45 protein-coding genes and 7 pseudogenes (2 of these 52 running past the window's edge) are annotated in these 57,671 nt (G+C 66.5%); 25 read left to right on the top strand and 27 right to left on the bottom strand.

Annotation, left to right across the window (positions count from 1 at the left end):
- Positions 1-1,458, bottom strand: the 5' portion of a protein-coding gene (gene kstD, locus CKW46_RS27550) for a 3-oxosteroid 1-dehydrogenase (protein WP_015357387.1). The gene continues 237 nt to the left of window position 1, outside the view; the window shows 1,458 of its 1,695 coding nt (coding positions 1-1,458); the start codon lies at positions 1,456-1,458; the stop codon falls past the left edge of the window.
- An 83-nt stretch (positions 1,459-1,541) separates the two neighbouring features.
- Here kstD and CKW46_RS27545 point away from each other — a divergent pair, with 83 nt between their 5' ends.
- Genes CKW46_RS27545 through dmpG form a run of 3 tightly spaced genes read left to right on the top strand, consistent with a single transcriptional unit; the run spans position 1,542 to position 4,337 of the window.
- The gene (locus tag CKW46_RS27545; RefSeq protein ID WP_117435610.1) at positions 1,542-2,327 is read left to right on the top strand and encodes a 2-keto-4-pentenoate hydratase; all 786 of its coding nucleotides are present in this window, start codon (positions 1,542-1,544) and stop codon (positions 2,325-2,327) included.
- Between the two features lie 43 nt (positions 2,328-2,370).
- Positions 2,371-3,297: an acetaldehyde dehydrogenase (acetylating) gene (locus CKW46_RS27540; protein WP_015357385.1), complete on the top strand. Its 927-nt coding sequence runs from the start codon at positions 2,371-2,373 to the stop codon at positions 3,295-3,297.
- A complete protein-coding gene (gene dmpG / locus CKW46_RS27535; RefSeq protein ID WP_117435611.1) occupies positions 3,294-4,337 on the top strand; it encodes a 4-hydroxy-2-oxovalerate aldolase in 1,044 nt (347 codons plus the stop codon). Before CKW46_RS27540 ends, dmpG begins: the two co-directional genes overlap by 4 nt.
- Here dmpG and CKW46_RS27530 read toward each other — a convergent pair.
- Positions 4,324-5,742 carry a circularly permuted type 2 ATP-grasp protein gene (locus CKW46_RS27530; protein WP_252872304.1) on the bottom strand — a complete coding sequence of 473 codons (1,419 nt, stop codon included), beginning with the start codon at positions 5,740-5,742 and terminating at the stop codon, positions 4,324-4,326. The genes dmpG and CKW46_RS27530 overlap by 14 nt on opposite strands.
- A 96-nt stretch (positions 5,743-5,838) precedes the next feature.
- A pseudogene (locus CKW46_RS27525) lies at positions 5,839-6,932 on the bottom strand (carboxylate-amine ligase); the annotation flags it as partial.
- 237 nt (positions 6,933-7,169) lie between these two features.
- On the opposite strand from CKW46_RS27525, the pseudogene CKW46_RS27520 reads away from it, so the two are divergent.
- From CKW46_RS27520 to CKW46_RS27510, 3 genes and pseudogenes are all read left to right on the top strand, one after another.
- Positions 7,170-8,302, top strand: a pseudogene (locus CKW46_RS27520) (hypothetical protein).
- A 13-nt stretch (positions 8,303-8,315) separates the two neighbouring features.
- Positions 8,316-9,098 carry an SDR family oxidoreductase gene (locus tag CKW46_RS27515; protein ID WP_499018573.1) on the top strand — a complete coding sequence of 261 codons (783 nt, stop codon included), beginning with the start codon at positions 8,316-8,318 and terminating at the stop codon, positions 9,096-9,098.
- Positions 9,098-10,243 (top strand): annotated as a pseudogene (locus CKW46_RS27510) (sulfotransferase family protein). Before CKW46_RS27515 ends, CKW46_RS27510 begins: the two are co-directional and overlap by 1 nt.
- A gap of 3 nt (positions 10,244-10,246) precedes the next feature.
- On the opposite strand, the gene CKW46_RS27505 reads toward CKW46_RS27510, so the two are convergent.
- Together CKW46_RS27505 and CKW46_RS27500 are read right to left on the bottom strand one after the other, a co-directional pair.
- Positions 10,247-10,696: a hypothetical protein gene (locus tag CKW46_RS27505; protein WP_015357381.1), complete on the bottom strand. Its 450-nt coding sequence runs from the start codon at positions 10,694-10,696 to the stop codon at positions 10,247-10,249.
- A gap of 5 nt (positions 10,697-10,701) precedes the next feature.
- Positions 10,702-11,886 carry a 3-ketosteroid-9-alpha-monooxygenase, oxygenase component gene (locus CKW46_RS27500; protein WP_012396539.1) on the bottom strand — a complete coding sequence of 395 codons (1,185 nt, stop codon included), beginning with the start codon at positions 11,884-11,886 and terminating at the stop codon, positions 10,702-10,704.
- 113 nt (positions 11,887-11,999) lie between these two features.
- On the opposite strand from CKW46_RS27500, the gene CKW46_RS27495 reads away from it, so the two are divergent.
- The gene (locus CKW46_RS27495; protein WP_117435612.1) at positions 12,000-12,524 is read left to right on the top strand and encodes a gamma carbonic anhydrase family protein; all 525 of its coding nucleotides are present in this window, start codon (positions 12,000-12,002) and stop codon (positions 12,522-12,524) included.
- A 6-nt stretch (positions 12,525-12,530) separates the two neighbouring features.
- Here the strand turns inward: CKW46_RS27495 and CKW46_RS27490 are convergent, their stop codons facing one another.
- The 10 genes and pseudogenes from CKW46_RS27490 to CKW46_RS27445 form a co-directional block, all read right to left on the bottom strand.
- Positions 12,531-14,165 carry a PE family protein gene (locus CKW46_RS27490; RefSeq protein ID WP_482052628.1) on the bottom strand — a complete coding sequence of 545 codons (1,635 nt, stop codon included), beginning with the start codon at positions 14,163-14,165 and terminating at the stop codon, positions 12,531-12,533.
- A 103-nt stretch (positions 14,166-14,268) separates the two neighbouring features.
- Positions 14,269-15,207 carry an NHL repeat-containing protein gene (locus tag CKW46_RS27485; protein WP_015357376.1) on the bottom strand — a complete coding sequence of 313 codons (939 nt, stop codon included), beginning with the start codon at positions 15,205-15,207 and terminating at the stop codon, positions 14,269-14,271.
- A gap of 206 nt (positions 15,208-15,413) precedes the next feature.
- Positions 15,414-16,358, bottom strand: coding sequence for an NHL repeat-containing protein (locus CKW46_RS27480; RefSeq protein ID WP_482052627.1), 945 nt, complete (start codon positions 16,356-16,358; stop codon positions 15,414-15,416).
- A 100-nt stretch (positions 16,359-16,458) separates the two neighbouring features.
- A pseudogene (locus tag CKW46_RS27475) lies at positions 16,459-16,629 on the bottom strand (nuclear transport factor 2 family protein); the annotation flags it as partial.
- Between the two features lie 21 nt (positions 16,630-16,650).
- Positions 16,651-17,854: pseudogene (locus CKW46_RS27470) on the bottom strand (ISAs1-like element IS2404/ISMul1 family transposase).
- Positions 17,855-17,997: 143 nt separating this feature from the next.
- Positions 17,998-18,246, bottom strand: a pseudogene (locus CKW46_RS27465) (nuclear transport factor 2 family protein); the annotation flags it as partial.
- On the bottom strand, positions 18,243-19,124 hold the full coding sequence (locus CKW46_RS27460) for a TIGR03619 family F420-dependent LLM class oxidoreductase (protein ID WP_482052626.1): 882 nt from the start codon (positions 19,122-19,124) through the stop codon (positions 18,243-18,245). The gene CKW46_RS27460 and the pseudogene CKW46_RS27465, both read right to left, overlap by 4 nt.
- Before the next feature lie 5 nt (positions 19,125-19,129).
- Positions 19,130-20,308, bottom strand: coding sequence for a thiolase family protein (locus CKW46_RS27455; RefSeq protein WP_015357371.1), 1,179 nt, complete (start codon positions 20,306-20,308; stop codon positions 19,130-19,132).
- Positions 20,308-21,369 carry a thiolase family protein gene (locus CKW46_RS27450; protein WP_012396531.1) on the bottom strand — a complete coding sequence of 354 codons (1,062 nt, stop codon included), beginning with the start codon at positions 21,367-21,369 and terminating at the stop codon, positions 20,308-20,310. Before CKW46_RS27450 ends, CKW46_RS27455 begins: the two co-directional genes overlap by 1 nt.
- Before the next feature lie 15 nt (positions 21,370-21,384).
- Positions 21,385-22,374, bottom strand: a complete 990-nt coding sequence (locus CKW46_RS27445) for a Zn-ribbon domain-containing OB-fold protein (protein ID WP_482052625.1) — start codon at positions 22,372-22,374, stop codon at positions 21,385-21,387.
- Between the two features lie 130 nt (positions 22,375-22,504).
- On the opposite strand from CKW46_RS27445, the gene CKW46_RS27440 reads away from it, so the two are divergent.
- Positions 22,505-23,482 (top strand): LLM class F420-dependent oxidoreductase, encoded by a 978-nt coding sequence (locus CKW46_RS27440; protein WP_252872242.1) that lies wholly within the window; start codon positions 22,505-22,507, stop codon positions 23,480-23,482.
- A 60-nt stretch (positions 23,483-23,542) separates the two neighbouring features.
- Here CKW46_RS27440 and CKW46_RS27435 read toward each other — a convergent pair whose 3' ends face one another.
- Positions 23,543-24,253: an acetoacetate decarboxylase family protein gene (locus tag CKW46_RS27435; RefSeq protein WP_015357368.1), complete on the bottom strand. Its 711-nt coding sequence runs from the start codon at positions 24,251-24,253 to the stop codon at positions 23,543-23,545.
- A gap of 29 nt (positions 24,254-24,282) precedes the next feature.
- Here CKW46_RS27435 and CKW46_RS27430 point away from each other — a divergent pair, with 29 nt between their 5' ends.
- A complete protein-coding gene (locus CKW46_RS27430; protein ID WP_020785749.1) occupies positions 24,283-25,488 on the top strand; it encodes a cytochrome P450 in 1,206 nt (401 codons plus the stop codon).
- A gap of 17 nt (positions 25,489-25,505) precedes the next feature.
- Here the strand turns inward: CKW46_RS27430 and CKW46_RS27425 are convergent, their stop codons facing one another.
- Entirely contained in the window at positions 25,506-26,348 is an 843-nt protein-coding gene (locus tag CKW46_RS27425) for a crotonase/enoyl-CoA hydratase family protein (RefSeq protein WP_482053487.1), read from the bottom strand.
- 46 nt (positions 26,349-26,394) lie between these two features.
- Between CKW46_RS27425 and CKW46_RS27420 the strand changes: the two genes are divergently transcribed.
- From CKW46_RS27420 to CKW46_RS27405, 4 genes are read left to right on the top strand one after another with little or no spacing between them, the layout of a single operon-like run.
- Positions 26,395-28,047: an acyl-CoA synthetase gene (locus CKW46_RS27420; RefSeq protein ID WP_011741728.1), complete on the top strand. Its 1,653-nt coding sequence runs from the start codon at positions 26,395-26,397 to the stop codon at positions 28,045-28,047.
- 13 nt (positions 28,048-28,060) lie between these two features.
- Positions 28,061-28,825 (top strand): fructosamine kinase family protein, encoded by a 765-nt coding sequence (locus CKW46_RS27415; protein WP_482052624.1) that lies wholly within the window; start codon positions 28,061-28,063, stop codon positions 28,823-28,825.
- Positions 28,826-28,877: 52 nt separating this feature from the next.
- The gene (locus CKW46_RS27410) at positions 28,878-29,708 is read left to right on the top strand and encodes an amidohydrolase family protein (RefSeq protein ID WP_117435222.1); all 831 of its coding nucleotides are present in this window, start codon (positions 28,878-28,880) and stop codon (positions 29,706-29,708) included.
- 12 nt (positions 29,709-29,720) lie between these two features.
- Positions 29,721-31,268 carry an acetolactate synthase large subunit gene (locus CKW46_RS27405; protein ID WP_015357363.1) on the top strand — a complete coding sequence of 516 codons (1,548 nt, stop codon included), beginning with the start codon at positions 29,721-29,723 and terminating at the stop codon, positions 31,266-31,268.
- Here the strand turns inward: CKW46_RS27405 and CKW46_RS27400 are convergent.
- The 5 genes from CKW46_RS27400 to CKW46_RS27380 form a co-directional block, all read right to left on the bottom strand.
- Positions 31,265-31,990 carry a serine hydrolase gene (locus CKW46_RS27400; RefSeq protein WP_015357362.1) on the bottom strand — a complete coding sequence of 242 codons (726 nt, stop codon included), beginning with the start codon at positions 31,988-31,990 and terminating at the stop codon, positions 31,265-31,267. The two genes, CKW46_RS27405 and CKW46_RS27400, sit on opposite strands and share 4 nt — an antisense overlap.
- A 1,635-nt stretch (positions 31,991-33,625) precedes the next feature.
- Positions 33,626-35,875, bottom strand: a complete 2,250-nt coding sequence (locus CKW46_RS27395; protein WP_482052623.1) for a PE family protein — start codon at positions 35,873-35,875, stop codon at positions 33,626-33,628.
- A gap of 107 nt (positions 35,876-35,982) precedes the next feature.
- Entirely contained in the window at positions 35,983-37,494 is a 1,512-nt protein-coding gene (gene fadD17 / locus CKW46_RS27390) for a long-chain-fatty-acid--CoA ligase FadD17 (RefSeq protein ID WP_117436636.1), read from the bottom strand.
- A gap of 62 nt (positions 37,495-37,556) precedes the next feature.
- Positions 37,557-38,654: an acyl-CoA dehydrogenase family protein gene (locus CKW46_RS27385; protein ID WP_015357359.1), complete on the bottom strand. Its 1,098-nt coding sequence runs from the start codon at positions 38,652-38,654 to the stop codon at positions 37,557-37,559.
- 30 nt (positions 38,655-38,684) lie between these two features.
- On the bottom strand, positions 38,685-39,863 hold the full coding sequence (locus CKW46_RS27380) for an acyl-CoA dehydrogenase (RefSeq protein ID WP_015357358.1): 1,179 nt from the start codon (positions 39,861-39,863) through the stop codon (positions 38,685-38,687).
- A 224-nt stretch (positions 39,864-40,087) separates the two neighbouring features.
- On the opposite strand from CKW46_RS27380, the gene CKW46_RS27375 reads away from it, so the two are divergent.
- The 12 genes and pseudogenes from CKW46_RS27375 (at position 40,088) to CKW46_RS27320 (ending at position 51,983) form a co-directional block, all read left to right on the top strand.
- Positions 40,088-40,279: a ferredoxin gene (locus CKW46_RS27375; RefSeq protein ID WP_036427093.1), complete on the top strand. Its 192-nt coding sequence runs from the start codon at positions 40,088-40,090 to the stop codon at positions 40,277-40,279.
- 70 nt (positions 40,280-40,349) lie between these two features.
- Positions 40,350-41,261 carry a 3-oxoacyl-ACP reductase gene (locus CKW46_RS27370; protein WP_041299700.1) on the top strand — a complete coding sequence of 304 codons (912 nt, stop codon included), beginning with the start codon at positions 40,350-40,352 and terminating at the stop codon, positions 41,259-41,261.
- Positions 41,262-41,497: 236 nt separating this feature from the next.
- Positions 41,498-42,262: an MlaE family ABC transporter permease gene (locus CKW46_RS27365; protein WP_015357355.1), complete on the top strand. Its 765-nt coding sequence runs from the start codon at positions 41,498-41,500 to the stop codon at positions 42,260-42,262.
- A gap of 34 nt (positions 42,263-42,296) precedes the next feature.
- Positions 42,297-43,139 (top strand): MlaE family ABC transporter permease, encoded by an 843-nt coding sequence (locus CKW46_RS27360; protein ID WP_015357354.1) that lies wholly within the window; start codon positions 42,297-42,299, stop codon positions 43,137-43,139.
- Between the two features lie 15 nt (positions 43,140-43,154).
- Positions 43,155-44,357, top strand: a complete 1,203-nt coding sequence (locus CKW46_RS27355; protein WP_482052622.1) for a virulence factor Mce family protein — start codon at positions 43,155-43,157, stop codon at positions 44,355-44,357.
- Entirely contained in the window at positions 44,357-45,409 is a 1,053-nt protein-coding gene (locus CKW46_RS27350; RefSeq protein WP_012396510.1) for an MCE family protein, read from the top strand. The genes CKW46_RS27355 and CKW46_RS27350 overlap by 1 nt, the downstream gene beginning before the upstream one ends.
- Positions 45,399-46,460 carry an MCE family protein gene (locus CKW46_RS27345; protein WP_134431213.1) on the top strand — a complete coding sequence of 354 codons (1,062 nt, stop codon included), beginning with the start codon at positions 45,399-45,401 and terminating at the stop codon, positions 46,458-46,460. The genes CKW46_RS27350 and CKW46_RS27345 overlap by 11 nt, the downstream gene beginning before the upstream one ends.
- Positions 46,457-47,890: a virulence factor Mce family protein gene (locus CKW46_RS27340; RefSeq protein WP_041299696.1), complete on the top strand. Its 1,434-nt coding sequence runs from the start codon at positions 46,457-46,459 to the stop codon at positions 47,888-47,890. The genes CKW46_RS27345 and CKW46_RS27340 overlap by 4 nt, the downstream gene beginning before the upstream one ends.
- Positions 47,887-49,038, top strand: coding sequence for a virulence factor Mce family protein (locus CKW46_RS27335; protein WP_015357350.1), 1,152 nt, complete (start codon positions 47,887-47,889; stop codon positions 49,036-49,038). The genes CKW46_RS27340 and CKW46_RS27335 overlap by 4 nt, the downstream gene beginning before the upstream one ends.
- Positions 49,039-49,049: 11 nt before the next feature.
- Positions 49,050-50,728: pseudogene (locus CKW46_RS27330) on the top strand (virulence factor Mce family protein).
- Between the two features lie 23 nt (positions 50,729-50,751).
- Positions 50,752-51,483 carry an Rv1363c family protein gene (locus tag CKW46_RS27325; RefSeq protein ID WP_015357348.1) on the top strand — a complete coding sequence of 244 codons (732 nt, stop codon included), beginning with the start codon at positions 50,752-50,754 and terminating at the stop codon, positions 51,481-51,483.
- Positions 51,483-51,983 carry a hypothetical protein gene (locus tag CKW46_RS27320; protein ID WP_015357347.1) on the top strand — a complete coding sequence of 167 codons (501 nt, stop codon included), beginning with the start codon at positions 51,483-51,485 and terminating at the stop codon, positions 51,981-51,983. Before CKW46_RS27325 ends, CKW46_RS27320 begins: the two co-directional genes overlap by 1 nt.
- Before the next feature lie 44 nt (positions 51,984-52,027).
- Here the strand turns inward: CKW46_RS27320 and CKW46_RS27315 are convergent, their stop codons facing one another.
- The 5 genes from CKW46_RS27315 to CKW46_RS27295 all read right to left on the bottom strand — a co-directional run.
- Complete coding sequence (locus CKW46_RS27315; protein WP_117436645.1) at positions 52,028-52,609, bottom strand: hypothetical protein; 582 nt, start codon at positions 52,607-52,609, stop codon at positions 52,028-52,030.
- Positions 52,610-52,696: 87 nt separating this feature from the next.
- On the bottom strand, positions 52,697-54,199 hold the full coding sequence (locus CKW46_RS27310; RefSeq protein ID WP_482052620.1) for an alpha,alpha-trehalose-phosphate synthase (UDP-forming): 1,503 nt from the start codon (positions 54,197-54,199) through the stop codon (positions 52,697-52,699).
- Positions 54,200-54,364: a hypothetical protein gene (locus CKW46_RS27305; protein ID WP_117436676.1), complete on the bottom strand. Its 165-nt coding sequence runs from the start codon at positions 54,362-54,364 to the stop codon at positions 54,200-54,202.
- 67 nt (positions 54,365-54,431) lie between these two features.
- Entirely contained in the window at positions 54,432-54,734 is a 303-nt protein-coding gene (locus tag CKW46_RS27300; protein ID WP_015357345.1) for an Rv3488 family transcriptional regulator, read from the bottom strand.
- Between the two features lie 90 nt (positions 54,735-54,824).
- Positions 54,825-57,671, bottom strand: partial view of an MMPL/RND family transporter gene (locus CKW46_RS27295; protein ID WP_499018563.1) — the 3' portion only. It continues 93 nt past the right edge of the window; 2,847 of the gene's 2,940 nt are visible here — the last part of the coding sequence; the start codon falls outside the window, past its right edge — the gene reads right to left on this strand; the stop codon is at positions 54,825-54,827.

Raw genomic sequence — 57,671 nt, 5'->3', positions numbered from 1 at the left:
GTGGTTGATCTCGCCCAGGTTCGGATTGGGCTTGTTGGTCGGGTCGCCGTAGTACCGGTCGTAGGCGCTCTCGCCACGGTGGTAGTCCTCGTCGACCCCGGAGCGCGCAAAGCCGTTGAAACGCGACACGGTCGAGGTGAGTTCATCGACCGGAAGTCCCGCCTTGGCGGCCAGCTCTTCAAGCGTGTCGGCCATGACGATCACCCCGGAATCCAGCCACTTGCGTGGAATACGTTGGCCGGGTTGCAGTCCCGCGAAGATGTAGCGGTCGCGGTAACGCTGATCGAATACCAGCCAGGCGGGAATGTTCTCACCGGGTCCCGGGCCTTGACCGTACTGGCCGCCGTACATGTGGTGGCAGGCCTCCACATAGGGCATCGACTCATTCATGAATCGCTGTCCTGACATGTTGACGATGATCGAGCCCGGAGAATTGCGCTCGGACAGCGCGAACCACGGCCTGCCGACCAGCGGCACCGTTGGCCCCCACCAGGCGTCTTCCATCAGGTCCAGTGCGGCGCCCAGCTTTTCGGCGGCGACGATGCCATCGCCGGTATTGGCCTTGGCGCCCACGGTCCAGTCTGTGGTGATCGGCGCACGCTGGTACTTCACCCGCATCTGCTCGTTGTGGTCAAAGCCGCCGCAAGCCAGGATGACCCCCTTGCGGGCCCGAATCAGTTGCGGCTCCTCCGATTCCTGCGCGTCTGTACTGCGGACGTAGATCCCGCGCACCACGCCGTCTTCGAGGTAGAGGTCGGTGAGTGCGGTGTTCAGCTGCACCGGAACGCCTTTGCGCTGCAGCCCGATGCGCAGCGGCCCGATCAGCGCCCGTCCCATGCCGACCAGGTTCTTGCCGGTTGCCTTGGCCCACATCGTGCGGGCGCCCACCTTCATGCTGCGCAGCACCCCCCGGGGGTGACGCTTGAGCTGGTTGAGGCGCACGTAGTCCTGTTGCATCACAACGACATTGAGTGGAATCTTGCCGTATGCCGGCTCTAGCTCGGCCATGTCGGCGCCCAGCTTGCGGGCATCGAAGGGCTTCGGCTCGATGGAGCGGCCGCCGGAGCGTCCGCCCGGTGCTTCGGGGTAGTAGTCGGAATAGCCGGGCACCCAGCACATTTTCAATGGCGTGTGCTCGAGCACAAAGGACAACATCTCGGGCCCACGCTCGAGATAGGTGTCGATGCGCTCCGGTTCGACCTCGCTGACCGATGAGTCGCCGATGATGCCGTGCAGATAGGTGCGTGCCGCCTCGGTCGTGTCCGAGACGCGGGCGCGTTTGAGGATCTGGTTGTTGGGAATCCATACCCCGCCGCCCGAGCGTGCGGTCGAGCCACCGTAGTGCGCGGCCTTCTCGATGACTACTGTCGAGAGGCCCTTGTGTGCGGCGGCAAGGGCAGCCACCATGCCGGCGCCGCCGCTTCCGACCACGACGACGTCGTAGTCCTGTGATGTCATGTAGAACACGTTATAGAATTGCGGGGGTCGGGCGCTACTGGCCCGGTCATCACGATGCCAGAAAGACGAGGGGAATTCGGGAGATGCTGGCTGATTCGACCCGGGACAAGATTGCCGCCGACTTGGCGCAAGCCGAACACAGCCGTCAGCCGATAACCCCGTTGACGCCGTCCTACCCGGATATCGACGTGGTCGACGCCTACCAGATCCAGCTGATCAACATTCGTCGGCGGGTCGCCGAAGGAGGCCGAGTGGTGGGCCACAAGGTCGGCCTGTCCTCGCCGGTGATGCAGCAGATGATGGGTGTCGACGAGCCTGACTACGGGCACCTGCTCGACAACATGCGGGTGTTCGAGGACGCCCCGGTGCGGACGGCGAACTACCTGTATCCCCGGGTGGAGGTCGAGGTCGGCTTCATCCTGGCCGCCGACCTGCCGGGCGCCGACTGCACCGAGGACGACGTGCTGGCGGCCACCGAGGCCCTGGTTCCCTCGATCGAGTTGATCGACACCAGGATCAAGGATTGGCAGATCAAGATCTGCGACACCATCGCTGACAACGCATCGGCCGCGGGCTTCGTGCTGGGTGCGGCGCGGGTGTCCCCGGCGGAGATGGACGTGAAGGCGATCGACGCGGTCCTGACTCGCAACGGCGAGCTGGCCGCCGAGGGGCGCAGCGACGCGGTGCTGGGCAACCCGGCCACCGCGGTGGCGTGGTTGGCCCGCAAGGTCGAGGGGTTTGGCGTGCGGTTACGCAAGGGCGACATCGTGCTGCCGGGGTCGTGCACGTTCGCCGTCGACGCGAACGCCGGTGACGAGTTCGTCGCCGATTTCACGGGCCTGGGTTCGGTTCGCTTGTCGTTCCAATAGTGCCGAACTAGTTTCGAACATCGAGAGCGGTAAAAGGAGCAACATGCCGTCGAAGGCAAGTGTGGCCATTGTTGGGTCCGGAAATATCAGCACCGACCTGCTCTACAAACTGCTGCGATCCGACTGGCTGGAACCGCGCTGGATGGTGGGGATCGACCCGCAGAGTGAGGGTTTGGCGCGGGCCCGCAAGTTGGGCCTGGAGACCACCCACGAGGGCGTGGATTGGCTGTTGGCCCAGTCGGACAAGCCCGATCTGGTGTTCGAGGCGACCAGTGCCTATGTGCACAAGGCGGCGGCGCCGAAGTATGCGGCCGCCGGAATCCGGGCGATTGACTTGACGCCGGCGGCGGTGGGTCCCGCGGTGGTTCCGCCGGCCAACCTGCGCGAGCACCTGGATGCCCCCAACGTCAACATGATCACCTGTGGGGGACAGGCGACCATTCCGATCGTGTACGCGGTGTCGCGAGCGGTTGCCGATCTGGGCGGGGTTCCCTACGCCGAGATCGTGGCGTCGGTGGCCTCGGTCTCGGCAGGGCCCGGGACCCGGGCCAACATCGACGAGTTCACCAAGACCACCAGCAAAGGTGTCGAGACGATCGGCGGCGCCCGGCGCGGTAAGGCGATCATCATTTTGAACCCGGCCGATCCGCCGATGATCATGCGGGACACGATCTTTTGCGCCATCCCCGAAGACGCCGACCGCGACGCGATCGCGGCCTCGATTCATGAGGTCGTGGCCCAGGTGCAGACCTATGTGCCCGGGTACCGGTTGCTCAACGAGCCGCAGTTCGACGAGCCGTCGATCAACTCCGGTGGCCAGGCGGTGGTGACCACGTTCGTCGAGGTCGAAGGCGCTGGCGATTATCTGCCGCCCTATGCGGGCAATCTGGACATCATGACCGCGGCGGCGACCAAGGTCGGCGAGGAGATCGCCAAGGAGACGCTGGCCGTGTCAGGAGGAAAGCGATGACCGGGATCTGGGATGTGCGCATCACCGACACGTCGTTGCGCGACGGGTCGCACCACAAACGCCACCAGTTCATCAAGGAGGAGGTCGGCGCCATCGTGGCGGCCCTGGATGCCGCCGGGGTGCCGGTGATCGAGGTGACCCACGGCGACGGGCTGGGCGGGTCGAGCTTCAACTACGGCTTCTCCAAAACCCCCGAGCAGGAACTGATCAAGCTGGCCGCCCAGACGGCCAAGGAAGCCAAGATCGCGTTTTTGATGCTGCCCGGGGTCGGCACCAAAGAAGACATCAAAGAAGCGCAAGACAACGGTGGATCCATCTGCCGGATTGCCACCCACTGCACCGAGGCCGACGTCTCGATCCAGCATTTCGGGCTGGCCCGCGAGCTGGGCCTGGAAACCGTCGGGTTCTTGATGATGGCGCACACGATTGCGCCCGAGAAACTGGCCGCCCAGGCTCGCATCATGGCCGACGCCGGCTGCCAGTGCGTCTATGTCGTCGACTCCGCCGGCGCCCTGGTGCTCGACGGCGTCGCCGACCGGGTTGCCGCGCTGGTCGCCGAACTCGGCGAGGACGCCCAGGTGGGTTTTCACGGGCATGAGAACCTCGGCCTGGGGGTGGCCAACTCGGTAGAGGCGGTGCGTGCCGGTGCCAAGCAGATCGACGGCAGCGTGCGCCGGTTCGGCGCGGGCGCGGGCAATGCGCCGGTCGAAGTCCTGATCGGGGTGTTCGACAAGATCGGCGTCAAGACCGGTATCGACTTCTTCGACATCGCCGACGCCGCCGAAGACGTGGTGCGCCCGGCCATGCCCGCCGAATGCCTGCTCGACCGCAATGCGCTGATCATGGGCTACTCCGGGGTGTATTCCAGCTTCCTCAAGCACGCCGTTCGCCAATCCGAGCGCTACGGTGTTCCCGCGCATCAGCTCTTGCACCGGGCCGGTCAGCGCAAGCTCATCGGTGGCCAGGAAGATCAGCTCATCGACATCGCACTGGAAATCAAGCGTGAGCAGGAAAGCGGCCAGGTCGCTAGCCGTCGGTGAAGATCCAGGTGTCCTTGCTGCTGGCGCCCGACGACGAGTTCGCTATCCGCGACCCTCGGCTGGCCACTCGGGTCAGGGCGGCGGGCAGGACTTTCGCCGTCACCGGGCCGCGGGGTGCCTGTCGTAGGTGGACGAACGCGCGCAGGTCGACGTGGTGCGGGTAGAGCCCATCGTCATCGAAGGTTGGGTGCGTTGAGAGTGCCACCAGCTGCTGGGCGACGAACCGCTCCGGTTGGATGAGCAGCTCGCGCCGGCGCGCCTCGATCGCGGCGTCGGTGGCTTCCGGGTCGATCAGCACGCCGCTGCCGCTGAGCCCGTCGGTCGGCTTGACCACCAGCTCGCCCAGATGATCCAGCACGTAATCGCGCTGCTCGCGTTCGGCGCAGACCCACGTCGGCACCTGCGCCAGCGCCGGCTTCTCCCCGAGGTAGTACTCGATCATGGCGGGGACGAACGGGTAGACCGCCTTGTCCTCGGCGACGCCGTTACCCAGCGCGTTGACGATGGTGAGGTTGCCGGCGTCCAGCGCCTCGAGCAGTCCGGACCGCAGCGGCGCGCCATCGTGGCCGGTCGATGAAAGCAGCATGTCCTCGTACATCCGCGAATAGATGACGTCGACCGGAGAACCGCCGGAACCGCCGTGGCGGAACACCCTGCGATCGCGCACCGACAGGTCCGATGGCGCGACCAGTGCAACGCCCATCTCCTCGGCGAGGAATCCGTGTTCGAACCAGCCCGGGTCGTCGCGGCCGGCCGACAACAGGGTGACCGTCGGCTGATCGGGAGTGTGCGGTGGGGACGCCGCCCGCAGCGTCTCCAGCAGCAGGTGCGCGACCCGGTCCAGATCGGCGACCCCGCCCGGCGGTGGCAGCTCGGGCAGGTACTTGCCAAGCAGCCGGCGGTTGACGATCGCGTACGCCACACCGGACGGGATGCGCAGGTTGTCTTCCAGCACCATCCAGTTACCCGCGCGGTCGCACACCAGGTCGATGCCGCTGATGTGCGCACGCACGCCGTCGCCGGCCAGTCGGCCGGTCGAACGGAAACCGGGCGAGCGGTCGAGAACCTGCGCGCTGAGCACGCCGTCCGCTAGGATCGCCTGCTCGGAGTAGACGTCTCGCAGGAAGACGTCCAGCGCCCTGGCTCGTTGCGCGAGGCCCTGGGACAGCTGTGCCCACTCGTCGGCGGTCACGATTCGCGGCACCAGATCAAGCGGGTTCACCTGCACACGGCTGTGCCCGGCGGCCCGGAACGTGACGTTGCCGGCACGGCGTTCCTGCTCGATGTCGCGGTCGCGGGCGCGCAACACATCGACGCCGAGGCCCTCGATCGTCTTCAGTGCCGTCTTGTAGTTCGGGCGTGCCCGCCCGTCGGCATCGACGGCTTCGTCGTAGCTGGCGAACATGTCGTCGGCGGGTTTGCCGGCCTCGCCGGTGGGCTGATATGCCGCGAGCAGGCCACCATCGTGCGATACCGCCGCGGTGGTGGGCTTGACGCGCCCAGCGGTCTCGGCGATGAGTTGATCTACGACGTCGGTGAGGCGGCCGCGGCGGCGCAGCGCCCGCCGCTGCCGAGCCGAGGACGTACCGGAGAGCAGGGTCTGGCGGGTCAGTTCGCCGATCATCTCCCAGTCGCCGCTGGCTTCGAGCTGCGGTCGCAGCGAGGACACCAGATCGTTGACCACGTCCCCGGCCGGTCGGCTCGCCGGGACGGGCCCGGTGAGGTCGACGAGGTCGCCCTCGAGCCCCGAGCGGGCAGCACGCCAGAGCGCCGCGCTGCCCACCGTCGAGGGAAACGCCGGCGCGGGGGTGCCGGCGCGGATCGCTTCGGCCTCCCGAGCGACGGCGGCCCGGTACAGTCCGGCGACCAGCACGATGGTGTCCACCGACGGGCAGCTGTCGCACACTCGCAGTTCTAGCGTGGGCGCGTGGCTGGACGGCCGGAGATCGAAGTAGATCATGCCGTAGTCGGTGATCACCTGGCTGGCGATCAATGCCTTGACCAGCGCGTCGTACTCGGTTGCCGACTGCACCGGGGCGGCCAGGCCGGTCGTCGGCCATCGTCGCCATACCAGCGTGCGCATGCTGGCATAGCCGGTGTCCGACCCGTCGGCCCAGAACGGCGAGCTGGCCGACAGGGCCAGCAGCGTCGGCAGACAGGGGAGCAGGCGGTTGGCGATGGCGATCGCTTCGTCGCGGTCATCGATGCGACGTGCACATGGGTGGCGCAGATCAGCTGTTCGGGGGCGAGTAGCTGGTAGTCGGCGAGCATATGCAGGTAGCGGGGAGTCTGGGTGATCTGAAGCTCGGCGGGTACCGACAGTGGCACGGCGCCGGCGGCCACCACGCCCACGCCGATTTCGTCGGCCGCGTCCACCAACAACCGCCGGTGCCGAAGCAGGTCGGCGCGCAGCGCGTCCAGGCCGTCGACGATGCCGCTGTTGGTCTCGACGACGCAGCTTTGAAGTTCGGCGACGTAGTCCTCCGGAAGCTTCGCGAGCAGGTCCGGGGCGCGTGTCGTCAGGCGCCTGGACCTCAGGTCGACAAGGTGAAACTCCTCCTCGACGCCCATCGTTCGCGGCGGGTCGCGGCGCATGCAGCCACGGTACGCAGCGGTCAATTGCGGGTGTGTTAAACAAAGCTTCCGATGTTGTTGGCGCCAGGCGCGACGCGCTGGGGGCGGCGATCGAGCCCGAAAATCGATGGTCGGTGAGGTGAGCTGGCTTCGTTGGTGGGCAGCGCCGCTACGCCGCAAAATGTTCGCCATTGACTCAAAATAGGAACACGTTCTAGCGTCGAAGTCGTGTCCTCCCATCCCGTCTCGCAACCTGTCTTGCAACCTGTCTCGCAACCGCTGACCGAGGCGATTGCCGAAGCCGAGAAGTTGGTCACGGCGGCACCACACATCGAAACCGAAGCCGACCTGCTCGAAGGACTGCAATATCTGGCCGGCTGCATCGCTGGCTGCCTGCATTTGGCCTTCGACTACGAGCGTGATCACCCCTTCCTGCAGTCGGGTACCGGTCCGTTCACCAAGATGGGCCTCGATAACCCCGACACCCTCTACTTCGGCACGCGGGTGCATGCCGACCGTGACTACGTCGTCATCGGCAACCGGGGCACCACCACCGACCTGAGTTTCCAGCTGCTCGGGGTGAGTACACCGACGACAACGTGCCGGTCAGTCAGGCCGCTTTCGACGACCGTGAACTCGAAATCGCGTCGGACGGCAGCTTTCAATGGCGGCTCCGGCCGACCAGCAACGGGCAACTGGTGATCCGGGAGGTCTATGCGGACTGGTCCGCGCAGCGCGGCACGCTAGCCATTTCCAGGCTGGATACCGCCGGCACCGCGCCGCCCCCGCTGACCCGGGAGACCATGCAAAAGCGCTACACCGTCGCGGGAAAGCAGCTGGTGGACCGGGTGAAGACGTGGTTGCAGTTTCCGCAGTGGTTTTATCTCAACATCCCGGTCAACACCATGGTGGCGCCCCGGTTGACCCCTGGGGGGCTGGCCACGCAGTATTCCTCGGCCGGACACTTCGACCTTCGCCCCGACCAGGCGCTGGTGATCACGGTGCCGGTGAGTGACGCCCCCTATCTGGGCTTTCAGCTCGGCAGCATGTGGTACATCTCGTTGGACTACATCAACCATCAGACCTCCCTGAACAACTCTCAAGCCCAGGCGGATCCGGACGGCAAGGTTCGCATTGTGGTGGCCGACCGCAATCCCGGCGTAACCAACTGGGTGGAAACCCTCGGTCACCGGCGCGGGTTCCTGCAGTTCCGTTGGCAGCGGGTGTCGCGGCAGCTCACTGACGCTGACGGGCCGAGTGTGGAGTTGGTGGACTTCGACGCGGTCGGATCCGTGCTGCCGTATCTGGAGCACAACAAGATTTCCGAAGAAGACTGGCGCGCGCGAATTGCGCTGCGCCAAAAACAAATTGCAGCCAGGATGCTGGGTTGAATAGGAAACGGTGATGCCAGGTTTACTTGACGGAAAGACCCTTGTCATCAGCGGAGTGGGGCCGGGACTGGGGACCACCCTGGCGCATCGGTGCGCGGCCGAGGGGGCCGACCTCGTGCTGGCCGCCCGCAGTGGCGATCGCCTCGATGAACTTGCCAAGCAGATCATCGACAAGGGGCGACAAGCCATCGCGGTTCGCGCCGACATCACCGACGACGATCAGGTGAGCAACCTGGTCGATGCCACGCTCGAGGCATACGGGAAGATCGACGTGCTGGTCAACAACGCGTTTCGGGTGCCATCGATGAAACCGTTGGCCGAGAACACATTTCAACATATTCGGGATGCGATCGAGCTGAGCGCGCTGGGGGCGCTGCGCGTCATTGCGGGCTTCACCCGGGCGCTGGCCGAAACCAATGGTTCGATCGTCAACGTCAACTCGATGGTGCTACGGCACTCGCAGCCCAAGTTCGGCGCCTACAAGATGGCCAAGTCGACATTGCTGGCGATGTCACACTCGCTGGCAGCGGAACTCGGTGTGAAGGGCATTCGGGTAAATTCCGTTGCGCCGGGCTACATCTGGGGTGACACGCTGCAGGGCTACTTCGAGCACCAGGCCGGCAAGTACGGAACCACGGTGGAGCAGATCTACCAAGCCACGGCCGCGCAGCGTGATCTCAAGCGACTCCCGACCGAGGACGAGGTGGCGTCGGCGATCCTGTTCATGGCCAGCGACCTGTCCAGCGGCATCACCGGGCAGACCCTGGACGTCAACTGCGGGGAGTACCACACCTGATGGCCGATCGCACCGATGTCGGAACCGTCGACGAGCTGCATGCATCGGCTACCAAACTGGTCGGGCTGGACGATTTTGGCAGTGACCAGGACAACTATCGCGAAGCGCTGGAGGTGCTGCTGGACTCCTATCGGCGCGAGGCCGGACTCACCGTGCTGGGCAGCAAGATGAACCGATTCTTCCTGCGCGGCGCCCTGGTTGCCCGGCTGCTGTCCGAAGCCGCATGGAAGCAGTACCCGCAATATGCCGAAGTGCCGATCTAGCGGCCCATCTTCGTGACCGGCCTGGTGCGGACCGGCACCACGGCGTTGCACCGACTGCTTGGTGCCGACCCGGCCCACCAGGGTCTACACATGTGGCTGACCGAGTTCCCGCAGCCGCGCCCGCCCCGCGAGACATGGGAGACAAACCCGTTCTACCGCCAGCTCGACGCCCAGTTCACCCAGCACCACAAGGACAATCCCGGCTATACCGGCCTGCACTTCATGGCCGCCTACGAGCTGGAGGAGTGCTGGCAGCTACTGCGGCAGTCGTTGCATTCGGTGTCGTATGAGACCCTCGCCCACCTGCCCAGCTATGCGCAGTGGCTGGCAAAGCAAGACTGGACACCGTCGTATCAACGGCACCGGAAAAACCTTCAGCTCATCGGGCTCAACGATGCCGAAAAACGCTGGGTGCTAAAGAATCCCAGTCATCTGTTCGCATTGGATGCGTTGATGGCCAGCTATCCCGACGCGCTGGTGATACAGACCCACCGCCCGGTCGAGACGATCATGGCCTCGATGTGCTCGTTGGCCCAGCACACTTCCGAAGGCTGGTCGACGAACTTCGTCGGCGCCCAGATCGGTGCCGACGCAATGGAGACCTGGTCGCGCGGCCTGCAGCGGTTCGATTCCGCCCGAACCAATTACGACCCAGCGCAGTTCTACGACGTCGACTATCGGGATCTGATTGCCGACCCGATGGGGACGGTGGCCGACATCTATCGGCACTTTGGCCTGACACTGACCGATGAGGCTCGAGCGGCGATGGCAAAGATCCACGCCGAGAGTCAGACCGGTGAGCGCGCGCCCAAGCATAGGTACTCGCTGGCCGACTACGGCCTGACCGCCGAAGCTGTCAAGGAGCGGTTCGCCGGGTTCTGACGATTAGTCTGGATCATGCTGCACCAGCACGCCTTCGGCGATGGCGTGCTGGATGCTGTCGGTCATCTTAGGGCAGGCCTTGGTGCGCGCGGTATCCCCGCCGGATCGCCGGACTTCGGCGAAATGAGCGCACCGCTGTGCTGCCTCGGTGTTCCACTGCACCGCGGTATGGCCCGGACCGAGTTGCTTGACGGTGACGGTAACGTGGCAGAACCGGCAATCCACCGGCTGCAATCCGGCCGTGAGATAGCGTTCGCGATCGGCGAGACTGGCTTGGCGAACCGCCGCGCCGCGCTGCGGGTCGTTGGTGAAATCCCTTGACTTCGAACAGGGCTGACGCCCATGGTGCTGTTCGGAGGATTCCTGGTGATCATGATGGTCACCGAGGAGCAGCAGCATCGACCTGGCGAGTTGATCGACGTCGGGGACCTCTTGATCGTCCGGTGCTGCCATGGCCGTCAGTGTTGCTCGGCGGGCACGTCGTCGGGCACCGATTCGGCCTGCTGCTCCTGGAGTTTCTTTGTCTCCAGATTCTGTTGGACCTCGGCTCGCCAGAACTCGTTGGCGCGGGTGGTGTCGACTTCCATCTCGAAGCGTTCCACCATCTCCGGGGTGACGTCGGCGGCATCCACGTAGAACTGCTCATACCAGCGCCGCATCTGATAGACGGCGCCGTCTTCTTCGACCAGCAGGGGATTGTCGATGCGGGTCTTGTGCTTCCAGATCTCGACGTCCTGCAAGAAGCCCTTGCTGACACCTTCGGTAAACACCCGCGACAGCTTGTCGGTCATCTTTTCGTCCATGCCCTTGGGCTTTTCGACGATGACACCCCACTGCAGCACGAATGAGTCCTGGGTCACCGGGTAGTGGCAGTTGATCAGAATCGACTCGGACTTGTACCCGCCGTAGCTGTTGTGCAGCCAGTTGATCATGAACGACGGCCCGAAATACGACGCTTCCGAATCCAAGTGTGCTTCACCGTAAGCGGTCCCGAGATCGTCAACATCGGGGCGCCCGACGTTGTGCAGATACTGCGAAGCGATGTGGCCTTCGAAGACGTTCTTGAAGTAGGTCGGCAGCCCGAAGTGGATGTAGAAGAAGTGCGCCATGTCAGTGACGTTGTCGATGATGTCGCGGCAGTTGGAGCCTTCGATGAGAATCCGGTTCCACCGCCACTGGGTCCAGTCATCGCTCGCGGCCTCGGGAATCTCGGGGATGCGGACCGCGGGGTCGGGTGGGTTGCCTTCGTGGTCGTGCCAGACGAAGAGCAGCCCACCACGGACATCCGTCGTCCACGACCGGGTGCGCGCCATCCGGGGCGTGCGCTTGGCGTAGGGCACCAACTTGCAGCGGCCGTCACCGCCCCAGCGCCAATCGTGGAACGGGCAGGCCACCTCGTCGCCCTTGATGGTGCCCTCCGACAGGTCACCACCCATGTGCCGGCAATAGCTGTCGAGGATCTTCAGGTCCCCGTGCGAGTCGGTGAACACCACCAGCTTGGTGCCGAACGCCTCCACTCCATGGGGCTTACCGTCCATGAAGTCCTTGGCAACGCCCAGGCAATGCCAGCCGCGCGCATACCTGTTCGGCAAGATGCCGGCGTCGATCTCCCGGACGCCGACGGCAGTTGTGTCGGTACTCACCCGTAACCTCCAGATCGCTGTCTCTAACTAGAACACGTTACAGTTTTGGGGTGGGGGAGTGCAACGACGGCGAGTCTGGCCACGGCATATGCATGTTGCGGTATATGTAAACGATGCCGCTATTTTCGTTTGAGGGTCGCTCCCCGCGCGTTGATCCCACCGCGTTCGTAGCGCCAACCGCGACGCTGATCGGCGACGTCACCGTCGAGGCGGGCGCGTCGGTGTGGTTCAACGCCGTGCTTCGAGGCGACTACGCGCCCGTCGTGATACGGGAGGGCGCCAATGTGCAAGACGGGTCCGTGTTGTATGCACCGCCAGGCATCCCGGTCGACATCGGCCCGGGCGCAACGGTGGCGCACCTGTGCGTGATTCATGGCGTTCACGTCGGAGCTGAGGCGCTAATCGCCAACCACGCAACGGTTCTCGACGGTGCCGTGATCGGCGCGCGCTGTCTGGTCGCCGCGCATTCGTTGGTGGTGGGCGGCACTCAGATTCCGGAGGGAATGCTGGTCACCGGGGCACCGGCCAAGGTGAAGGGACCGATTGCCGGAACCGGCGCGGAGATGTGGGTCAATGTCAATCCGCAGGCCTATCGCGACCTGGCGGCGCGACACATGGCCGGGCTGGAGCCGCTCTAACCCCGGTTAGTTCAGCCCCGGTGTCCCGTTGAGGCCGGCCAACAGGCCACCGGCCCCGGCCGCGCCGGCGTTGCCGTTATCCGGTTGGCCCGACCCGCCATTGCCACCGTTGCCACCGTTGCCGATCAACTGTGCGTTACCGCCGGCCCCGCCGGTGCCGCCGGTGCTCCCAGGCTGCAGGGCCTGCCCACCGGCGCCGCCCGAACCACCGGAGCCGATCAGCCCGGCCTTGCCGCCATTGCCGCCGTCCCCGCCGGCATTGCCGGACAGCGCGGTAATCCCGCCGCCACCGCCGGCACCGCCGTCGCCGACAAGTGCACCGCCGGCACCGCCGTTGCCGCCGGCACCGCCAATCAGGTCACCGAACCCGCCGACACCGCCCGCGCCACCGGCGCCGACCAGCCAGGCAGCGCCGCCGGCGCCACCGGTCCCGGCGATGTTGACCGAGTCTCCGCCGGTCCCGCCGGCGCCACCGTCACCGAACACGCCAGACTGGCCGCCGGCCCCACCCATCCCGCCACCGGTCCCGAGCGAATTCCCGCCGGTGCCGCCCACCCCACCATTACCGGCGAACAACGCGCCGGCGCCACCGGCGCCGCCGGCACCGCCAGATCCGGCGTTGGCGTTTATCGCACTTCCGCCGTGGCCGCCGGCCCCGCCGGCACCGAAGACCAAGCCCGCGGCACCGCCGGCCCCGCCCGCGCCGCCGACCCCGTCGACCCCGGCGTCGTTGTCCAGTAGATTCCCGCCGATTCCACCGACCCCGCCGTCGCCGAACAGCCATCCGCCGCCGCCACCGACGCCGCCGTCACCGCCCGCCCCTCCGCCCGCCAGGGAGAGCCCGCCGGCGCCGCCCGCGCCGCCAGTGCCGAACAGTCCGGCATGGCCGCCGTCCCCACCGGTGCCGGCAACCAGCTGGGCGACGCCACCGGCCCCGCCGGACCCGCCGGTGCCGAACAGCATGCCGCCGAGGCCACCGGCCCCGCCTGCCCCACCGTTGGCCGTCAATGAGCCTCCGACCGCGGTGCCGCCGGCGCCACCCGCGCCGCCAGCGCCTCCTGTTCCGAAAAGTCCTGCGGCGCTGCCGATCCCGCCAGCACCGCCGGTTCCGGAGTTGGCGCTACCACCGGCGCCGCCGGCTCCGGCGGTGCCCCAGAGCAGCCCCGCCGCACCGCCGTTTCCGCCCACCGAGCCGGCCGCGCCGGACCCGCCGCTGCCGCCATTGCCGATCAATATCCCACCGTCGCCACCGTTTGCGCCCGTGCCCGGCGCGCCGTTAGCGCCGTTGCCGATGAGCGGGCGCCCCAATAGCGTCTGGGCGGGTGCGTTCACCGTGTTCAGCAGGTCGTGAGCGAGCGAGACGTTGGTGGCCTCGGCGCTGGCATAGGACGTCGCGGCCGCGCGCAGGTTGCCCACGAACTCGTCGTGAAACCTCGCGGCCGCGATGCCGAGCGTTTGATACGTCTGGCCGTAACAGGCGAACAATGTCGCAACTGCTAACGAGATCTCGTCACCGGCCGCGGGCGCAAGCTGGGTGGTGGCGAATTCAGCCAGTCTGTTGGCTTCGCGGATCAGTGACCCGATGGTCAGCGCCTTGTCGCTCGTCGTTGCCAGGATCGCCGGGCTGACAACGACCGCCATGATTTACCTCCTGCGCCTGCAACGAGTATCACAGATGCGGTTGGTACAGGACGCCAATTCGCGCGGTGCGTGGCTAATGGGCTCTGTAGGCCAATCGAATTCGTCAGCGAGCGTGGCGGCTGTTGGACTGCGCAGGCAGTTTCAGCACCCGGTCGCGATAGTCGATGACATAGACCGACCCCTGACTATCGACTGCCACGTCGGTCGGGGAAAAGAGATCCTTGAAAGGCAGCACGGACTGTTCGTGTGTGGCGGCATCCATCCGCACCACCCGGTTGTTGTTCAGGTCGGCCACATAGACGTTACCGCTCAGGTCCACGGTCACCCCAGCGGGGAAGTTGAGGCCGGTGAACGGGAGGTCCACCGGCTGTGTCGCGCCTGCGGCCAGCGCCACCACCCGGTTGTGTCCGCTGTCGGTGACATAGACGGTGTCGGCGTTGTCGGCTGCCACATCGTAGGGACGGTCAAGGCCGGTGAAACCCAGCTCGCTGGGCGTGCTCGAGCCAGCGGGCAGTTTCAGCACGTTGTTGTTGACGTGGTCGACGACGTAGCAGGTGTCCGCGCTGTCAAAGGCCAAGCCGTGTGGGTCGGCAAGGCCCGTGAACGGGAGCTCGATCGGGATGGTGGAGTCGGGCGGAACCTTCAGTACCCGGTTGGCAGCTGCGTCTATCACATAGACGGCATTGTGACGGTCCACCGCTACGCCGCCCGGAACTATCTTGGCCGAGATCGGAAACGCCGACGGGGTGTTGGATCCGGCAGGCAGCTTCTGCACCAGCATATTGCCCGAGTCGGCGACGTAGACCGTATCGAAACTGTCCAGGGCGACCCCGTCCGGATCTGCCAGGTGGAAATGCAGCTTGATCTGGACGGGTTGGTCGGCGGCGGTGGATAGGTCGACCCGTTTGACCGGCGCTTGGCCCGATGGCTTGAAGATCAGGTAGCCGGTGACCGCGAGAATCGCGACGACGACTATCGCGCCACCGGTAATCGCCAGCTTTCGCCACTTGCGTGGCGACGCCCCGAATCCGACACCCGCCATCTGCCGACTCCTTCGCCTCCTCCGGTCATCGCAACGCCAAGACAGTACCCGATCGGCATGCCCGGTGCGATGTGTGAGCTGGGTCGCAGGCGCTAGCTGGTCCAGGCCAGGCGCCGTATCGCGACCTTACCGCGCGGCATCGGGCGGGGCTGGAACCGATTCGGATCGATGCCGTAGTCAACGGCATTGCCGACCAGTCGAATTCGTCAGGGCTCGTGGTGGCTGTTGGACTGTGCGGGCAGTTTCAGCACCCGGTCGTGGTAGTCGATCACATAGACAGAACCGTGGTTGTCCACCGCGACGTCGGTCGGGGAAAAGAGGTCGTCGAAAGGCAGGACGGTCTGTTCGTGCGTAGCGGCATCCAGCCGCACCACCCGGTTGTTGTTCAGGTCGGCCACATAGATGTTGCCGTTGAGATCCACCGCTACGCCAGCCGGGAAATTGAGGCCGGTGAACGGGAGTTCTACCGGCTGTGTCGCACCCGTGGCCAGCGCCAATACCCGGTTGTGGCCGCTGTCGGTGACATAGACGGTACCGACGTTGTTTGCTGCCACATCGTAGGGACGGTCCAGGCCGGTGAAGCCGAGTTCGCTGGGGGTGGTCGAGCCCGCGGGCAGTTTCAGCACGTTGTTGTTGACGTGGTCGACGACGTAGCAGGTGTCGACGCTGTCGAAGGCCAAACCGTGTGGGTCGGCAAGGCCCGTGAACGGGAGTTCGACCGGGGTTGTGGAGCCGGCCGGCACCTTCAATACCCGGTTGGCGGCTTCATCGATCACATAGACGACGTCGTGGCGGTCGACCGCAACACCGCCCGGCGTTATCGGCTCGCCGATCCGAACCGTGACCGGTTTGCTGGATCCGGTGGTGAGTTTCTGCACCAGCCTATTGCCCGAGTCGGCGACGTACACCGTGTCGAGACTGTCCACGGCCACCGCAGCGGGGCCGGACGAGTTGAAATGCAGGGTGGTCTGGGTGGGTTGGGCCGCGACACTGGCGGCCGACCGGTCGAGCTGATCGGAGGGCGTTTTGCCGGATGGTTTGACGATCAAATAGGCGCTGACCGCGAGAATCGCCACGACTATTATCGCGCCACCGGCCATCGCGGCTCTTGCCCATTTCCGCGGCGACATTCTGAACCCGACACCCGCCATGGGGCGACTCCTTCACCACCTTCGGTGATCGCAACCCCAAGACCGTACCTCAGTCGGCATACCCGGTGCGATGCCTAAATGGGGGCGCTGGCGCGGCCGGCTAAGCCTTTCTGGTGGTCGCGGCGGCCCGGTCCATCTCCCAGTAGGCGCGCAGGGCCACCAATTGTCCCGCGTCGTTGGCCTTGTAGGTGAACACACCTTCCGCCGTGACCTGGTAGTCACCGGTGGTGATCAGGATGTGGCCGACGTTGGCCTCCTCGTTGCCGCACTGGCAGGGCTCCGGTGTTGTTGATTAGCAGGCTTGTGAGCTGGGGAATTGTGGATTGAGGAGGTCTAGGCGGCGGTTGGCGGTCAAAGCGGTGATCCGGCAGGCTTCGGCGATGTTGTCGGCGCCGTTGAGGCGGTGCAGATTGATCGCGGTGTTGCGTAGCGTTGCTAGGACCTGTGCGCCGTTTCCGGTATGTGCCCTTTGACGGTCTTCGTCGAAGGTGACGTCGCGTATCCAGTGCAGGCTGTTCTCGATTCCCCAGTGTTGACGCATCCAGGTCATGATCGCGGTAGGGCGGGCGTGCTCGAACGGCAGGCTGCAGATGGCATAGACCACCTCCACGCTGCGCTGGTCGGTGGCGGTGATCAAGCGTTCACGAGTGATCCGGATGATTTGTTTTGCGTAGGGGAAGCCGATTCCTCGTACAGCGGTGATGATTTGCAGGGTGCGGGTCTCGACACGGCCGTGGCCGCGGGAGTCGTCGGTAGCGGCTGCGGGCACCTCGGCCCAGGGCAGCGCGGTGATACGCGCAAGTATTTTGGCTTGGTTGGACTTGACGATCATCAGGTAGTGCGACTTCAAGGTGGCGCAGATCAACTTCGCGGTGACGACCTGGGTATGCATCGCATCCACGGTGACCAGCCACCGCAAGCTACCCGGCAGCAGCGTGAGCAGGGCACGTACGCAGGGAATTTCATTGCTTTTCTCGGCGACAGCGAGTTGACCGAGCACCAATCGGGCACGGTGGGCGAACACCGACACGAGATGCGTGGCTGTCGCTTTGGCGCGTAAAGGCACCACGCAGCATCTTGCCGTCCAACGCGATCGGCACCAATCCACTGGGGTCGCTGCTGGCCACGTGTGCAGTGAAGTAACTGCCCATCCTGGCGTTGAGGTCGGCGGGGTCTAGCCGAGACAAAACAGCGCGGAAGGTCTTCTCACTGGGCCGCCGGAACCGGACCCCTAATTGGGCCAACACATCATCGGGAGCGGTGGCCGCCCATGTGGCAAAACCAGCATAGCCGCGCATCCCCGCGGCAGTGGCCAGAACCGCGATCGCCAACAAAGCCATCAGCGAATACCTCCGACCGCGTGGGTCCCTCGGGTCTGGCACCGAGGCCAACACATCGAGAAACTCCGATCCGATGAGCTCGCTGCGCTCACCAGGACTCCAGCGGTCGAACACCTCTGGAACCGACGACACAGGCAATACTGAAACGGTAGGCACGGGCAACTCCAGACCAACGACGAACAGTAACCAACTCGATCGTTCTCCAGATAGCCCGTGCCTACACTCCGGCCCCAATAGCGCGGCACCAAAGATCATCAACCCAGCTCACAAGCCTGCTAATCAACAACGCCGGAGCCCTGGCCGCACTGGTAAGTGTCGCGGAAGAAAAACTCGATTCTGGTGGTGGGCTCGATCGCCTTGTCCCAAAAGGCTGATATCGCGGCACGGCCCCGGTGACCCTTTCCCTCGGGATCGAAGGCGGACGGGCCGATGGGGTCTTCGACGACCGCGTCGTCGGCGAACACTGCCAGCCAGGCTTGCTTGTCGCGGGCCGTGACCGCTTCCCGGGATCTGCGGCCGGCTTCGTGGGCGGGATGTGTGGAACTCACGCGGCTTGCCACCCGGAGTGGATATACGTATCGGCAAAGCGCTTCATCGAGTCCTGCTTCTTGCCCAGCGGCGCGTCGAACCCCAAGCCGTCAAAGACCCACGGTATGACGATGTTGTCGGTCACCCCGGCCTCGGCGAGCTCGCGGTGGCCCTGCACTCCGAACTTGTCGATGCACACCGCCTGAAACTCGAATGGGTGCTCGGCTCGCCCATATTCGGCGCGCAGTTGGTTGAGCTTTCCGATGGTTTCGGCCAGCTGCTCACCGGTCATCATCGCGCTGGTCCAGCCGTCGCCGATGCGGGCTGCGCGACGCAGCGCCACGTCGGTATGCCCACCGACGTAAAACGGCACCGGCTCACTGGGGGCCGGGCTCATTTGCAGGCGATCGAAATCGTAGAACTGGCCATGGAACTCGACCATGCCGCCACCGAGCACCAGCTTGATCACGTCGATCATCTCGTCGACTCGCGCGCCGCGGCGCCGGTACGGAACACCGCACCACTCGAACTCTTCCGGCGCCCAGCCGATCCCGACACCGAAGCCGAAGCGGTTGTTGGTCAGGTTGGCCACCGAGCCGACCTGACGGGCCAGCAGCAGCGGATTGCGGGACCCGAGCTTGAGCACATTGGTGTAGAAGCGCAGCTTCGAAGTGGCCGCCCCCATCGCGGCGGCCGCGATCAGGGGATCTACCCACGGTGTGTCCTGGTTCCACATCCGCGAACCGTCGGGGGTGTAGGGATAGTCGGCGGCGGCCTTCTTCATGTAGAACAGGGAATCCGGCAACGCGATCGAGTCGAATCCGACTTCCACGGCGGTCTTGGCGATGCCGATCAGCTCATCGATCGGGCCCATCGCGATGGTGACGGTGTATTTCATCGGACTCATGGCTTGTCGGCCCCCACCACCCACATGGAGTAATACTGCGAGCCGCCGCCGTATGCGTGACCCAGGGCTTTCCGGGCATTGGGCACTTGGTGATCGCCGCCCTTGCCCATCACCTGGATAGCCGCCTCGGCGAAACGAATCAACCCCGAGGCGCCGATGGGGTTGGATGAGAGCACGCCGCCGGACGGGTTCACCGGCAACCGCCCGCCGATCGCGGTCTCACCGGCCTCGGTGAGCTTCCAGCCCTCGCCCTCGGGCATAAATCCAAGGTTTTCCAACCACATTGGTTCGAACCAGGAGAACGGGACATAGATCTCGGCGGCATCGATCTCATCGATCGGACTGGTGATTCCGGCCGCTTTCCACAGCGCCGCGGCCGCGTCACGGCCGGCCTGGGGGCTGACTTGGTCGCGTCCGGAGTATGCCAGCGGTTCGGTGCGCAGTGCGGTCGCGTGGATCCATGCCACCGGGTGCCCATCGGCAACGCGCGCATCGGCGATTTCCTCATTGCCGATCACCACGGCGCAGGCGCCGTCCGACGACGGGCAGGTCTCGTCGTAGCGGATCGGGTCCCACAACATCGGTGATTGCATCACCTTGTCGAGGGTGATGTCCGGCTGCTGTAGATGTGCGAGCGGGTTGCGGCTGCCGTTGAGCCGGTCCTTCACCGCGACCATTGCGCCGATGTTCGACGGAGCTCCGGAGCGGCGGATGTAGGCGCGCACGTGTGGGGCGAAATAGCCGCCGGCACCGGCGCCGACCGGTTTGATGAAGGGAATCGGAATCGACAAGGCCCACATGGCGTTGGACTCCGACTGCTTCTCCCACGCCATCGCCAGCACGCGGCGATACTTGCCGGACTGGACCAGGCTGGCCGCCACCACACCGGTGGACCCGCCCACCGAGCCCGCCGTGTGCACCCGGATCAGCGGCTTGCCGCTGGCTCCCATGGCATCGGCCATGAACAGCTCCGGCATCATCACGCCCTCGAAGAAATCGGGCGCCTTACCGACCACGACGGCGTCGATGTCGTCGAACGTCGACCCGGAATCTTGCAGCGCCCGATCGATAGCCTCGCGCACCAGGCCGTTCATCGAGACATCTTGGCGCTTGGCGACATACTTGGTCTGCCCGGTACCCAGTACCGCGGCCAGCTGTGCTCGGGCTCCGGCCATCAGTTGTTCCCTTCCATGACCGCGACCAAGTTCTGTTGCAGCGCTGGCCCGCTGGTGGCGTGTGCTAGCACGCGACCGGCTGAACCGTCCCAAATGTGTCGCGCCGCAAAGCCGATGCGTTCGAGGCCGGCGACAAACATCGGGTTGGCCGCCAGCGCTCCGCCGGACGGGTTGACTTTCGTCTTGTCGGTGAGTCCGATCGCCTCGGCGATGATCAGATGCTGGTGGGTGAACGGGGCGTGGATCTCGGCGACGTCGATGCCGGTGTCACCGCCGCTGGCCGCCTTGGCTGAGACGGCGGTGGACGGCGAGACGGTCAGGTCGCGCACGCCCAGCGACGGCGATTCGATGCGGTGCTCGAAACCCGTTATCCACGCTGGCGATTCGCGTAGCTCCCGAGCGCGATCATCGGCGGCCAGGACGATCGCGGCCGCGCCGTCGGTGATCGGCGCGATGTCGTGCCGTCGCAGCGGGTCGTTGAAGAACGGGCGGGCGAGCAGCTCGTCGATGCTCTTGGCCGGCTTCTCGGAGTCGTTTCGTTGCGAGCGGGCGAACGAGTCGAGGGCGACCTGAGCCATTTGCTCGTGGGTCCACTTGCCGGAATCCAGGCCGAGGCGGGCCTGCAATCCCGCCATCGACACCGAGTCCGGCCACAGTGGCGCAACGGTGTAGGGATCGGTCTGCCTCGACAGGATCTGGCGCAGGATGCCCGCCGAGGACTTGCCGAAGCCGTAGACCAGCGCGGTGTCGACCTCGCCGGTCAGGATCTTGATGTAAGCCTCGAAAAGCGCCCAGGCCGCATCCATCTCCACGTGGGATTCATTGATCGGCGGCACGGCGCCGATCGAATCGATCGCAGAGATAAACGAAAATGCTCTTCCGGCTAGGTAATCCGAGGATCCCGAACACCAGAAGCCAATGTCGGACTGGGTGATGCCCAGATCCTCATACAGCTGCGCGAAGCAGGGCATCAGCATTTCGACGCCGTTGGTGGTGCCGTCGGTGCGGCGGACATGCGGGGCGTGGGCAAAGCCGACGACCGCGACATTGCGATCACTCATGTGTGGGTGAGCCCTTTACAGGTGGTGTTTGTAGGTGTCATAGTCGGCGTCCGGTTCCCCGGTCGGCCGGAAATACTCGATGTTGTCGATGCCGAATCCCCACTCCTCGCGGGGCTTCCACACCGCCTCGACGCGCATGCCCATCCGCACTTCGTTGGCGTCGATGTCGGCGACCAGGTGCAGGAACGGAATGTCGGCGCCGTCGAGCAGCACGTAGGCCGCGACGTAGGGCGGCTTGATGCGCTGACCCTGGAACGGGATATTGATGATCGCGAACGTGGTCACCGTGCCCTGGTCCGGCAGTTCGACGAACTCGGTGGTCGGCTGGCCGGTGGCCGGATCGGCCCCGTGCGGCGAGAAGTAAACCTTCCCCTTCGCGCCGGTCCTCGCGCCGAGCAGTTTTCCTTCGGCGATGGCCCTGAGGTAGGCGCTTTCCTCGTGTGAGGCGGTGTGCTGAATCGTCAGCGACACCGGCGTGACGATCATCTTGACCGGATCCTGCTCACTCGGTTCTCCGGGCGGCTCGGCGTCCTCGCCCAGCTTGAAATAGGCGATGTCGGTGATGGCGCCCACCGTCTCGTCGGCCCAGTGCACGTGGACCCTGGCGCCGGTCTTGATCTTGTCCGGCCCGCCCGCATCGACGGCGTGCAGCAGCGGGGTGTCCGCGCCGTCCAGCTTGATCAGTGCCCAGGCGAACGGGAGGTCCAGCGGCTGCCCCGGTAGCGGCTCCGGCTGCCAGGTCCAGGACGCGACTGTGCCGACGGCCGACACCGGTACCATTTCGCCCAACGGTTCGTAGGTGACCGGGTCATACTCCGCCGGCGGCACGTGCACCCTGCCGTCGGATCCACGGACTCCCAGAATCCGGCGCTCGCGCAACGCGGTGAAGAACTCACCGAGGGTGGGACCTACCGAACGGGTGTAGTCGAAGGACAACGTCAACGGCGCGGAGAGGGGCGGCTCAGGGTGATCGATCAGGGTCGGGCCGCTCGAACTGGCTGTCACGCCTTCGAGTAGAACAGGTTCTAAGAACGGTTTCAACTAGGGCTTTCTTGGGGCCCTGAGAGAGGCAGCGATGAAGCTCGGATTGCAGCTGGGGTATTGAGGCGCGCAGCCCCCCGAGAACGCTGGGGAGTTGGTCGCCGCGGCCGAGGAAGCCGGATTCGATGCCGTCTTCACCGCCGAGGCGTGGGGCTCGGACGCCTACACACCCTTGGCCTGGTGGGGTTCCTCGACCCAGCGGCTGCGGCTGGGCACCTCGGTGATCCAGCTCTCCGCGCGTACTCCGACCGCATGCGCGATGGCGGCGCTGACCCTCGACCACCTCAGTGGTGGCAGGCACATTCTGGGATTGGGCGTGTCCGGTCCCCAGGTGGTGGAGGGCTGGTATGGGCAGCGGTTCCCCAAACCACTGGCCCGCACCCGTGAATACGTCGACATCCTGCGCCAGGTGTGGGCCCGGGAAGGGGTGGTGACCAGCGACGGCCCGCACTACCCGCTGCCGCTGACGGGTGCCGGGACAACCGGCCTGGGTAAGGCGCTCAAGCCCATCACCCACCCATTGCGTGTGGATATCCCGATCATGCTGGGTGCCGAGGGGCCGAAGAACGTCGCACTGGCCGCGGAGATCTGTGACGGCTGGTTGCCCATCTTCTACACGCCCCGGATGGCCGACATGTACAACGAATGGCTGGACGAGGGATTCGCCCGCCCCGGCGCCCGGCGCAGCCGCGCGGACTTCGAGATCTGTGCGACGGCGCAGGTAGTGGTCACCGAGGACCGGCCGGCGGCGTTCGCCGCCATCAAACCGTTCGTGGCTCTCTACATGGGGGGAATGGGAGCCGAGGGCACCAACTTCCACGCCGACGTCTACCGCCGGATGGGCTACGCGGAAGTGGTCGACGACGTCACCAAATTGTTCCGGTCCAACCGCAAGGACGAGGCCGCCGAGATCATCCCCGACGAGCTGGTCGATGACGCCGTGATCGTCGGCGACGCCGACTACGTGCGTAAGCAGATCGAGGTCTGGGAAGCCGCCGGTGTCACCATGATGGTGGTCAGCGCCCGCAGCGTTGAGCAGGTCCGCGAGCTCGCCGGACTTGTTGGAGGCTGATCCACGCGGTTCTTGCCAGGTGATTAGAACACGTTCTAGATTGGCCCGGTGGGGTTGACTTCAGATGGCGTGCGCGTCGCCGAACGTCATCTCCACATTGGCTGCCGATTGGGAAACCAGCGCACGCTTGGGCAGCCCCAGCGAAGCAAGTTCCCTGGCGTAGGGGTGCTCACCCAGATGCAGACGTGCACCGCCCAGCCGGGCGCGCATTCCGGTGATTCGCATTTCCCACGGAATCTCCCGGGTGACCCCGTCCTGGTGAGAGTAGGTCTGGAGCACCTGCGCGCCCCGGGTGGGCACCGCAACGCCGTTGCTGAATTCGATGCCGGCGATCAGCTGCCCGTCCGCGCTGACATCGAAGCTGAACTTCTTGCCCTCGCGGACGTTGAAGTCCGCCATGATCTTCGGGAAGCCCCAGATGGTGCGCCCGGCCTCGAGGGTGAACGACTGGTCGACCGGTAGGTGGTGGATGAACGCCGCGGCCTTGGCCAGCGCTCGCGGTCCACGTGTTTGGACGCCCGGCGGATTCACCATGACCGCGGTGCCGTACTCGTGGTACCGGCCGAGGTCTCCGTCGACATAGCGCACCAGCATCTGCATCACCATCGCCTTGCCGGGCAGGTATTCGCACACCCGCAGCCCGCTGTAGTCGATGAGCTGTTGTGCGGCCACGGCGGGAACCGAGAACATCGCGGAGTGTAGATTGGCTGTGCGGATGCGCACCGGCATGGTGAGCACAGTGCCGGCGATGGTGTGTTGAGAGACGGGCATAAGGCTCACTGTAATGCGGAGGAATGGCGATGACTAAGCCGTTGATCAAACCCGACGTCGACCTGACCGACGGCAACTTCTACGCCAGTAGGCAAGCGCGAGAGGCATATCGGTGGATGCGGGCCAATCAGCCCGTCTTCCGTGACCGCAACGGTCTGGCTGCCGCGTCCACCTATCAGGCCGTGATCGATGCCGAGCGGCAGCCCGAACTGTTCTCTAACGCCGGCGGCATCCGTCCCGATCAGGACGCGCTGCCGATGATGATCGACATGGACGACCCGGCACATCTGTTGCGGCGCAAGCTGGTTAACGCGGGTTTTACCCGCAAGCGGGTCAAAGACAAAGAGCACTCGATCGCCCAGCTGTGCGACACGCTAATCGACGCGGTTTGTGAGCGCGGAGAATGCGACTTCGTGCGGGACCTGGCCGCGCCACTGCCGATGGCGGTCATCGGTGACATGCTCGGGGTGCTCCCCGAACAGCGAGAGATGTTCCTGAGGTGGTCAGACGATCTGGTGACATTCCTCAGTTCCCATGTGTCACAAGAGGATTTCCAGGTCACCATCGACGCCTTCGCCGCCTACAACGACTTCACCCGGGCGACCATCGCGCCGCGCCGCGCCGAGCCTACCGACGACCTGGTCAGCGTGTTGGTCAGTTCGGAAGTCGACGGTGAGCGGCTGAGCGACGACGAACTGGTCATGGAGACGCTGCTGATTCTGATCGGCGGCGACGAGACGACCAGGCACACGCTAAGCGGCGGAAGCGAGCAACTGTTGCGCAACCGCGACCAGTGGGACCTGCTGCAAAGCGACCGAGAGTTGCTGCCGGGCGCCATCGAAGAGATGCTGCGCTGGACCGCGCCGGTGAAAAACATGTGCCGAATGCTGACCGCGGACACCGAGTTTCACGGGACCGCGTTGAGCGAGGGCGAAAAGATCATGCTGCTGTTCGAGTCGGCCAATTTCGACGAGGCGGTGTTCACCGACCCGGAGAAGTTCGACATCCAGCGAAACCCGAACAGCCATTTGGCTTTCGGCTTCGGTACCCACTTCTGCATGGGCAATCAGCTGGCCCGGTTGGAGCTGTCGTTGATGACCGCTCGGGTGGTGCAGCGGCTGCCTGACTTGAGGCTGGCCGATCAGGATTCGCGGTTGCCGCTGCGGCCGGCGAACTTTGTCAGCGGCTTGGAGTCCATGCCGGTCGTCTTCACTCCCAGCCGGCCACTGAGCTGAGCACGCCGAGCGGGAGATCAGCGGTTCTGGAAGTTGGGTTTGCGCTTCTGCGCGAACGCCTGCGGACCTTCTTTGGCGTCGTCGGACAAGAACACCTCGATGCCGATCCGAGTGTCGATCTTGAACGCCTCGTTCTCGTGCATGCCCTCGGTTTCGCGGATGGTGCGCAGGATCGCCTGGACCGCAAGAGGCCCGTTGGCCGCGATGATCTCCGCAATTTCCAGCGCCTTGGTCAGCGCCTGGCCGTCGGGCACGACGTGGCCCACCAGCCCCATCTCCTTGGCCTCCGCGGCAGTGATGTGCCGTCCGGTCAGCAGCAGATCGCAGGCCACCGTGTAGGGGATCTGGCGGACCAGCCGCACCGCCGAGCCGCCCATCGGGTACAGGCCCCACTCGGCCTCCGAGATGCCGAACTTGGCGCTCTCGGCGGCGACGCGAATGTCGGTACCTTGCAGAATCTCGGTTCCGCCGGCTATCGCGGGGCCCTCGACGGCGGCGATCAGCGGCTTTTTCAGCCGGCGGCCCTTCAACAGCGCGTCGATGCGCGACGGGTCGTAGCTGCCGTCCTTGAATGAGTCGCCCGGCGGCTTCTTGGTCGCCGCCTTGAGGTCCATCCCAGCGCAGAAGTAGCCGCCCGCGCCGGTCAGGATGCAGCAGCGGATGTCGGGATCGTTGTCGACGCGATCCCAGGCCTCGACCATGATTTGCATCATTTCGCCACTAAGCGCGTTACGTCGGGACGGGCGATTCATCGTCACGATCAGGGTGTGCCCGCGCTGCTCCACCAGCGCGTCTGGTCCGGACTCCCCGTTTGCTTCCGTCTCGGAAGTATTCGGGGCCACGAGCACCGCCTTTCGCATGACATCGGGCATTCGCTTGTCAAGAAATGTAACACGTTCTAGTTTGGTGGCCGTGGCCCTGAATATTGCCGATCTAGCCGAGCACGCCATCGACGCTGTGCCTGACCGTGTAGCCCTCATCTGCGGCGATGAGCAGCTGACCTATGCCCAGCTGGAGGAAAAAGCCAATCGACTGGCGCACCACCTCATCGACCAGGGGGTGCGCAAGGGCGACAAGGTCGGCCTTTACTGCCGAAACCGCATCGAGATTGTCATCGCGATGCTCGGCATCATCAAAGCGGGCGCCATTTTGATCAACGTCAACTTCCGCTACGTCGAGGGGGAGCTGAAGTACCTGTTCGACAACTCCGACATGGTGGCGTTGGTCCACGAGCGTCAGTACGCGGACCGAGTCGCCAACGTGCTGCCGGACACCCCCAACGTCAAGACGATCCTGGTGGTGCAGGACGGTAGTGACAAGGACTACCAGCGTTACGGCGGTGTGGAGTTCTACTCGGCCATTGCCGACGGCTCGCCCGAGCGAGACTTCGCCGAGCTGCAGCGGGAGCGCAGCGCCGATGACATCTACATCCTCTACACCGGGGGTACCACTGGCTTCCCCAAGGGCGTGATGTGGCGTCACGAGGACATCTACCGGGTGCTGTTTGGCGGAACCGACTTCGCAACCGGCGAATTCATCAAGGACGAATACGATCTGGCCAAAGCCGCCGCCGCGAATCCGCCGATGATCCGCTACCCGATTCCGCCGATGATCCACGGCGCTACCCAGTCGGCTACCTGGATGTCGATCTTCTCCGGTCAAACCACCGTGCTGGCGCCGGAATTCGACGCGGACCAGGTGTGGCGCACCATCAGCGACCGCAAGGTCAATCTGCTGTTCTTCACCGGGGATGCGATGGCGCGTCCGCTGCTCGACGCGCTGATGAAGGACAACGATTACGACTTATCGTCGTTGTTCCTGTTGGCCAGCACCGCGGCGCTGTTCTCGCCGAGCATCAAGGAGAAGCTGCTCGAGCTGCTGCCGAATCGGGTCATCACCGACTCAATTGGTTCGTCGGAGACCGGCTTTGGCGGCACCAGCATCGTGGGAGCCGGCCAGGCCACCACCGGTGGTCCGCGGGTGACCATCGACCATCGCACCGTGGTACTCGACGAGGAGGGCAACGAGGTCAAACCTGGCTCGGGGGTGCGCGGCATCATCGCCAAGAAGGGCAACATCCCGGTCGGCTACTACAAGGACGAGAAGAAGACCGCCGAGACCTTCAAGACCATCAACGGTGTTCGCTATGCGATCCCCGGCGACTACGCAATGGTCGAGGCGGACGGGACGGTCACCATGCTGGGACGCGGCTCGGTGTCGATCAACAGCGGCGGCGAGAAGATCTACCCCGAAGAGGTCGAGGCGGCGTTGAAGGGCCACCCCGATGTGTTCGACGCCCTGGTGGTCGGTGTGCCGGATCCGCGCTACGGCCAGCACGTGGCGGCCGTGGTGGCGCCCCGGCCGGGCTCTCGTCCGTCGTTGGCGGAGTTGGACGGCTTCGTGCGCAGCGCGATCGCGGGATACAAGGTGCCACGCAGCCTCTGGTTCGTCGACGAGGTCAAGCGTTCACCCGCGGGCAAGCCGGACTACCGCTGGGCCAAGGAGCAGACCGAGGCGCGGCCCGCCGACGATGTGCACGCCGCGCATGTGAGCGCATGATGCGCGACGCGGTGTGAGCGACTTCGTCAAGCAGCACTCGGGTGCGCCCGCCGGTTATTTCGCGTGGGAAGCGGCAGGCCTGCGATGGCTTTCCGATGTCGACGGCGGTGTCGCATGTGTGCCGGTGGTTTCGGTGGGCCAGACGAGTCTGACGCTGCGGCGGCTGGAATCCGTGGCCCCCAGCGTTGCGGCGGCGCACGATTTTGGCCGCCGACTGGCCATCACCCACGATGCGGGCGCCCCGGCGTTCGGGGCGGGGCCGCAGGGCTGGGACGGGCCGGGATTCTTCGGGCCGTTGTCGCAGCCACTGCCGATGTCGCTGGCGCGGCACCAACACTGGGGCGACTTTTATGCTCAGGAGCGCCTGGCGCCGATGGCCGAGCTTGCCGCGCCGCGCCTTGGCGCCCCCACCCGCGCCACCATCGAATCCGTCATCACACGTTGTCGCGCAGGTGATTTCGACGACGATCGGCCGGCCCGGCTACACGGCGATCTGTGGGGTGACAACGTGATGTGGACACCCGACGGGGTGGTGCTGATCGACCCCGCCGCGCATGCCGGCCATCGCGAATCCGATCTGGCGATGCTCGCACTGTTCGGCTGCGCGCACTACGAAGCCATCCTCGCCGGCTACCAGCAGCTGCGACCGCTGCGGCCCGGCTGGCGTGGCCGCATCGGACTGCACCAGCTTTACCCGCTGCTGGCGCACGTGGTGCTCTTCGGCGGTGGCCACGTCCAGCGGACCGATGTGGTGGCGCGCGCCGTTCTCGCTGCCTAGCCTCACCTGTCGAAATCACCCACCCTCGCGGGGCGTTAGAGTCTGAAGTGCGATGACGATCGACGCGTGGATGCAGCATCCGACTCAGCGATTCCTGCGCAGCGACATGCTGGCCTCGCTGCGCCGCTGGACCGACAGCTCGATCCCCGAGGCCCAGATCCCCATCGAGGCGACCATTGCATCGATGGATGCCGCCGACGTCGAGTTCGGTCTACTCAGCGCGTGGCGTGGTCCCAATGGTCAGGATCTGGTGTCTAACGACGAGGTTGCGGGGTGGGTCGATCTGCACCCGCAGCGATTCGCCGGGCTGGCGGCGGTAGACCTGGACCGTCCGATGGTCGCGGTTCGCGAGCTGCGAAGCCGAATCGCTTCGGGGTTCGTCGGTCTGCGGGTGGTGCCCTGGTTGTGGGAGGCGCCGCCCACCGATCGCCGCTATTACCCACTGTTCGCCGAGTGCGTGGAGTCGGGGGTTCCGTTCTGCACCCAAGTCGGGCACACCGGCCCGCTGCGGCCATCGGAGACCGGCCGCCCGATCCCCTACATCGACCAAGTGGCCCTGGACTTCCCGGAGCTGGTGATCGTCTGCGGTCACGTCGGCTACCCGTGGACAGAAGAGATGGTCGCGGTGGCGCGCAAACACGAAAACGTCTACATCGACACGTCGGCCTACACGATCAAGCGGCTGCCGCACGAGTTGATCCGATTCATGAAGACTGGCACCGGACGACGCAAAGTCTTGTTCGGCACCAACTTCCCGATGATCGCTCATGCGCACGCCCTGGCGGGCCTTGACGAACTCGGTCTGGAAGACGAGGCTCGACGCGACTTTCTGCACGGCAACGCCGAGCGGGTCTTCGGGCTCGCGCAACGACCCCCAAGATAAAGGAGTAGGCAGGTGAACGGTGCCCAGGCTCTGATCAACACCTTGGTCGATGGTGGTGTTGACGTGTGCTTTGCCAACCCCGGTACCTCGGAGATGCATTTCGTGGCCGCACTGGACACCGTTGCGGACATGCGCGGTGTGCTCGCCCTCTTCGAGGGCGTGGCCACCGGTGCGGCCGATGGCTATGCCCGCATGGCCGACAAGCCCGCAGCGGTGCTGCTGCATCTGGGCCCCGGACTCGGCAACGGCCTGGCCAACCTGCACAACGCCCGCCGGGCCCGGGTGCCGATGGTTGTGGTCGTCGGAGACCACGCGACTTACCACAAGAAGTACGACGCCCCATTGGAATCCGACATCGACGCATTGGCCGGCACGGTTTCGGGCTGGGTGCACCGGACCGAGACGGCCGCCGATGTCGGCGCCGACACCGCCAAGGCCATCGCCGCCAGCCGGCAGGGGCCGCAGGTTTCCACGCTGATCCTGCCGGCGGACGCGTCCTGGTCCGACGGCGCCGAGCCGGCCATGGTGCCGCCGGCGCAACCCGCGCCGGTCACCGGCGACGTGGTCTCGATCGCCAAGATGCTGCGCTCGGCGGAACCGGCCCTGCTCCTGATCGGTGGGGACGCCACCCGGGGGCCGGGTCTGGCCGCGGCCGCTCGTATCGCCGAGGCGACCGGCGCGCGGTGGCTGTGCGAGACATTCCCGACCCGGCTGGAGCGCGGCGCTGGAGTGCCCGCGGTGGAACGGCTCGGATACTTCGCCGAGGCCGCGGCGGCACAGCTGGACGGGGCCAAACATCTGGTGCTGGCCGGCGCGAAATCGCCGGTGTCGTTCTTCGCCTACCCGGGCATGGCCAGCGATCTGGTGCCCGCCGGATGCACGGTGCACGAGCTTGCCGGGCACCGGGGAGCGGCTGATGCCTTGATCGCACTGGCCGACGAGGTTGCGCCCGGGACGAGTGCGCCGCTGGCCGCGCTATCGCGCCCGCAACTGCCCACGGGTGCGCTGACCTCGATGTCAGCGGCGGACGTGATCGGCGCGCTGATGCCCGAACGTGCGATCGTCGTCGACGAGTCCAACACCTCGGGTGTGCTGCTGCCGCAGGCGACCGCCGGTGCGCCGGCCCACGATTGGCTGACGCTGACCGGCGGGGCGATCGGTTACGGCATTCCGGCCGCGGTGGGTGCCGCGGTCGCGGCGCCCGAACGTCCGGTGCTGTGCCTGCAATCCGACGGGTCGGCGATGTACACGATCTCCGGGTTGTGGACCCAGGCCCGGGAAAACCTCGATGTCAACACCGTCATCTACAACAACGGCGCCTACGACATTCTGCGAGTGGAGTTGCAGCGCGTGGGTGCCGGCTCGGCGCCCGGTCCCAAAGCGCTGGATCTTCTTGATATCTCCCGTCCCACAATGGATTTCGTCAAGATTGCGGAAGGCATGGGTGTTCCGGCCCGGCGGGTCAGTAGCTGCGAGGAATTTGCGGACGCGCTGCGCGGCGCCTTCAATGAACCCGGGCCGCATCTGATCGACGCCGTCGTGCCATCGCTGCTGGGCTAGCCGCCGCCTCCGGTAAGGGCAGATAGCTTTGCGCTGCCGCCCAGGAGCCAATCCGCGATCCTGTTCAGCGCCTTGACTCCGGTTTGGAAGCTGGCTGCCTGCGCGGCCAATGCCACACCCAGATGGCCCGATCCGGTGGGCACGATGCCGAACTGCCGCACCAAATAGTCGCCGTCCTGGCCGGGGCCCCAACCGCCTTTTGCGGCAACTCCTTTGGCGGCCAGACCCCAGCGATGGCGCTCGGTGAGCTGGCGCATCAAGTCGATGACGGGGCTCGCGTCCGCAACACCGGGCAGTCCCGCGGCGAACAGCGCTTGCCGGTCCAGGCGCCATGGTGTTTGACCGAATGCGGTGAAACCGCGCCGAAGTCGGCGCGATTCCACCTGGGTGCACTCATCGCCGGCCGTGCCGATGACGGCCTGCACCTGTTGGGCGGCATCGAGGGGGTCGCCCAGCTGCGACCACAGCTGCTCGGCGGCCGCGTTGTCCGATTCGGTGATCGCCTTGGTCACCCATGCAGCTGCGCGCCGTGGGTTGCTGCGCAGCGCTGCGATCGCTAACGGCACCTTGACCGTCGACCAGGCGACGCCGGTCGACCAGGAGCCCAACGAACAGGTCTCGCCGCTGTCGGGGAGCGCGACCGCCACACCCGCGGTCGCCGGCAGCGCGGTGCACAGCTGCTCGAAGCTTGCCTCGAGCGCGGCGCGGGGCGCGCCCATCATCAGGCCTGACCTCCGGCGCCCGCCGCGCCGCCGCTGCCCCCGGCGCCCCCGGCGCCGCCGTCGGAGTCGGTGCTTGCCTGGCCGTCTTGGCCCTCCTGACTAGCGCCGCCGGTGCCGCCGTTTGCACCGCTCTGGCCGCTGCCGACAGGCCGCCACCGCCGCCGCTGCCGCCGGCGCCGCTGGCACCGCCGGTGCCGCCGCTGCGACCGGTGCCTGCCAGGGCACCCGCTCCGCCGTCGCCGCCGCCACCGCCGACCCCGCCGGTCCCGCCCGCCCCGCCCAGCCCGCCGGCCCCGCCATTGCCCGCGGTGCCGCCGCCAGAACCCGCAGCGCCCCCACTGCCGCCTTGTCCGCCATTGCCGCCGGCCGCACCGATGGAGCCGGTGCCGCCGGTGCCGCCGCCGCCGCCTCCGTTGGCCCCGGCGCCGTTATTGACGCCGCCGTCGCCGCCATCCCCACCGCTACCGCCGACGGCACCGCCACCGCCCTTGCCGCCGTCGCCGCCGGTTCCGCCGGTACCCCCGTTGCCGCCGTTGCCGCCGCCGCTACCGGCCCTGCCCCCGGCGCCACCGTTGCCGCCAGTGCCGGCGTTGATGGTTCCGTCATTGCCGGCACCGCCCGTACCACCAGTACCGGCGGTGCCGGTCGCCCCGGAGGCGACGTCGCCACCGTCGCCGCCGTCGCCGCCCGCGGAACCGTTGCCGCCGGCGGGGGAGCCCTCGATGGTGCCGTTGTTGGCGTTGCCGCCGTTGCCGCCGTTACCCGCGGTGCTGCCGGCCGATCCGGCGGTGACATTCCCACCGTCCCCACCGTTGCCGCCGCCGCCGAACTGACCGCCGGCTCCGCCCTGTCCGCCTTGCCCACCGACGGCCACACCGTCGGTGCCGGTTTCTGACGCGTCGCCGCCGAGACCGCCGTCACCGCCCGGACCGCCGGCGCTGCCGTTGCCGCCGTTGCCGCCGTCGCCACCGTCGCCGCCGGTGCCTTGGGCGCCGGTGCTGCCGCCGGTGCCGGCGCCGGCACTGCCGCCCGTGCCCGGCGCACCGCCGTTACTCCCGTTGCCGTCATCGCCACCGGCTCCGCCGGACGGTGTCGGGAGGCTGGAGGCGGGGACGAACTGCGCGCCGATGGCGCCCTCGGCGCCGTTGCCGCCATTGCCGCCATGGCCGCCGTTGCCGCCGGTCCCGCCGTTGCCGCCGCTCGGACCCGCGCCGCCGGCGCCGCCGTTGCCGCCCGCTCCCGCGGTGCCGGCGTCACCACCAGCACCGCCGTCGCCTGCGGGGCTGAGGAATCCGGGGGAGCTGCCCGCCCCGCCGAACACGCCGGCGCCACCCTTACCTCCGGCGCCGGCATTGCCGCCATTGCCGCCGGTGCCACCCACGCCGCCGCCGCCGGCATTGCCGCCGTTGCCGGCGTTTCCGCCGGAGCCGGGGAGGGACACGGTGGTGCCCTGCGCGCCGGTTCCGCCGTCGCCTCCCTCGCCGCCGCTGCTGCCGCCGCCGGCCTCCCCGCCGGCACCGCCCGCCCCGCCGTTGCTGGCTGCTCCTCCGGTGCCGCCGTGGCCTCCGGTGCCGCCGTGCCCGCCGGTACCACCGGTACCGCCTGCGGGCTCGTCCCCGATGCCAAGTCCGGGAGTCACGGCGGCACCGCCCGCCCCGCCGGTGCCGCCCTTGCCGGCACCGCCCCCGGTGCCACCCTGACCGCCGGTGCCACCGGCACCCCCGGCGGCCCCGCCGTTGCCGCCGGCTCCACCATCGGCTCCGGTGCCGCCAATTCCGCCGGTACCGCTTGCGGGTGCCGAGGACGTTCCGGTGCTGCCGTTGCCGCCGTTGCCGCCGTCGCCGCCAACACCGCCGCCCCCACCGATGCCGCCGCCCCCGCCGGTACCGCCATTGGCGCCGGCGGCGCCACCGGCACCCCCGTCGCCGCCCTTGCCGCCGGCAGTACCGTAGCCGCCGTTGTCGCCGGTGAACACGTTGGCGTCGGCGCCGTCGACTCCGTTGCCGCCAGCACCGCCGTGACCGCCCTGCGCGCCATTTCCGCCGACGCCCTCGTTGCCCGCCTGACCGCCGGTACCGGCCAGCCCGGCCGCACCGGGGGCCCCGCCGGCGCCGCCGACGCCACCCTGACCGCCGGTGCCGCCCGCGTCGGTAGCCGTCCCGGCGCCGCCGGTACCGCCGTCGCCGCCGGTCGCGCCGCTGCCGCCGGTACCGCCGTTGCCGCCGGTGCCGTTGCTGCCGCCCTGCCCGCCGGCACCGCCGTTGCCGCCGGCCCGCCGTCGACGCCCGGATCGGCGGTTCCCGCGGTGGGGCCGGCAGCGCCGTTGCCGCCGGGCGTACCGTCTCCGCCCGCACCACCGTGTCCACCGGTGCCGCCGATGCCGAGGCTGCCGGTCTGACCGCCACCGCCGGAGCCGGCGGCGCCGCCGGTCCCGGGCTCGCCGCCTTGACCGCCGTCACCGCCGCTGCCACCCGCACCGGTCACCCCGCCACCGGTGATTCCGTCCGCCCCGGCTCCACCCATGCCGCCAGCGCCGCCGTGGCCACCCTGACCGCCGTCGCCCGCGGCACCGCCTCCCAGCGCGGCGCCACCGGCACCGCCGTTGCCGCCGTTGCCGCCGATGTAGCCGTTGGTGCCGCCCTCGCTGAGGGCCGCCCCGTCGATGCCGGGCGCGCCGGCACCGCCGGTACCGCCGGTGCCGCCGGTCCCGCCGGTGCCGAAACCGCCGGCCAACCCGGCGTTGGTCAGTGGTCCCGCGGCGCCCGCGGTGCCGCCGCCACCCGCGGCGCCACCGGCACCACCGTTGCCGCCGGTGCCGGCGGCGATGCTGGTGGTGCCCGCTCCGCCAGTGCCGCCGATGCCGCCGGTGCCGCCTTGGCCGCCGAGTCCTCCGGCGCCACCGTGGCCGAACAGCACCGGCCCGCCGCCACCGGCGCCGCCGGCACCGCCGTTGCCACCCAGACCGCCGTCGCCGCCGGTGCCGCCGGCGGCCGCAGCTGCCGCGCCCGCGGCCCCGTCGCCACCTTGGCCGCCCGCCCCGCCGTCGCCGCCGTTCATGAACAATCCGCCAGCGCCACCGTTGCCGCCGATGCCGCCATTCCCGGCCGCGCCGCCGCTGCCGGTCCCGGTGGCGCTGATGCCACCGGACCCACCCGACCCGCCGGCACCGACCAGCCAGCCGGCGTCTCCGCCGGTGCCGCCGACGCCGCCGGCGCCACCGCCGCCGATGAGCCAGGACCCACTGCCGCCATTGCCGCCCATGCCACCCATGCCGGCGCCGGCCGCGCCGGTGCCGCCGGTGCCGCCGATCCCGCCGCCGCCGAACAGCAGCCCGCCGCTACCTCCATTGCCACCGCTGGCGCCGCCGGTCCCGCCGGCGCCACCCGCGCCGCCATTGCCCAACAAGCCGGCCGATCCGCCGCTGCCGCCAGCCTGGCCGGCAGCACCGGCCGCGCCGTTGCCTCCGCTGCCGAACAACCAGCCGCCGTCGCCGCCGTTGCCTCCGGGCGTCGTCGCATTGGCGCCGTTGCCGATGATCGGGCGGGCCAGCAGGCTCTGCGCGGGTGCGCTCACCGCGTTGATGGCCAGCTGCAGCGGCGATGTGCCGGTTGTCTCCGCGGCGGCGTAGGCCACCGCGCCCGCACTCAGGACCCGCTCCAACTGGGTATGCAATGCGGCCGCTTGGCCGGCCAACCGCTGGTAGTCGGCGGCGTGCGCGGAGAAGAACGCGGCGATGGCGGTGGACACCTCGTAGGCGGCCGCTGTCAGCATCGCGGTGGTGGGACCCGCCGCCGCGGCGTTAGCCGCGGCGACTGATGAACCGATGCCGGCCAGGTCGCCGGCGGCCGCCGTCATCGCCTCTGGCGCGACAATCAGGTAGGACATCCGGGGCACCTTGGGTTCTGAGAAACACGACCTGGGCACTATCGAGGCGGATGCTATCCCGATCGGCGAAATTCATTGAGTGTTTTTCACCGAAGATCAGGCTTCGGCTACGACTGGTCGCGGATGGGCCAAACCGGATCGCCACAGTCGACACCGTCGGCCGCGAGCTGGCGTTTGAGCACCTTGAACGTCTCGGTTCGGGGCAGCGCCGAACAGATCCGGACGTAGGACGGCCACTGCTTGGGGCCGAGGTCGGATTGACCGGCCAGGAATGCGCGGAACTTGTCGACATCGAACTTCGCACCGGGGGTGAGCACCATCGCCGCCATCACTTGGTCTCCGACCACCGGATCGGGTATCGCGTAGACCGCAACTTCGATGGCGTCGGGATAACGCAGCAGTACCCGCTCGATCGGTGCGGTTCCGAGGTTTTCACCATCGACCCGCATCCAATCGCCTAGGCGGCCAGCGAAGTACGCGTAGCCGGCCGCATCGCGGTAGGCGAGGTCGCCGCTGTGGTAGACGCCGCCCGACATCCGCTGCGCCGAGGCGGCCTCGTCGTTGTAGTAGCCCTCGAACCGGCCCGGCCCCGCGGTGTTCACCAGCTCCCCGACGGCTCCCACCGGACACTGCTGGCCCGTCTCGGGGTCGACAATCTCGATGTTCTCCGGCAGCGGACCCAACGAGCCCGCCGGGGTATCGGGGGTTCGCGCGATGGCTACACCCCCCTCGGTGGAACCGAAGCCGTCCTGGACGACGCAGCCGAAGCGACATCCGAAACGCTCGATATCGCCGGGTACACCTTCGTTGCCGTAGACGGCTCGCAACGGGTTGTCCGCGTCATCGGGTCGTTCGGGTGTGGCCAGCACATACGACAACGGCTTGCCCACGTAGTTCGCGTAGGTGGCGCCGTAGCGGCGCACGTCGGAAAGAAACTGCGAAGCGGAGAACTTGCGCCGCAACGCTATTGATCCCTGGCATGCCACCGCCACCGCCCATCCCACCAGGACCGCGTTGGAGTGGAACAACGGCATCGACACATAACAGACGTCGTCGCGCCCCAGGCCGAAGCGCTGCGTCATGGTCACGCCCGCGATCGCGACCTTGCTGTGGCTGCACTTGACCGCCTTGGGATCACCGCTGGTGCCGGAGGTGTAGATGAGCATGAAAAGATCAGCCGGTGCGGCATTTTGAAAGCTGATCTCCGAATTACGATGCGCATCAATCACTTCCGCCCACTCGGCTGAGTCGACGTTGACGTGCTCGATGCCGTCCAGGGTGCTCGCCGATGCCGTGTCGGCGAGCACCATCTGGCAGTCGGCGTGTTCGATGTCGCGGGCAAGTGCCGCGCCGCGGCGTACCGGATTGAGGCCTACCGGAATGATTCCGGACATTCCGGCTGCGGCCAGCATCGCCGAGAAGAACGGCGTGTTCTGCAGCAACACGCCGACATGCGGCGGGCGAGTGGGGTCAAGGCGCTCACGCAGCGCCGCGGCGATCGCGGCGCCGTGCCCGATGTGGTCTGCCCAGCTGGTGAAGGAGTCTTCGAAATAGATTCCCCGGTCTCCGATTTCGGCGAGCGGGACCAGCAGCTGGGGGACGGTGGGGTCCGCGCTCAATTCAGCCCCTTCGTTGGTCTCGACGAGCGTGAAGCTGCGGCCGCGCCCAGCGCCGTCGCCTCCTACGCTGGAGTCTCCGCCAGTTCACGGCCGATTTGGCGAAGCGCTGTGGTGGCCCCGCCCAGAGCGAACTCGGCTTCCTTGGCGGCCAGGAAGTAACGGTGCACCGGATGATCGGTGTCGACACCGACCCCGCCGTGCACATGCACGATGGTGTGCGCGACACGGTGGCCGGCCTCAGCCGCCCAGAAGCCCGCCGATGCCACATCGATCTCAGCGGGCAGGTCCTCCGATACCCGCCAAGCGGCCTGGGTCAGTGTCAGTCGCAATCCCTTGACGTCGATGTAGCCGTCGGCCAGGCGCTGTCCCACCGCCTGGAAACTGCCGATCGGGCGGTCGAACTGCTCGCGGGTACGCGCGTATTCGGCGGTCATCTGGAGTCCGCGTTCGAGTACCCCGAGCTGAAATGCGCTGCGGCCCAGGGTATTAATGGTGCGCAGCCAGGCGGTGACATCGGATCCGCCGATCCCGCGTGCGGCATCCACCTCCGTGCCGTCCAGGGCCAGATGGCCGACGCTGCCCAGGCCGGTAGTCTGCAGCGCGGTGACGCTGACCCCGGGGTCATCGGCGGCAACCAGGAAAACAACGGTGCCGGAATCGGTTTCGGCGGGAACAAGAAAGGCGTCTGCGACCGGACCGTAGCCCACCTGAGTGCGGGTGCCGGTGAGACGGAAACCCGCGCCGGACCGCGCAGCCTGGACCGGTCCCTCGCCCATCTCCGCGTCAAGGGCCACGGCAAGGATCTTCTCACCGCCGACCGCCGCGGCACCCCAGCTCTGCTGCAGTTCTTCGGAGCCGAACCGGGCCAGCGCGCCAGCGGCCAAAACCACCGACTCGAGGTAGGGCACGGCGGCTAGCTGATGCCCGAGCGCGACCAGGATCGCAACCTGCTCGAGCACCCCGAAACCGTCACCGCCCACCTGGGTGGCGGCGGCACTGGACAGGATGTCGCTGTCGATCAGCTTGCGCCACAGCTCGCGGTCGAATCGTTGCTCCAGCCCGTCGAGCTGGCGCTGGTGCTCGGGCGTGCACACCGCGTCCACGATGGTGTCGACCAGACCGCCAAGATCCTGAGCCGCTTCAGTCGTCGAGAAGTCCATAGAAGTCCGTCCTCTGAGAATGTGTGAAAGTCAGCGGTTGGCCCGGGGCAGTCCCAGGGCGACCATGCCGATGATGTCGCGCTGGACTTCGTTGGTGCCGCCGCCGAAGGTCAGGATCAGACACGCCCGGTGCATCCGCTCGACGCGCCCGCGAAGCAACGCGCCGGGGGAGTCCTGACGCAGGGTGGCCGCGGTGCCCAGGACCTCCATGAGCAGCCGGTAGGCCTCGGTGGCCAGCTCGGTGCCGAACACCTTGGCGGCCGATGCGTCCGCCGGTGACGGGGCGGCGTCGTTCGAGGCCAGCTCCCAGTTGATCAGCTTGAGCACCTCGACCTTGGCGTGCACCCGGGCCAGGTTCAGCTGCACCCACTCCGAGTCGATGAGACGGGCGCCGCCGGCATCCTTGGTGTTTTGCGCCCATTCGCGGACTTCCCGCAGGGCCATGGATATCGGTGCCGACGAGACCAGGGCCACCCGCTCGTGGTTGAGCTGGTTGGTCACCAGTTTCCAGCCCGCGTTCTCCTCACCGATCAGGTTGGTCACCGGCACCCGCACGTCGGTGTAGTAGGTCGCACTGGTGTCGGGTCCGGCCATGGTGTGCACCGGTGTCCACGAGAAGCCTTCGGCGGTCGTGGGAACGACCAGCATGGAGATGCCGCGGTGTTTCTTGGCCTCCGGGTTGGTGCGCACCGCCAGCCAGACCCAGTCCGCGTAGGCGATCAGGCTGGTCCACATCTTCTGGCCGTTGATCACATAGTCGTCGCCGTCGCGAACCGCCGTGGTTCGCAGGTTGGCCAGGTCGGTGCCCGCGCCCGGCTCGGAGTAGCCGATGGAGAAGTGCAGATCCCCGGCGGCGATCTTGGGGAGGAAGAACTTCTTCTGCTCGTCGGTGCCGAAGGCCATGATGGTCGGCGCCACGCTGTTGATCGTCAGGAACGGCACCGGGGCACCGGCGATGGCCGCCTCGTCGGTGAAGATCAGCGAGTCCATCGGCGAGCGGTCCTGGCCGCCGTATTCCTTCGGCCAGTTCAGGGTGAGCCACCCGTCCTTGCCCATCTGGGCAACCGTCTCGCGGTAGACGTTGCCGGTGCCGTATTCGCCCTGGACCGAACTCAGCGCCTCGCGGCGCTCCGGCGTCATCAGGGTGGTGAAATACGACCGCAGTTCGCGGCGCAGCTCCTCCTGCTCGGGTGTGTAACTGATGCGCATTCCTGCCGCCTCCGGTCAACCGATTGGGTTGGGTAACCGGCCATGACAGGCATCTCCACACCTGCCGACACGCAGCCAACGGCTACCCATGCGTTACCCCGGTTGTAACACGTTCTAGTGTGGGAATCCAGCGACCGTTTCGTCAGCGGTGCGGTCGTCCTAGGGTGGTGCTACACAATGATCACTGGCTGGCCCAGGTTCTGGGCAAGATCAAGGAGGGCGCCGTGCGAGTGATAGTCGACCGTGACCGGTGCGAAGGCAACGCCGTGTGCCTGGGGATTGCTCCGGATATCTTCGACTTGGACGACGACGACTATGCGGTCGTCAAGACGGATCCCATCCCCCCCGACCAGGAGGCTCTGGCCGAGCAAGCGATCGCCGAATGCCCGCGTGCGGCCCTGTTGCGTGAGGATTAGGCCAGCGGCCCGCTGTGCCCGGCATGGCGTAGCCGCCATGGCGTAACCGGAAACTAGAGGTATTCATAAATTGACTAGCAGCACGAACGTGACCGATCTGTCCGGAAGGGTCGCGGTGGTCACCGGCGCGGCCGCGGGACTGGGCCGTGCCGAGGCGGTCGGCCTGGCCCGGCTCGGCGCCACCGTGGTGGTCAACGACATCGGCTCGGCCTTGGACGCCTCTGACGTCATTGATGAGATCAGCGCCGTCGGTGCCAAGGCGATTGCGGTGGCCGGCGACATCAGCCAGCGCGCCACCGCCGATGAACTGATTGCCACCGCCGATGGGCTGGGCGGGCTCGACGTCGTGGTCAACAACGCCGGCATCACCCGCGACCGGATGCTGTTCAACATGACCGACGAGGACTGGGACCAGGTCATCGGGGTGCACCTGCGCGGCCACTTCCTGCTGACCCGCAATGCGGCAACCTATTGGCGCCAGAAAGCCAAGGCGGCCGGGGGCTCGATATTTGGGCGGCTGGTCAACACCTCATCGGAAGCGGGGCTGGTCGGTCCCGTCGGGCAGGCCAACTACGGCGCCGCCAAGGCCGGCATCACCGCACTCACCCTGTCCGCGGCGCGGGCGTTGGGCCGTTACGGCGTATGCGCCAACGCGATCTGTCCGCGGGCCCGCACCGCCATGACCGCCGACGTCTTCGGGGCGACGCCCGACGTGGCGGCGGGCGAGATCGACCCGTTGTCGCCGGAACACGTGGTGACTCTGGTGCAGTTTCTGGCGTCCCCGGCGGCCGCGGCGGTAAACGGGCAGCTGTTCATCGTCTACGGTCCGCAGGTGACGCTGGTGGCGGCGCCGACGGCGGAGCGCAAGTTCAGTGCGGACGGCCCGGCCTGGGAGCCCGGCCAGCTAACCGACACATTGCACGATTACTTTGCTGGACGAAACCCCGAACACAACTTTTCCGCTAGCTCGCTGATGGCTTGAGCAGGAATAAGTGGACTTTGCCCGGGGCCTGCCATCGGCTAGGGCCGGTGGCGGACTTACCCGCGCGGCAACGCAACTGACCAGCAAGATTGATCGTGATTATACGAGTATCCGTTCATTGACATGCCCAAGTCGTTCTGGGTTAGTATGAGCCGGCTCACACGAAGGCAGGTGCGGACCCTGGGCTGGCTCTTGGGAAACACTGGCGTCGTCGCCGACTGGGACGGGGGACCAAGTTGATCCAACAACTTGCGGTTCCAGCCCGGGCGGTCGGCGGGTTTTTCGAGATGTCCATCGACACCGCGCGCGCCGCCTTCCGGCGGCCGTTTCAATTCCGGGAGTTCCTCGACCAGACGTGGATGGTGGCCCGGGTATCACTGGTGCCCACGCTGCTGGTCTCCATCCCGTTCACGGTGCTGGTGGCATTCACCCTGAACATCTTGTTGCGCGAGATCGGTGCCGCCGACCTTTCGGGGGCCGGGACCGCGTTTGGCACCATCACCCAGCTGGGGCCGGTGGTCACCGTGCTGGTGGTGGCAGGTGCCGGCGCCACCGCGATCTGTGCGGATCTGGGTGCTCGCACCATCCGCGAGGAGATCGATGCGATGCGGGTGCTGGGCATCGACCCCATCCAACGCTTGGTGGTGCCCCGGGTCCTGGCTTCCACTGTGGTTGCGCTGCTGCTCAACGGCTTGGTGTGCGCGATCGGCCTGTCGGGTGGCTACGCGTTCTCGGTCTTTCTGCAGGGCGTCAACCCCGGTGCGTTCATCAACGGTCTGACCGTGCTGACCGGGCTGCGCGAGTTGATCCTCGCCGAGATCAAGGCCCTGCTGTTCGGGGTGATGGCAGGTCTGGTCGGCTGCTATCGCGGCCTGACCGTCAAGGGCGGGCCCAAAGGCGTGGGCAATGCGGTCAACGAGACCGTGGTCTACGCGTTCATCTGCCTATTCGTGATCAACGTGGTAATGACCGCTATCGGCGTGAGAATCTCGGCCCGGTAACAAATGACCGATAGCAAGCGATGGTGATGAGGCGATGAGCTATGACGTCACTATCCGCTTTCACCGGTTCATGTCGAGGCTGGTTCGGCCGGTCGACAACTTTGGCGAGCAGGCGCTGTTCTACGGCGAAACCGTGCGCTACATCCCCAACGCGATCACGCGCTACCGCAAGGAAACGATCCGACTGATAGCCGAGATGACGCTGGGCGCGGGGGCCCTGGTCATGATCGGTGGGACCGTCGGAGTGGCGGCCTTTCTGACCCTGGCGTCCGGCGGCGTCATCGCCGTGCAGGGCTACTCATCGCTGGGCGACATCGGTATCGAGGCGTTGACCGGCTTCCTGTCGGCGTTCCTGAACGTGCGTGTCGTCGCTCCGGTGATCGCCGGTATCGCACTGGCGGCCACCATCGGCGCCGGTGCCACCGCGCAGCTTGGCGCGATGCGGGTGTCCGAGGAGATCGATGCCGTCGAGTGCATGGCGGTCCACTCGGTCTCCTACCTGGTGTCGACGCGGTTGATCGCCGGGCTGGTCGCGATCATTCCGCTGTACTCGCTTGCGGTGCTGGCGGCTTTTTTCGCCGCCCGCTTCACCACGGTTTTCATCAACGGACAGTCCGCGGGACTCTATGACCACTATTTCAATACCTTCCTGATTCCATCCGATCTGCTGTGGTCATTTCTGCAAGCCATCGTGATGGCGATCGCGGTAATGCTGGTGCATACGTACTACGGCTACAACGCCAGCGGCGGCTCGGTGGGGGTCGGGATCGCCGTCGGTCAGGCGGTGCGTACCTCGCTGATTGTCGTCGTAGTCATTACCCTTTTCATTTCGCTCGCCGTTTACGGAGCGTCCGGCAATTTCAACCTCTCTGGATAAGGACTCGATAGGGCTATGGCAGGCGGCGGATCGCGACGCACCTCCGCGCGGGTGGCGGCAGCGCTGCTGGCTAGCTTGTTGGTGGCGGGCATCGCCCTGACCTACCTGTCCTACACCTCGGCCTTCACTCCGACCGACACCGTGGTCGTCTCCTCGCCACGGGCCGGGCTGGTGATGGAGAAGGGCGCCAAGGTCAAATACCGCGGAATCCAGGTGGGCACGGTCGAGGACATCTACTACAGCGGCGATCAGGCGCGGCTGAAGCTGGCCATCCGAAGCGCCGAGATGCACTTCATCCCGTCGAACGCGACGGTCCACATCGCCGGAAACACCATTTTCGGCGCCAAGTCGGTGGAGTTCATCCCGCCCAAGACGCCGTCGCCGACCTCGCTGCACCCCAATGCGAAGGTGACGGCCTCCGAGGTTCAGCTCGAGGTCAACACCCTGTTCCAGTCGCTGATAGATCTGCTGCACAAGATCGACCCGGTCGAGTTGAACGGAACGCTCAGCGCGCTGTCGGAGGGGCTGCGTGGTCACGGCGACGACCTGGGCGCGCTGTTGTCCGGCCTGAATACGCTTACCCGCCAAGTCAATCCGAAATTGCCGACGCTGCAGGAGGACTTCCGCAAGGCGGCGATCGTGACCAACACCTACGCCGACGCGGCGCCCGACCTCAACACCGTGTTCGACAGCCTCCCGACGATCAACAAGACGGTCGTGGACAAGCAGAACGACCTGGACACCACGCTGCTGGCCACCATCGGTCTGGCCAACAACGATTACGAGACGCTGGCGCCGGCCGAGCAAGATTTCATCGCCGCGATCAACCGGTTGCGGGCCCCGGTGAAGGTGGCGCATGACTACTCGCCGGAATTCGGCTGCCTGTTCAAAGGCATCGGGCGCGGAATCAAGGAATTCGCCCCGTTGATCGGCGTCCGCAAGGCCGGCCTGTTCACCTCGTCGAGCTTCGTGTTGGGCTCGCCCTCCTACACCTACCCGGAGAGCCTGCCGATCGTGAACGCCTCGGGCGGTCCGAATTGCCGTGGCCTGCCCGATATTCCGACCAAGCAGACCGGCGGGTCGTTCTACCGGGCACCCTTTCTGGTCACCGACAACGCCAACATCCCCTACGAGCCGTTCACCGAGGTACAGGTTGACGCGCCCTCGACACTGCAATTCTTGTTCCACGGCACCTTTGCGGAACGGGACGACTTCTGATGGCGTCCGGGGGTATGCCGTCGCACCGGTCGATGGTGATCAAGGTCAGCGTTTTCGGGGTGGTCATGTTGGTGGTGGCCGCCGCTTTGGTCGTGGTATTCGGGGATTTTCGCTTTGGGCCCACCAACGTCTACCACGCGACGTTCACCAACGCGTCGCGCCTCAAGGCGGGCCAGAAGGTTCGAATCGCGGGGGTGCCGGTCGGTTCGGTCAAGGCCGTCGACCTCAACCCGGACAACACGATCGACGTGGCATTCGCGATCGACAGGGCGTACACGATGTACTCGTCGACGCGGGCGGTGATCCGATACGAAAACCTGGTTGGTGACCGGTATCTGGAGATCACCTCGGGGCCCGGCGAGCTGCGCAAGCTGCCCCCGGGCGGCACCATCAACGCCGAGCACACCCAACCCGCGCTGGATCTGGACGCATTGCTGGGCGGGTTGCGCCCGGTGCTCAAGGGCCTGGACGCCGACAAGGTCAACACCGTCACCGGCGCCGTCATCGAGTTGCTGCAGGGCCAGGGCGGGGCGCTGGCCAACGTGCTCGCCGATACCAGCGCCTTCTCGACCGCGCTGGCCCGACGTGACCAGCTCATCGGCGACACGATCACGAACCTCAACTCGGTGCTGGCCACCGTCGACCAGCGCAGCGCACAGTTTTCGGCCAGCGTCGACCAGCTGCAGCAGCTGATCACCGGGCTGGCCGAGAACAAGGACGTCATCGCGGGAGCCATCCCGCCGCTGGCATCGACGACGACGGACCTCACGGAGCTGCTGAAGAATTCGCGCCGGCCGTTGCAGGGGCTGTTGGAAAACGCGCGGCCGCTGGCCACCGAACTCGACAACCGCAAGGACGAGGTCAACAACGACGTCGAGCAGCTGGGCGAGGACTACCTGAGGTTGGCCGCCCTCGGCTCGTACGGGGCGTTCTTCAACATCTACTTCTGCACGGTGACAATCAAGATCAACGGTCCGGCCGGCAGTGACATCCTGATCCCGATGGGCGGCCAGCCCGATCCCAGCAAGGGGAGGTGCGCTTTTGCCAAGTAGCAAACACGACCGCGACCCGCTTCGCACCGGCATCTTCGGTGTGGTGCTGGTGATCTGCGTGGTGCTCATCGCATTCGGCTACAGCGGACTGCCGTTCCTGCCGCAGGGCAAGACCTACAACGCGTACTTCTCCGACGCCGGCGGCATCACTCCCGGAAACAACGTCTACGTTTCGGGCTTCAAGGTCGGCACCGTCTCGGATGTGAGTCTGGCCGGGGACGCCGCCAAGATCACCTTCAGCGTGGACCGCCACGTCGTGGTCGGCGACCAGTCACTGGCCGCGATCCGCACCGACACCATCCTCGGCGAGCGCTCCGTTGCGGTGACCCCCGCGGGCAGCGGGAATGCCACCACGATCCCGTTGAGCCGCACCACCACCCCCTACACGCTCAATGGCGCCCTGCAGGATCTGGGCGGCAGCGCGAGCAACCTGGACAAGCCGCAGTTCGAGCACGCGCTGCAGGTGCTCACCGAGACGTTGCATGACGCCACCCCGCAGCTGCGCGGTGCACTTGATGGCGTGACCGCGCTGTCGCGCACCCTCAACACCCGCGATGGGGCGCTGCAAGGCCTGCTGGCGCATGCCAAGACGGTGACCGGGGTGTTGTCCGAACGTGCCGCGCAGGTCAACAAGTTGATCCAGGACGGCAACCAGCTGTTCGCGGCCCTGGATGAGCGACGTTCTGCGCTCGGCGCGCTGATCTCCGGGATCGACGACGTTTCGGTCCAGCTTTCCGGGTTTGTCAACGACAACCGCAAAGAGTTCGGGCCGGCACTGAGCAAGCTGAACCTGGTCGTGAGCAACCTCAACGAGCGTCGCGACTACATCACCGAGGCGCTCAAGCGGCTGCCCGCCTATGCGACCACGCTGGGCGAAGTGGTGGGCTCCGGCCCGGGCTTCAACGTCAACGTCTACAGCGTGCTGCCTGCACCGATGGTGGCCATGGTGTTCGACACCGTGTTCCAGCCGGGCAAGCTGCCGGATAGCTTTGCCGACTACCTGCGCGGGCTGATTCAGGAGCGCTGGATCATCAGGCCGAAGTCACCATGATGAAGCAACGTCTCAGTAGTCGGGGTATGCGGACGGTCACCATCGTCGCGCTGGTTGCGGCGTTGGTCGGCGGCCTCTACGTGCTGTTCTCCGGGGGCGAGAGCGGCCGGAAAGTCGTCGCGTACTTCACCTCCGCCGTTGGCATCTACCCCGGGGACGAGGTTCGCATCCTCGGTGTGCCGGTCGGGCGGATCGACTCGATCGAGCCGCGGCCGGCCGACGTCAAGATCACGATGTCGGTGTCCAACGACGTCAAGATTCCGCGGGATGCCCAGGCGCTGATCGTTTCGCCGAACTTGGTGGCGGCGCGGTTCATTCAGCTCACCCCGGTTTACACCGGCGGAGCGGTGCTGCCCGACGGAGCGAGCATCGATCTGTCCCGCACCGCGATCCCGGTCGAATGGGACGAAGTCAAGGAATCGCTGACCCAACTGGCTGTCCAGCTCAGTCCGGCGGCCGGCGAACTTCAGGGCCCGCTGGGAGCCGCGATCAACCAGGCCGCAGACACCCTCAACGGCAACGGCGACTCGTTCCACAACGCGTTGCGGGAACTGTCGCAAGTGGCTGGACGCCTTGGTGATTCGCGCAACGACATCTTCAGCACGGTCAAGAATCTGCAGGTGCTGGTCGACGCGCTCTCGCAGAGCAACGAACAGATTGTGCAGTTCGCCGGCCATGTGGCCTCGGTGTCGCAGGTCCTCGCCGATAGCTCGCGCAACCTCGACAACACCTTGGGCACGCTCAACCAGGCGCTTTCGGACATCAAAGGCTTCCTGCGCGAAAACAACTCGACGCTGATCGAAACGGTCAACCAGCTCGGCGACCTCACCCAGACCCTCAGTGACCAGAGCGACAACATCGAGCAGGTGTTGCACGTGGCCGGTCCCGGTATCACCAACTTCTACAACATCTATGACCCCGCACAGGGCACCCTCAACGGGTTGCTTTCCATACCCAACTTCGCCAACCCGGTTCAGTTCATCTGCGGTGGTTCCTTTGACACCGCGGCCGGGAAATCGGCGCCCGACTACTACCGGCGCGCCGAACTATGCCGGGAGCGGCTGGGTCCGGTGTTGCGCCGGCTCACGGCCAACTACCCGCCGTTCCTGTTCCACCCGCTCAACACCATCACCGCCTACAAAGGCCAGATCATCTATGACACCCCGGCCACTCAGGCCAAAGCCGAGACACCGGTTCCGGAGCTGACCTGGATCCCGGCTCACCCCGCACCGCAACCCGCGCCGGGAAACACCACCGATCTGCAGAGTCTGTTTGTTCCCCAGGCCCCCGGGCCCACGCCCGGATCTCCGCCGGGTTACGGTCCCGCGCCCGGGCCTCCGCCCGCGCCGGCCCCGGCCGGACCGGATGCCGGCCTGTCGAGCCCGGCGCCGGGGGCGCCGCTGCCCGCCGAGCAGGGCGCCGGCGGATGAGCCGAATCTGGATACGCAGCAGCGTGTTTGTGGCGTTCAGTGCGCTGCTGGCTGGCTGTCAGTACGGCGGGCTGAATTCCCTGCCGATGCCCGGCACCGCCGGCCACGGTGGCGGTGCGTATTCGGTCACGGTGGAAATGCCGGACGTGGCGACGCTTCCGCAGAACTCACCGGTGATGGTCGACGAGGTCACCGTCGGCAGTGTCTCCGGCATCAATGCGGTGCAGCGACCCGACGGATCCTTCTATGCCGCGGTCAAATTGGCCTTGGACAAGAACGTGGTGCTGCCGGCCAACGCGACCGCGAAGGTCTCTCAGACGTCCCTGCTGGGGTCACTGCACATCGAACTGGCCGCACCGACCGACAAACCCGCCGAAGGCAGGCTCGCCGACGGGTCAAGGATCCCGGAATCGCACACCGGTCGATCTCCCACCACCGAGGAGGTCTTCTCGGCGCTGGGCGTGGTGGTGAACAAGGGCAATGTCGGCGCGCTAGAAGACATCACCGATGAGGTCTACCAGGCGGTCGCGGGCCGGCAAGGGCAGTTCGTCGACCTCGTGCCCAGGCTCGCGGAACTGACGGCGGGCCTCAACAAGCAAGTCGACGACATCATCGGTGCGGTGGACGGGCTCAACCGATTCTCCGCAATCCTGGCCAGGGACAAGGACAATCTAGGCCGCGCGCTGGACACCTTGCCCGACGCGCTTCGGGTGCTCAACAAGAATCGCGGCAACATCGTCGAGGCGTTCTCCTCGCTGAAGAGACTGGCCATGGTCACCTCGAAAGTGCTGTCCAAGACCAAGGTGGATTTCGCCGAAGACCTCAAGGGCCTGTACTCGGTTGTCAAGGCGCTCAACGACAACCGCAAGGACTTTGTCTCCTCATTGCAGCTGTTGCTGACGTTCCCGTTCCCCAACTTCGGGATCAAGCAGGCGGTGCGCGGCGACTACCTCAACGTGTTCACCACCTTTGACCTGACTTTGCGCCGGATCGGTGAAACGTTCTTCACCACCGCCTACTTCGACCCGAACATGGCGCACATGGACGAGATCGTGAACCCGCCCAACTTCTTGCTCGGCGAAATGGCCAACCTGTCCGGACAGGCGGCCGACCCGTTCAAGATTCCAGCCGGCACGGCGTCACAGTAGGGGCCGAGACGATGATCGACAAGCTCACCAAGATCCAGCTGTCCATCTTTGCGATCATCACGGTCCTCACCTTGACGGTGATGGGCATCTTCTACTTGCGGCTGCCCGCCACGTTCGGCATTGGTACCTATGAGGTGAGCGCCGACTTCGTCGCGGGCGGGGGCCTGTACAAGAACGCCAACGTCACCTACCGGGGTGTCGCGGTCGGGCGGGTGGAATCGGTTGGCCTGAACCCCAACGGGGTGACCGCGCAGATGCGGCTCAACAGTGGCACCGCCATCCCGTCCAACGTCACAGCCACCGTGAAGAGTGTGTCGGCGATCGGTGAGCAGTACATCGATCTGGTTCCGCCCGACGATCCGTCGGCGGGCAGGCTGCACGACGGATCCCGGATCGAGCGCAACAACACCCGGATCGGCCAGGACGTCGCCGACCTGCTGCACCAAGCCGAGACGCTGGTCAACAGCCTCGGTGATACCCGGCTGCGCGAGGTGCTCCACGAGGCCTTCGTGGCCACCAACGGCTCGGGGCCGGAGCTGGCTCGGCTGGTGGAGTCGGCACGATTGCTGGTCGACGAGGCGAACGCCGACTACCCGCAGGTCTCGCAGTTGATCGACCAGGCCGGGCCGTTCCTGCAAGCGCAGGTGCGAGCCGGTGGCGACATCAAATCGTTGGCCGACGGGTTGGCCCGGTTCACCGCGGAACTGCGCCAGGCCGATCCGGGGCTTCGCAATACGTTGGCCACCGCACCGGATGCCATCGATGAGGCCAACACCGCGTTTTCCGGTATCCGTCCGTCCTTTCCGGCGCTGGCGGCAAACCTGGCCAACCTGGGCAGGGTCGGGGTGATCTATAACAAGTCAATCGAGCAGCTGTTGGTGGTCTTTCCGGCCTTGTTCGCCGCGATCACCACCGCCGCCGGCGGTGTGCCGCAGGACGAGGGTGCCAAGCTGGACTTCAAGGTCGACCTGAACGACCCGCCGCCATGCAACGTGGGATTTCTGCCGCCGCCCTTGATTCGGTCACCCGCCGACGAGACGTTGCGTGAACTTCCGCCGGACATGTACTGCAAGGTCGCGCAGAACGACGCCACCACGGTGCGCGGTGCGCGTAACTACCCCTGCCAGGAGTTCCCCGGCAAGCGGGCGCCCACCATTCAGCTGTGTCGTGACCCGAAGGGGTACGTCCCGGTTGGGCGCAACCCCTGGCGCGGTCCGCCGGTGCCCTACGACACGCCGGTCACCGATGGGCTCAACGTTCTGCCCCCAACAAGTTTCCCTACATTCCGCCGGACTCGGATCCGGATCCGGGCACTCCGATTGTGGGGCCGCCACCGCCCGGTGTGATCCCTGGTCCGCCACCGGCGCCCAACCAGCCGGCCCAGCCCGCTCCACCACCCAACGACAACGGGCCGCCGCCGTTCACGTCGTGGATGCCGCCGGACTACCCGCCGCAGGCGCCGCAGATTCCCTACCCCAAGACGCTGCCGCCGCCGCCACCGCCGGTGGGCGTCGGCCCCGAACCCGGGCCGCAGCCACAAGCCAGCGGCCCGGCCTACACCACCTATGACCCGCTCACCGGTGTATTCAAGGACCCGGCCGGTGGCACTGGTATCTTCGTGGGTGGCATCAGCGGAGCGTCCAGCGCGGAGAATTGGGTGGATCTCATGCTTGCTCCAAGGACCATGTAAGCGCTGATGCGGGGGCCTATGTGGTGGAAGTAGTGGAATCGGCAGACGCGGATAAGCAGACGCCGACGCAGCGGGTGCGTCGGCGGGCGTCTCGTGCCGCGGGGCCCGCGAAAAGCGAGTCCGGCGAATCGGATGCGGGTGAAACCACCGTCGGGGTTACCGCCGCACCGAGCACTGCCAAGCGGCCGGCCAAGCCGGCCAGGTCGCTGACGGCGGTTCGGCCGCCGCCACGGCGTCCGGCCCACCGCAAGCTGGTCGGATGGCTGTCTGCGGCGGCCGGGCTGGTCCTGGCCGCCGCGCTGGGCACCGGCGTGGCCGTCCTGATGGTGGGGCACCGCGACGCCGAAGCCGTACAGGCCCGCCAGCAACGCTTCGTCGATACCGCCACCCAGACGGTGGTCAACATGTTCAGCTACACGCCCGACACCATCGACCAGGCCGTCAACCGGTTCGTCGACGGCACCAGCGGGCCGCTGCGCGGCATGCTGAGCGCGAACAACAACGTCGAGAACCTCAAGGGTCTGTTTCGCGCCACCAACGCCACCTCGGAGGCGGTCATCAACGGTGCCGCGCTCGAAGACATCGACTCCGTTACCGACAACGCGTCGGTGCTGGTCTCGGTCCGGGTCACGGTCGCCGACATCGATGGGGTCAACAAGCCCTCCATGCCCTACCGGTTGCGGGTCATCGTGCATGAGGACGACACCGGGCGGATGACCGGCTACGACCTGAAGTATCCGGACGGGGGCAACTGATGCGATTGCGGCGGTGGCAGCGGTGGGTGATCACTGTCGCGGCAAGCATGCTGGCTGTCGTCATCGTGGGGTTGGCCGCCCTCGGCGGTTGGTTCTATTGGGACCGAGTGGAGGCGCGCGGGGAGGCCGCGGCGCGCGCGGTGCTGCCCGGGCTGGCCGCCAAAGATATACCCCTGGTCTTCGGATACGACTACCAAACTGTCGAGCGCAGCCTCAATGCCGCCTATCCGTTGCTGACCCCGGCCTATCGCGAGGAATTCGAGAAGAGCGCCAACGCGCAGATCATCCCCGAGGCCAAGAAACGCGAAGTGGTGGTCCAGGCCAATGTCGTCGGCGTCGGAGTCATGGCGGCCAAACGGAATTCCGCGTCGGTGATGGTCTACCTGAACCGCACGGTGACCGACAAATCGTGCCAGCCGCTCTACGACGGCAGCCGACTTCGGGTGGACTACAAGCGCATTGGTGGAAAGTGGCTGATCGCGTACATCACGCCGATCTGAGTTTCCCGCTCACCCGCAGTGTCCTTGGTGCCCTCGGCGCAGTGTCAGTAGCACATCGCAATGTCGTTGCAGTACAACGGGTAACGCTCGATCGGGCTGGGCGGAGGCCCGACCATCTGCAGGGAGAACGGCTCCTTTTTCATGTCCGGCTGCATGCCGCAGACGGCATCGTGCAGTGTTGTATGCGTACCGCCCATCGTTTCATCGCTGAACGCATAGGTGTCGGTGGACGGTGCCGTGCCGCCGCCCGGACACACGACGCCGTCCTGTTTGGTGACGGTGAAGGTCCACAGCACGCTGGATAGCCGAGCTCTGCCGCTGAAGTTCTGCAGCTTTTCCGCCCGGGTTATCGGTGCGTTCGGTGTCGCGCTCACGACGTTGAGGGCACAGTTGAAGGCCCATACCACCGGGTCGGAGTAGTCGTTCATGTTGCGAGTGCCCGACGGCTGATCGCACAGCGCGGTGATTGTCCAGGTCACCCCCGACACCCCGGCCTCATTGAGGGTGTACGCGCCGTCCGGTGGGGGCCCCAGCGCGTGTGCCGGGCTTTCCGATTCCAGTGTCAGCCCCAGCGCGACGGCCGAAACAATGCCAGCGCCGACGGCCAGGCCATGGCGGATCTTCACGCCGAACCTCCCTTGAACGCCTTGCACGCCTTCTCGAGTATCACAGCGTTTCGGCCCGAAAACCATGGCTTTGGCGGCCGGGTTGGTCTAGTCGGCGGCGTCGGCCGAATCGTTGGGGCGCGAGTCGGCCAATGCGTCCAGGAAGGATCGGGCCCAGCGGTCCACGTCGTGAGCAAGTACCTGCCGTCGCATCGACCGCATCCGGCGCCGCCCCGCTTCCTCGGTCTGGTTGAGCGCCTCTTCGATCCCGTCCTTGACGCCTTCCAGGTCGTGCGGGTTGACCAGATAGGCGTGCCGGAGTTCGGCGGCGGCACCGGTGAATTCACTGAGCACCAGGGCGCCACCCAGATCGCTGCGGCAGGCCACGTACTCCTTGGCCACCAGGTTCATCCCGTCGCGCAGCGGGGTGACCAGCATGACGTCGCTGGTCACGAAGAAGGCGATGAGTTCGTTGCGCGGAACGGGCCGGTGTAGATAGTGCACCACCGGATGGCCAACCTCGGCGTACTCGCCGTTGATGTGGCCGACTTGGCGCTCGATGTCGTTGCGCAGGGTCTGGTAGCTCTCCACCCGTTCCCGGCTTGGTGTCGCCAACTGCACCAAGACGGTGTCGTCCCGCTTGACGCGGCCCTCGGCGAGCAGCTCGGAGAAGGCTTTGAGGCGGACATCGATGCCCTTGGTGTAGTCGAGCCGGTCGACACCAAGCAGGATCTTGCGGGGATTGCCCAGTTCGGCGCGAATCTCGCGGGATCGGCGCCTGATGTTACGGTCGCGGGCCGTCTGGTCGAGCGCGCCGGAGTCGATGGAGATGGGAAAGGCGCCGACGCGAATGGTGCGCGATCCCAATATCACCTCGCCGAACCGCGACCGCACCCCAACCGTCCCGCGCGAGGTGTCGGCTCCGACCAGTCTGCGCGACAGGATCAGGAAGTTCTGGGCACCGCCGGGCAGGTGGAAGCCGACCAAATCGGCGCCCAGCAGGCCCTGGATGATTTCGGTGCGCCAGGGGAGCTGCATAAACAGCTCCACCGGCGGGAAGGGGATGTGCAGGAAGAAGCCGATGGTCAGATCCGGGCGCATGGCACGCAACATCTTGGGGACCAACTGCAGCTGGTAGTCCTGCAGCCAGACTGTCCCCCCGCGCGCGGCGGCCCGGGCGGTGGCCTCGGCGAACCGGCGATTGACGTCGACGTAGCGATCCCACCATTCGCGGTGATAGATCGGCCGGACGATGACGTCGTGATAGAGCGGCCACAGGGTGGCGTTGGAAAAACCCTCGTAGTACTGGGCGACGTCGTCAGCGCTGAGCCGTACCGGCTGAAGCTGCAATTCGTCTTGGACGATCGGCTCGTCCTGCACGTCCACGTCGTTTTCGACGACACCCGCCCAGCCGACCCAGGCCCCCCGCCGCCGGCGCAACAGCGGCTCGAGGGCCGTGACCAGCCCGCCGGGGCTGCGCTTCCAGACGATGGTGCCGTCGGGAAGCCGCTCCTGATCGACGGGCAGGCGGTTGGCGACAACTACAAAGTCTGAGTCCCCGAAGACCTCCGTGCTTGCAGGTTCCGCGGACTGGCGTCCCCCGGGACCCATTTAGTTCTCGGGCTTCGCCGGTCCAATACCGAGCATGGATAGGAAAACGCGGCATTCGTCGGCATCGTTTGCGTAGGCCGCGACGACACGCCTGGCCTGGTTGGCGGTGCTGTCGGCGAGTGGCGCCACGTCGCCGATATCGCCATGATCAGTTTTTGTAGGCATCACACAACTGTAGGCCACACCCGTATTGCGTTGCAGCGATCGCCCTGGTTGGCGCGCTCAGCTCGGCTTAGAGGTCGCTGCCCAAGACCTCGCGAGCCAGCTCCCGCAGGGCCCGGCGATCCTCGGTCAGCGCCGCCCGCCCGGCGGGGGTGGCCCGGTAGACGCGACGCGTGCGGCCGTCGACAACCCGCTGCTCAGACAGCAGCAGACCGTCGGCCTCCAACCGATGCAGGGTCGGGTACAAGGTGCCGGGGCTGACCTTGTAGCCGTGCCGGCTCAGCTCCTCGGTCAGCCAGGCGCCGTGAACCTCATCGTCGGCGGCGTGATGCAGGATGTGCAATCGCACCGCCGCCCGCTGGAATTCCCGCACTCACACCACCTCCACGTGGTGACGAAACCGATATCGGATTGCGATTCTAGGCTCATGACGCGGTGGCCGAGGGCCGGGTCGGATCTCCCGCTAGCCCGATGCGGTTCTGCGGAGGTACCGAACCGACGCCGCCAGCACCGAAGTGGACAGCCAGCGTCGCGCCGAGGCGATGCGCTTGCGCAACCAAGGTCCCCAGCGGCGAGGGCCCGCCAACGAAGCGCGCAGGAACGGCGGCGGCGACCACCAGAACCACCGACCCAATAGGCCCATAATCGCGGGCACCGCGAAGATGCGCACCACCAGCGTGTCGACGATGAGCCCGGCCCCGATGGTGGTGCCGACTTGCTCGATGCTGAGCACGTCGCTGGACGCCATGGCAAACATCGTGATCGCAAAGACGATGCCCGCGGTGGTGACTACCCCGCCGGCGCCACCGAAGGCACGGATCGTTGCCGCGCGAAGACCGACCCCGCGGTCCGGGTGGGCGAGTACCTCCTCGCGCACCCGCACCGTGAGCAGCAGGTTGTAGTCGGCGCCCACCGCCACCAACGAAATGAAGGCCATGGACTGCACCGCCCAGTGCAGGTCCTTGCCCAGCAGGTCGTGCCAGATGAACGTGCTGATGCCCAGCGCCGACAGATACGAGACGATCACCGCACCGATAACCACCGCCGCCGCCACCGGGCTGCGCAGCATCAACAGCACGATCAGAAACACCAATGCCAGCGCTGCCGCGGCAAGCAAGACAAAGTCGTGGTGGACGTACCCGCGCAACTCGGCGGTCGCGGTGCCGAAGCCGGCGATGTTCACAGTGCTTCCGGCCAGCACGCCCTCCTTGGTAGCGGCCTTGACGGCGGCGACGATCTGCGGAGACCGGTTGGCGCCATCCCCGCCGAAGACCGCGCCGTCGCCGAACACCAGCAGCCGAGTCACGTGTCCGTCGGGGGAGAAGTACAGGTTGGCCGCTCGCTGGAAGCGCGGGTCATTCCAGGCCTGCTGGGGCAGGTAGAAGGTGCCCTCGGCGCTGCCCTGAAAGCCTTGGCGCAGGCCCCGCAGATAATCAATGATGTCCGAAATCGCGGTGTGCGCATCGTGCACGGCGTCGGCGAGTTGTGCGGTCGTCGCGCTGAGCTGTGCCATGTCGGCGCCCATGATGGCCAGGGACTGATCGGCGGTGGTCAGGGACTTGGCCGTGTCGGACATTCCCGCGCCCAGCTGTGATGTTCCTTTGGCAACCGAATTCATTTCCACCACAATGGAATCAGCCGGATCGATCACCTTGAGTACCAATGCGCACACCGGGTCGCTCGGGCAATTGGCAACGCTGTTGGTGTAGTCGCGCAGCGGGTTCAGGTATCCCGAGACCTGCGCCGCGGTGTCGTGCAGTTGAACCAATCCGGAGTCCATGGCATCGATGCCGGAGTTGACCCGGACGAGCCCGTTCGCACTGCCGGAAAGCTGTTCCTGCAGAAGTGATATCGCCGCAGAGAACCGCGATAGCGTCGGCGCAATCACATTGATCGAGGAGAAGCGGTGATCCAGCTGGGCGATGCGCTGATCGAGCCGGTCGCCGATGGCGCCTGCCTGGTTGGCCAGCGTCGCTTCGTCGGGCACCGAACCTGCTGGGCGGCAGGCGGACTGCACCATCCGGATGCCGGGAATCGTCATCAGCTGGCGGGTCACCCGCTCGATCGCGATCACGCCGGTGGGATTGCGCAGATCGTGGTCGGTCTCGATGGATACGGTCTCCGGAAGTAGTTGGTTCGGCGGGAAGTGCCGGTCGGTGGCCTGGTAGCCCCGGTTGGCCAGGGTGGAGTCCGGTTCTGCGGCGGGCTCGTTGAAACCGAAGGTCAACCCGGTGATGGGCAGCGTGCAGATCAGCAGAACGAGAGCCGCGGCCACCAGAACGGGGCCTGGCCAGCGTGCCACCATGGTGCCGATACGCCGCCAGCGTCGATGGATCGGCCGGTTCACCGTCCTCGGCTGCGCCAGTCCACGGCGTCCCGCGAGGTCCAGCAAGGCCGGTAGCAGGGTAAGCGAGGCGAGCATCCCGATGAGAACGCCTACCGCGCAGGGCAGTCCGGCGCTGCGCAGCAACCCGACATCGGCGAAGGTCAGACACGACAGGGCGGCGGCGAGGGTGAGCGCGGAGGCCAGGACTACCGGCATCACGTTGCGATTGGCGGCCAGCAGCGCTTGTTCGTGCTCGACGCCGTCGCGGCGCGCCTCGTGATAGCGCCCGAGCAAGAAGATCGCGTAGTCGGTAGCTCCGCCGAGCACCATGGCACCCAGCAACGCGACCGAGAAGACGGAAACCTCGAGAAGATTGTGCTGGCCGAGTAGTGAAACGATCGAACGGCCGACCGCCAGGCCGAGTCCCACTGCCACCAGCGGAATCGTGGCGGTAATCACGGATCGGTACACCGCGAGCAGCAGTAGGGCGATGAGAACCACGGTCACACCGGTCAGTAGCAGCATCTGCCGATCGATCTCGCCGAATTCGTCGGCGACGGTGGCGCCCGGGCCGGTGACGTAAGCCCGCAAACCCGGTGGGGTGGGCTGGTCGGCCACGGTCCGCCGCACCGCGTCCAGCGCCGCGTTCGCCTGCGCCGCACCGAGATCCCCGGCCAGTCGCAGCATCGTGTATTCGGCCTCGCCGTCGGTGCTGACGGCCGCCTTGGCGGTATAAGGGTCCGACCATAGGTCCATGGCCGACACCAGACTCGTGGGGTCGGAGCGCAGTTTGGCCAACAACTTGTCGTAGAAAGCGCGCTCTGCCGGCCCGAGCCGGTGATCGCTCTCCAGCACGAGATAGTTGATGTTGCCGGCGTTGCCGTCGCGGAACTGCTCGCCCATCCTGGCGCCCGCGACCGATACCGGCGCGTCGGCGGGAAGGAACCCGCGGCCGTGGGAACGGGCCGTGCTTTCGGCCTGCGG

The sequence above is a fragment of the Mycobacterium liflandii genome (assembly GCF_022354805.1).
Taxonomy (GTDB): Bacteria; Actinomycetota; Actinomycetes; order Mycobacteriales; family Mycobacteriaceae; genus Mycobacterium; species Mycobacterium marinum.
Note: the sequence above shows the minus strand (reverse complement) of the source record. Positions and strands in the feature narration are given on the sequence as shown.

Coding starts and splice junctions, on each gene's coding strand:
- CKW46_RS27460 (WP_482052626.1), bottom strand. CDS start 19,124: ATGAAATACACCGTCACCATCGCGATGGGCCCGATCGATGAGCTGATC.
- CKW46_RS27310 (WP_482052620.1), bottom strand. CDS start 54,199: ATGGGTCCCGGGGGACGCCAGTCCGCGGAACCTGCAAGCACGGAGGTC.
- CKW46_RS27530 (WP_252872304.1), bottom strand. CDS start 5,742: ATGTTCGCCAGCTACGACGAAGCCGTCGATGCCGACGGGCGGGCACGC.
- CKW46_RS27480 (WP_482052627.1), bottom strand. CDS start 16,358: ATGGCGGGTGTCGGGTTCAGAATGTCGCCGCGGAAATGGGCAAGAGCC.
- dmpG (WP_117435611.1), top strand. CDS start 3,294: ATGACCGGGATCTGGGATGTGCGCATCACCGACACGTCGTTGCGCGAC.
- CKW46_RS27495 (WP_117435612.1), top strand. CDS start 12,000: ATGCCGCTATTTTCGTTTGAGGGTCGCTCCCCGCGCGTTGATCCCACC.
- CKW46_RS27385 (WP_015357359.1), bottom strand. CDS start 38,654: ATGGACTTCTCGACGACTGAAGCGGCTCAGGATCTTGGCGGTCTGGTC.
- CKW46_RS27485 (WP_015357376.1), bottom strand. CDS start 15,207: ATGGCGGGTGTCGGATTCGGGGCGTCGCCACGCAAGTGGCGAAAGCTG.
- CKW46_RS27430 (WP_020785749.1), top strand. CDS start 24,283: ATGACTAAGCCGTTGATCAAACCCGACGTCGACCTGACCGACGGCAAC.
- CKW46_RS27335 (WP_015357350.1), top strand. CDS start 47,887: ATGAGCCGAATCTGGATACGCAGCAGCGTGTTTGTGGCGTTCAGTGCG.
- CKW46_RS27380 (WP_015357358.1), bottom strand. CDS start 39,863: ATGCGCATCAGTTACACACCCGAGCAGGAGGAGCTGCGCCGCGAACTG.
- CKW46_RS27395 (WP_482052623.1), bottom strand. CDS start 35,875: ATGTCCTACCTGATTGTCGCGCCAGAGGCGATGACGGCGGCCGCCGGC.
- CKW46_RS27435 (WP_015357368.1), bottom strand. CDS start 24,253: ATGCCCGTCTCTCAACACACCATCGCCGGCACTGTGCTCACCATGCCG.
- CKW46_RS27425 (WP_482053487.1), bottom strand. CDS start 26,348: ATGCGAAAGGCGGTGCTCGTGGCCCCGAATACTTCCGAGACGGAAGCA.
- CKW46_RS27400 (WP_015357362.1), bottom strand. CDS start 31,990: ATGATGGGCGCGCCCCGCGCCGCGCTCGAGGCAAGCTTCGAGCAGCTG.
- CKW46_RS27320 (WP_015357347.1), top strand. CDS start 51,483: ATGCGATTGCGGCGGTGGCAGCGGTGGGTGATCACTGTCGCGGCAAGC.
- CKW46_RS27455 (WP_015357371.1), bottom strand. CDS start 20,308: ATGGCCGGAGCCCGAGCACAGCTGGCCGCGGTACTGGGTACCGGGCAG.
- CKW46_RS27360 (WP_015357354.1), top strand. CDS start 42,297: ATGAGCTATGACGTCACTATCCGCTTTCACCGGTTCATGTCGAGGCTG.
- CKW46_RS27450 (WP_012396531.1), bottom strand. CDS start 21,369: ATGAGTGATCGCAATGTCGCGGTCGTCGGCTTTGCCCACGCCCCGCAT.
- CKW46_RS27505 (WP_015357381.1), bottom strand. CDS start 10,696: ATGGCAGCACCGGACGATCAAGAGGTCCCCGACGTCGATCAACTCGCC.
- CKW46_RS27540 (WP_015357385.1), top strand. CDS start 2,371: ATGCCGTCGAAGGCAAGTGTGGCCATTGTTGGGTCCGGAAATATCAGC.
- CKW46_RS27305 (WP_117436676.1), bottom strand. CDS start 54,364: ATGCCTACAAAAACTGATCATGGCGATATCGGCGACGTGGCGCCACTC.
- CKW46_RS27545 (WP_117435610.1), top strand. CDS start 1,542: ATGCTGGCTGATTCGACCCGGGACAAGATTGCCGCCGACTTGGCGCAA.
- CKW46_RS27515 (WP_499018573.1), top strand. CDS start 8,316: ATGCCAGGTTTACTTGACGGAAAGACCCTTGTCATCAGCGGAGTGGGG.
- CKW46_RS27410 (WP_117435222.1), top strand. CDS start 28,878: ATGACGATCGACGCGTGGATGCAGCATCCGACTCAGCGATTCCTGCGC.
- CKW46_RS27340 (WP_041299696.1), top strand. CDS start 46,457: ATGATGAAGCAACGTCTCAGTAGTCGGGGTATGCGGACGGTCACCATC.
- CKW46_RS27490 (WP_482052628.1), bottom strand. CDS start 14,165: ATGGCGGTCGTTGTCAGCCCGGCGATCCTGGCAACGACGAGCGACAAG.
- CKW46_RS27355 (WP_482052622.1), top strand. CDS start 43,155: ATGGCAGGCGGCGGATCGCGACGCACCTCCGCGCGGGTGGCGGCAGCG.
- CKW46_RS27350 (WP_012396510.1), top strand. CDS start 44,357: ATGGCGTCCGGGGGTATGCCGTCGCACCGGTCGATGGTGATCAAGGTC.